This is a genomic window from Marinifilum fragile (assembly GCF_963677365.1).
In the GTDB taxonomy this organism is placed as follows: domain Bacteria; phylum Bacteroidota; class Bacteroidia; order Bacteroidales; family Marinifilaceae; genus Marinifilum; species Marinifilum fragile.
This window is the reverse complement of record NZ_OY781962.1, coordinates 2768233-2825903: the sequence shown is the minus strand read 5'-3', so window position 1 is coordinate 2825903 and position 57671 is coordinate 2768233. Positions and strand designations below refer to the sequence as shown.

Sequence of the window (57671 nt, the reverse complement as noted above, 5' to 3'; positions counted from 1 at the left end):
AAACCTATTTTAAGCCAAATAAAGCATTAATGGCAATTGTTGGTGATATTACTACCAAAGAGGCTAAAAAGTTGGTTAAAAAGTATTTTGGAGAGTGGGAAGATACTGAAGTTCCAAGTCATTCTTATGAAATGCCTGGCAAAATGGAAGGTAAGCGTGTAGTATTGGCAAATAAAGATGCTGCTCCTCAGTCTTTGGTGAGAATCTATAATTCATTTGAATTGAAGAAAGGTAATCCTGATGTAATTCCAGCATCAGTTATGAATGCAATGTTAGGACGTGGCTTTTCTGGATTATTAATGAAAAATTTGCGTGAAGATAAAGCATATACTTACGGTGCAGGCTCTAGATTATATTCAGATAGATTGGTTGGTGGTTTTTACACTAGCTCAGAAGTTAAAGCTGAAGTAACTGATAGCGCTTTAATGGAAATGGTTGTTGAAATGAATCGAATCAGAGATACGAAGTTGACTCAAGATCATTTGAATATGACCAAAGCAACTATGGCAGGTGACTTTGCCAGATCTCTTGAAGATCCAGGTACTATTGCAAGATTTGCAATGGCTATTGAACGTTACAACTTGCCTTCTGATTATTATGCAACTTATCTTGAAAAATTAGATAAAGTTACTTTGGAAGATGTTCAGGCAATGGCTAAAAAGTATGTTGATCCTAACAACGCAGTTTACCTGGTTGTTGGTGATAAAAAATACAAAATGCGATTGGCAAAGTTAGATTCTGATGGCGAAGTTGAAGAATATGACTACAAAGGTGATATTGTAAAAGAAGATCCTAATGCTATTCCAGAAGGATTGACCTGTAAATCAGTAATTGAAAATTACGTTGCTGCAATTGGAGGTCGAGATAAATGGGAAGCTGTAAAAGACATTAGCATCAAAGGAGAAATGAAAATGGGTCCAATGAGCATTAATGTTGAGACGGCACAGAAAAATAATGAGAAATTCTGTATGAAAATGACCATGAATGGCCAGGTAATGCAAGCAATGTATTACAATGGGATTGCAGGTAGAGTAGTTGCACAGGGGCAGGAAATGGCAGCCAATGAAGCACAATTGGTTGGATTTAAACAACAAGCACAAATGTGTCCTGAACTATCTATGGAGAAATTAGGTTATGAAATGGAACTTGTTGGTGCTGAGAAAGTAGATGGTGAAAAAGCTTATAAACTGGAAATTAAAGACCCACAAGGAAATTCAAGATTTGATTTCTTTAATGCCAATACAGGTTTGAAAGTTAAGACCGTTGCACAGCAACAAGGCATGAGCATGATCATGTTGTACAAGGATTACAAAGAAGTTGATGGCGTGAAGTTTCCATTCCAAACCATTACAAAGATGGGACCACAGGAAATGCCTTTAACCATTAAAGAATTGCTTGTAAACAAAGGTGTGGATGATGCAATTTTTAACTAATAAGATCAGATAATATATTTAAAGGGGCTGCAATTGTAGCCTCTTTTTTTGCATGAAGACTTTTTGAATAAGGCTTTTAGATAGTGTTCTATTTACTTAGAACTAAATTTTAGAAAAATAATTTAAATTTCCTTTGCAGATTAAAAATAATGTCTACCTTTGCACTCCGATTCGGGAGTGTAGTGGTTAGGCACGTTGAACGAATCGACATTTCAATATGAATTGTATAAGGTTTTAGGGTTAAAGTTTCGTATTGGAAATCATTTTGGGTTAGAAAAAGGCAGGTGGGGACCTGCCTTTTTGTTTTTATCATTTTTCGTAGAAGTGCATCTCTTTTAAGTAACTGTATGCCGCCTCAGGCATAAAATATGGAATATCTTTCTTCTCCTTTATAGCCTCTCTAATAAAACTTGATGATATTTCCATAAGTGGTGCATTCACCAAATGAACAGTTCCTTTTAATTCAACATCTTTATCCTTAAATCCTGGTCTTGGATACACATACAAATCATGTTCCTGTAGAATTAATTCGTAGTTTTTCCACTTTTTGAAATTTTTCAGGTTATCCGAACCCATAATTAAAGAAAACTCATACTCGGAATATTTCTCTTTTAAATAGGTAAGTGTGTCAATTGTATAGGAAGGTTTAGGTAAGCCAAACTCAATATTTGAAGCTTTTAATTTAGGATATGCTTCAATTGATCGATTTACCAACTCTAACCTGTGATAATCGCTAAGTAAGCTTGATTTTTGCTTAAATGGGTTTTGCGGACTTACGACAAACCAGATTTGATCTAGATCGGAGTATTCGGCCATATAATTTGCAATGGCCAAATGTCCAATGTGAATTGGATTGAACGATCCAAAATATAATCCAATTTTAAGCCTCATATTATTTTTTTATGAATTCGCTTAAAGTATTTTCTGCTTCTTGTAAAGCATCCTCAAGCTTGTCGTTAATAATTACCTTATCAAACTGATCTGCAAATCCCAATTCAAATTGAAATTTTTTAATTCGTTCAGCAATTACTTCTTCGCTATCAGTATTTCTTCCTCTTAACCTTTTTTCTAATTCTTCAATTGATGGTGGTTGGATGAAAACAGCCAAAGCATCATCTTTATAGTATTTTTTGATATTTACACCACCTACAACATCAACATCAAAAATTACATTATTTCCTTTGTTTCTAATACGATCAATCTCACTTTTTAGTGTGCCGTAAAAACACCCTTCGTACACTTCTTCCCACTCCAAAAACTCATCATTTTCAATTTTTTGTTTGAATTCCTCGGTGCTTAAGAAATAATAATCCTTACCATGTACTTCCTTGCCTCTGCTGGCACGACTGGTTGCTGAAACAGAAAATTCAAGTTTAAAATCCTGTTCAAGTAAATGACGAACAATGGTTGTTTTACCTGAACCACTTGGAGCTGAAAAAATGAATAATTTTCCTGACATATTTAATTTGTATGTTGTTTTAAAATTATAAAAAAGCGCAGAGTTTTGACCCTACGCTTCTATTGAATTTCGTTTTTTATATCTTATAAGACGTTTAGGAGCTGTTCTTTTATCTTCTCCAACTCGTCCTTCATCTGAATCACTATTTTTTGAATATCAGAATCGTTTGCTTTCGATCCCAAAGTGTTTATCTCTCTACCAATTTCCTGAGCGATAAAACCTAATTTTTTACCGATTGAATTGCCATTGTTAGCCGTTTCAATAAAGTATTTGCAGTGGTTTGCCAAACGAACTTTTTCTTCGGTAATGTCTAGTTTTTCAAGATAATAGATAATCTCCTGCTCGAATCTGTTTTTATCTACATTTTGTTTTTCAACAAATTCTTTCAAGTTATCGTTGATTCTTGTTTTAACAGTTTCGATACGTTTTGATTCGTATTGAGGAACCTTTTCCAATAGTTTTTCAATATTGGAAATTCGTTCGAATATATCCGCTTGTAAAGCATCTCCTTCTTGCTTTCTAAATGAATTTAGATCAGCAACAGCCGATTTAAATCCTGCAAAAATTTGGTTCCATTCTTCTTCATCCAGCTCTTGATGCTCTGTTTTTAATGCATCCGGAAGCTTTACGATAGTTTGAAGAATAGGTTCTTTATCCATAGGAATACCTAATTCTGAAGAAAGTTCAGTAAGTTGTTGATAGTAAGCTTCAACAATTGGTTTGTTTATTTTAGTATCTTTATCGGTACCAACACTCTCTATAAAAACAGATAGTTCAACTTTACCACGTTCAAGTTGATTTTTGATTTCGTTCCTAAGAACCAAATCCTTTTCTTTATAAAGGTTAGGAATTCTGGTATTTATATCCAGCTGCTTGCTGTTTAGAGACTTAATTTCGATGGAAACCTTTTTGTTTTCCAATTCTAGAGTGGCTTTACCAAAGCCGGTCATCGATATTAACATATACGAAATATTTATTTTCGCAAAGGTAAGAGATTGAAGTGGAATTACAAACTAATTGGATTGTAGGAATCAAGCTTTGTTAGGTACAACGGATTTACTTTTCCATTTTCCTGTCAAATAATACAAATAGGAAAGAAGAGCTCCCATTGACCATCCAATTGGAATTGACCACCAAATTCCTGTTTCTCCAATTTTTGCAGAAAGAAAATACGCAACAGGAATTCTTATAATCCATAAAGAGAATAAGGTTATGAACATTGGTATTAATGTATCTCCAGCTCCACGCAATGCCCCGTTTGTAGTGAAAAGAGTTGAAAATAACAAGTAGAAGGAACTTACAATGATTAAGTACTTTTCTCCAATTGCAATTACGTTGGGATCGGTGGTAAACATTTTCATTAGTTGACTTCCGAATATCACAATTATGGCCGTCATTAAAATGCAGAACAGATTTGACATTAAGAATGTTGCTTTAAATCCCTTTCGTACTCTTTCAATTTTGTTGGCTCCCAGGTTTTGACCAACGAATGCAGCTACGGCTTGAGAAAAGTTCATGGCTGGCATCATGGCTAACGAATCTATTCTACCAGCGGCAGTGTAAGCTGCTATGACATCGGTACCAAAGGTATTCACAATTCCAAGCAAGGCCATCATTCCAAGAGCTACAAATGTGTGTTGAATACCCGATGGCAAACCAATTTTTAAACTCTTAATGAAAAGATCTTTATCAAAAGCGAGTTTCGACAGAGAAAATTTCATGATATTATGTGTGCGATTAAGGTATAAGATGCCAGTAACAAATGCACCTCCTTGAGCGATTACCGTTGCCCAGGCTGCACCTGCAATTCCCCATTTAAATACCATTACAAACAGTACATCAAATAGGATATTAAAAAGCGATGCAAGGATTAAAAAATAGAGAGGAGTTTTAGAATCTCCCAAACCTCGTAGAACCGAACTTGTTCCGTTAAACCCAAAGAACAGGATCATTCCTGCCATATAAATGTCAAGATAAGTAGTAGCCTGAGGGATTAGCTCTTGGGGCAATTGTAAAAGAAGGAAAAGCTCTTCGCTATAGTAAATGCCAAATATTGACGCAAAAAAACCTGCTACGAACAGGAATATATACATCGTATCGATGGATTTTTTTACGCTGTTGATATCTTTTGCTCCATAAAATTGTGATATAACAATAGAGAAACCAGAACCAATTCCTATTAACAATGCAATTAGTGTGAAAATGATTGGAAATGATGCACCTACAGAAGCTAAGGCCTCTTTGCCCAAAACTTTACCCACAATAATGCTATCAACAACATTGTATAGTTGTTGAAATACATTTCCCAATAGCATTGGTAGCGTAAAGTTGAAAATTAATTTGGTTACGTTTCCGCTTGTAAAATCTTTCATTCAGCTTTTTTGTAGGGTTACAAAGCTCTAAATTTTATCATCATTCTCAAAAAAAATACAAATGTTTCACAGTGGTTAACACCTAAGCTCGTTCACTTAATTCTAGCCAACGCATTTCTTTCTCATCAATCAAATTGATCACTTCTTCAATTCTGCTAGCTTTTTGCAACAATTCATCATTTGCTAATGTACCAGAGCTCATTGCTGTTTCCAATTCCTCTTTTTCGGTATTTAATGCTTCTAAATCAACTTCTAATTGCTCAAATTCACGTTTTTCGTTAAAAGAGAGTTTTTTAGCAGTATTATTGGACTTTGGTTTTTCTTTTTTAGGTTTTGCAGGTTTTTCAATTTTCTTGAGCTCTTTTTCCTCTTCATCAATTGTATCACGGTAAATAGTATAATTTCCCGGGAAGTTTCTGATTTTTCCCATTCCTTCGAAAGCAAACATCTGGTCCACAACTTTATCCATAAAGTAACGGTCGTGAGAAACAATGATTAAGCAACCTTTGAAGTTCATCAGGTATTCTTCCAAAACATTCAAAGTCATGATATCCAAATCGTTTGTAGGCTCATCCAAAATCAGGAAGTTTGGATTTTTCATTAAAACTGTCATCAAATATAAACGACGTTTTTCTCCACCACTTAATTTTGACACATAGTTGTATTGCGTTTTTGGTGGAAATAGGAAATACTCTAAAAACTGAGATGCCGACATTACTTTGCCATTACCAAGATCAATTGACTCAGCTATATCTTTTATTACATCAATGATTCTCTCATTTTCATTGATTGTAATTCCATCCTGTCTGTAATAACCGTAAACAACAGTTTCACCAATTTCAATTGAACCCGAATCAGGTTCAATATTTCTGGTAATGATGTTTAGAAAAGTAGATTTTCCTGTTCCATTTTTACCTACAATTCCAATTTTTTCTCCACGTTGAAATTTGTAACTGAAATCTTCAAGAATTTTTAAATCTCCAAAGCTCTTGTACAAACCTTCCAATTCTAAGATTTTCTTTCCCAGTCGAGCTGATTTGATATCCAACTCCATACTGTCTTCCTTAAAACCCGCTGCTGCTTTTTTCTTCAGATCGTAAAATGCATCAATACGATATTTTGCCTTTGTTCCACGCGCCTGGGGCATTCTTCGCATCCATTCTTGCTCTGTTTTTAATAGTTTTTGAGCTTTTCCAACTTCAGCATTTATATTTTCAATTCTTTCAGCTCTCTTCTCAAGATAATAGGAATAATTGCCTTTATAGGTATAAATGGAATTTGCATCCATTTCAATGATTTCATTGCAAACTCGATCCAAAAAATAACGATCGTGAGTAACCATCAGTAGGGTTCCTTTCGACTTGTTTAAATATTCCTCCAACCATTCAATCATTTCCAAATCCAAATGGTTGGTGGGCTCATCCAAAATCAAAAAGTCAGGATCTGTAATCAATACTTTTGCCAATCCAACTCTCTTTTTTTGTCCACCAGAAAGTTGTCCTATTACCTGATCGAAATTGGTAATTTTAAGTTTAGATAGAATTTGCTTGACTTTATTCTCGTAATCCCAGGCTTTGTATTGATCCATCTTCTCAAGGATCTCAGTCATTTTCTCCTGATCATGCGAATTAATTGCTTCTTCATATTCTCTGATTACAGAAAGTACAGGATCATCGGAGTTAAAAACTTCGTTAAGAACTGTGTTGCTGTTTTCCAGGTTAGGATTTTGCTGTAAGTAAGCAACTTTGATATCATTACGAAAGATTACATCTCCAGAATCTTGAGAGTCGATTCCTGCAATAATATTTAGAAGAGAAGTTTTTCCGGTACCATTTTTCGCAATTAATGCAATTTTCTGACCTTGGCCAACTCCAAAACCAATACCTTCAAATAATGTTAGATCTCCGTAACTTTTGCTTAGGTTTTCAACCTGTAAATATGATATCATTGTGTTCTTCTCTAAAATTGTGATGCAAATTTAAGAATAAGTATCTCAATACTTACTTTTCTGCAAGCAAATAAGATTTTTCGTCAGAGTTTATTAATTTCGTTAGCTCGCAATTGTAAAACAGAATTGACTATGCGTAAGAAAGAAAGATTTGAAAAAATAATAGCTTGGTTTCAGGAGAACATGCCAATTGCTGAAACTGAATTAAATTATACCAATCCTTACGAACTATTGGTTGCCGTTATATTGTCAGCTCAATGTACCGATAAAAGGGTTAACCAGATTACACCTCCATTATTTGAAAAGTATCCCAGTGCATTTGATTTGTCTCATGCAACTCAGGATGATATTTTTGACTTGATCCGATCATGCTCGTATCCAAATAATAAGGCAAAGCACTTGTTAGGAATGGCAAAGATGTTGGTAGAGGATTTTAAGGAAGTGGTTCCTGATGATGTAAAAGAGCTACAAAAACTTCCGGGAGTTGGAAGAAAAACTGCGAATGTAATTGCATCGGTTGTTTACGATAAGCCTGCAATGGCGGTGGATACTCATGTTTTTAGAGTTTCGGAAAGACTAGGGTTAACCACCAAGTCAAAAACACCATTGGAAACAGAAAAGGTTTTGGTAAGTTATATTCCGGAGGAATTGATTGCTACTGCTCATCATTGGATAATTCTTCATGGAAGATATGTTTGTTTGGCTCGAAAACCAAAATGTAAACCATGTGGATTAAAGGAATATTGTAGATACTTCCAAAGAGAAGAAAAGAAGAAAGAAAAGAAATAAAAAAAAGCCTCGTTTGAGGCTTTTGTATTTTAAAGAAATAATAAGAGACTTACTGCCATTACTGCCATTCCGGCTATCAATCCATATATTGCATTGTGATGTTCTCCATATTCTTCTGCTGTTGGTAATAGTTCATCTAAGGAAATGAACACCATAATTCCTGCAACACCTCCGAACAATACGCCAAAAATTGTATTGTTTAAGCCTAGCAAAGAATAGATAAGAATAAATCCTATTAAAGCTCCAATAGGCTCTGCCAAACCAGAAAGAAATGATAGTAAGAATGCTTTTTTCTTGCTACCTGTAGCATAATAAATTGGAACGGAAACGGCAATTCCTTCAGGTACGTTATGAATTGCGATGGCAACAGCAATTGGAACAGCAATTGTTGGATCGGCAAGAGCTGCAGCAAAAGTCGCTAATCCTTCAGGAAAGTTATGAATTGCAATGGCTAATGCAGAGAATATACCCATCCTCATCAATTTTTTGTTTTTGATATTTGTCTCATCAATGTCTTCAATCTTTTTAACCTCATGTGGGTTTTCAAAAGAAGGAATTAATTGATCTATGACTGCAATAAATAAAATGCCACCAAAGAATGAAAGTACAGTATACCAAGTTCCTGCAACTTCACCATGATCAGAGATTAAAGCATCTTTTGCTTTCTGAAAAATCTCAATAAGAGATACATAAATCATTACGCCAGCTGAAAACCCTAAGGATAGAGATAAAAATTTGGTGTTGGTTCGCTTTGCAAAAAAGGCTATAGCACTTCCTATACCTGTAGATAAACCTGCAAATAATGTCAAACCAAATGCTATTAATACTGTTGTTGAAGAATATTCGAATTCCATGTATTGTTTTTTAGTCTGTTTAATTGTTTTGATGGAGTAAATATAATAATTAATTGGAATAATTCTAAATAAGAATTTAGGATATTAACATCTTGTTTTGATTGAAACCAAATTGTAATTTTAATTGCAAGTGATTTATCAATTAAAAACGAATTGTTATGGCTTACATTATATCATATGACTGTACCGCTTGCGGTTCTTGTATCAATGAATGCCCTGTTGATGCAATATCAGAGGGAGATATTTATGTTATCGATCCAGACACTTGTATTGACTGTGGTGCATGCGCAGAAGTATGCCCTGTAGAGGCTATTTCAGAAGCTGATTGATTTAGCTAAATAGCTGAATATTTGAGAGAAATCTAAAAAGATTTCTCTTTTTTTTTAATATTTTAAAAAAAATGGATAAATTAGATAGGGCAAAATGTTTGTAAATCATCTAATAAATATAGGGCTCTTTATTATGATGTTAAGTCATTCCAAATTATGTAGAACATATTTGGAATGTCAAAAATAATTTTACTAACCTAAAAACTTTTAATATGAATTACTACTCGAAACATCCTAAAAGGATTTAACTAAAAAACATGTAGATTACATTTCTTTGTAATCTGAGTATCGTTTACTATTCATTTCATGTCGACTGTTATGGACAGTAACGATTGTTATTATTATCTCTTCAAGCTCAAAACCCAAAATCACCAATATTTTATCGGAGTGTAGAAATATACTTTCGGATCGATTTATATGAATAATATAGAATCACCGATTATAATTCGCACAAATATAGAGACTGTTTTAGGTGTGAAATTAATCACCTAAAAATTTAGTTATGAATTCTAAGACCAATGTAAAAGCTTTACTATGTGTCTTGAGTGAATGTATCTCAAGATTTTATAATGAAACTTATTAAAAATTTAATTGTATGAAAAGACTGATATTTACTGTTTGTATGTTTATTATGTCATTACAACTAATAAATGCACAAACAAAACAGATTTCAGGTACTGTAAAAAGTTCAGATGATGGCATGGGAATGCCCGGAGTATCAGTAGTTATTAAAGGAACTACTTCTGGCACTAGTACCAATATAAATGGAGAGTATTCAATTGCTGCAAAGCCTACTGATTATATAGTGTTTAGTTTTGTTGGGATGGTTGCGCAGGAAGTTCTTGTTGGAAACCAAACTGAAATAGATATTACTTTAAGTCCGGAAAGTATTGGAATGGACGAAGTTGTGGTTGTTGGATACGGTAAGCAGATAAAGTCAGAAATGACAGGTGCAATTTCAAAAGTTGATATTGAAGGATTACAGAAAGTTCCTTCACCTTCTTTTGAAACTTCGATGCAAGGAAAAACATCAGGCGTTTTTATTCAGCAAAGTACAGGAAAACTTGGAGAGGGAATTAATATTCGAGTTAGGGGAGCTTCTTCCTTAAGTGCTAGTAATCAGCCTTTATATGTTGTTGATGGTGTAGTGATTACTTCTCAAGATCAAGGAAGTGCAGGTAACCAGCCAACCAATCCGATTGCGGATTTAAATTTCGATGATATTGCTTCGATTCAAATCCTTAAAGATGCTTCAGCAGCTTCGATTTATGGTTCGCGCGCATCAAATGGTGTGGTAATTATTACTACCAAATCTGGTGGAAAAAATAAAAAAACAGTTATTAATGCAAATTATTCAATTGCTATAGCTAAGGAAACAAATAGATTGGATATGTTGAATGCAAAAGAATATGTTGAATTGCTTGGGGAAGGAATGGAGAATTCCGTTTGGGCATTAGAGCCTGGTTTGAACGGAGAACAATCGATACTTGCCTGGGGTGGTTTTAGTTCAATGGATGAAATTTCTGATACTGATTGGCAAGATGAAATGTTCAGACGAGCTGTTTCGTCTAATTACAATATAAGTGCTTCTGGAGGGAATGAAAAAACCAGATTTTATGCAGGTTTATCTTATTCGGATCAAGAAGGTATTTTAATTGACAATGACTTTAAGCGAATGAGTGGTAGATTAAATCTGGATCATCAAGTGAGTGAAAAAGTGGATTTTGGAATTAAATTTAATTTTGTGAGAAGTGTTTTGGATCGTGTATCTGATGATAATGCATTTTCCACTCCAACACAGTTAATTGCGCAAGCCCCTTATTTTCCAGCTTACGATGAAATAGGAGAGCCATTTGGTGATACATTTTATTTTAATGGTTTGTTGGCATCAAGATATAATTCGTATGAAACGCTAGTATACAGAACTTTTGCAAATGCGTATGTGAAGTATGATATTCTTCCAGAATTATCGTTTAAATCAGTATTTGGCCTTGATAACCTTAATCAAAGAGAAGATCAATATTGGAGTAGAAAAACAGATGATGGTCAACCTGCAGGTAAATCATATCTAAGAAATGTGAATGTGTTAAATTATTCATTAGATAATTATTTTACTTATATCAAAGAGTTTAAGGAGAATCATGCAATTGAAGCTGTATTAGGGATGTCGCTACAAAAAGCGGAGAGTTTTGTTAGTAGAGTAGGAGGAAAGGGATTTCCTTCTGATGAATTTCAAACCATAGCATCGGCAGCCGAAAATGATGATTTTTTTAGTTCTAAAACGGAGTATTCTTATCTTTCTTATTTTTCCAGATTGAATTACAAGTTTATGGATCGATATCTGGCTACTTTAAGTTATCGTGTTGATGGATCAAGTAAGTTTGGAGACGATAATCGATATGGAGGATTTTATGCAGGATCGTTGGGATGGATAATCTCAAAAGAAAATTTCTTATTAGATAACTCAACTGTTAGCTTTCTGAAATTGCGTGCATCTTATGGTATAACCGGGAATTCGGAAATAGGTAATTTCCCTTCAAGAGGTCTGTTCGGAGGAACCAGATATGCAGGTAATTCTGCAATTGAACCAACCCAATTGGCAAATGCTAAATTACAATGGGAAAAAACAGCTCAGACCGACATTGGAGTTGATTTTGGTTTATTTAATAATCGTATAAATGGTGAGTTTGATTATTATTATAAGAAAACCACCGATTTGCTTTTGGATAGATTATTGCCATACACTGCAGGCTATTCTAGTATTGCCGAAAATGTAGGTGAGTTGGAGAATAAGGGAATAGAATTCACATTAAACACGAATAATTTAATTGGAAAATTTATCTGGAGTACTAGTTTCAATATAGCTTTTAATAAAAATAAAGTTACCAAACTTATAGATCCAATTCAACGAGGCGTTAACAGAGTAATGGTTGGAGAACCGATTGGTGTATTTTACATGAAAAAATATGCAGGAGTAGATCCTGATAATGGTGATGCACTTTATTTTATTGAAGAAGGTAGCAACGAAACTACAAACAATTATAATCTTGCAGAAGATATGGTAGTTGGTGATCCTAATCCTGACTTTTTTGGAGGATTGGACAACACATTTACTTACAAAGGTTTTGATGCTAGGATTTTCTTCCAGTTTGTTTATGGAAATGATATTTATAACGACGCTGGACGTTTTATGTCGGCTAATGGTGATTGGGTTGATAATCAGACTAGTGATCAACTTAATAGATGGCAGCAACCAGGTGATATTACCGATGTTCCACAAGCAAGATTTGGAGATAGCAACGGTACAAGAACTTCTTCCAGATGGATTTCTGATGGATCTTATATTCGTCTTAAGGATTTAACTTTAGGATATACATTACCCAAAAGCTTAACGCAAAAGGTAAATATTAATAAAGTGCGAATTTACTTCACTGGACAAAATTTATGGACACACACAGACTTTAAAGGATGGGATCCGGAAGTAAGCGCTCCTGGAAGTAATCGAACTCAATTGTCAACCAATATTCAACAAGGTATTGACTACTATTCAACTCCTCAGGCTAAAACATATATGTTCGGAGTTAATTTAAGCTTCTAACCCGTAAAAATTAAAAATGTATGAAATTTGAGAAATTAATAATAATAGTATTATCCATCTTTATTTTTACAGGATGTGATAGCTTTTTGGATTTAGATCCACAGCAATCGATAGATACAGAGAATGTTTTGACCAGTGCTGAGAATATTAAACTTAATCTTGTAGGTGCTTATCCGGTGGCAAGAGATGCATATGGTCAAAATATGTTCCACTTTAGTGAACTGTTAGCAGATAATGGTGAATTTGATTTTAGGGGAACATTTTCACAACCTCGTGATCTGCTTAACAAAGATTTGGTAGATAATTTTTCCTGGGCTGATGATGCATGGGAATTAGCATATGATGTTATAAATCGAACTAATATTGTTCTTGATAATCAGGATGTTCTTTCGGATAGTGAAAGAGATGAAATAAGTGGACAGGCAATGTTCTTGCGTGGATTGATGTATTTTGATATGGTTCGTTTTTTTGCTAAGCCATATGAAATGGGACAAGTAAATACCCAGCCTGGAGTGCCATTGGTATTAAAATCTAATTTTGATGTTAGTAAAGTTGAATATCCGCAAAGAGCAACAGTTGATGAAGTATATAATCAAGTTATTGCAGACCTTACAATGGCTAAAGACTTGTTGGGAGAAGATGGATTTTATGCAAATAGATTTGCAGCTGCGGCTATTTTGTCAAGGGTATATTTGCAAAAAGGGATGTACGAAGAGGCTGCCATTGAGGCGAATTTTGTAATTACCGAAGGTAGTTTTGATTTGGCTGAAGTCCCTTTCAAAGCATATAACAATGAATCAAATGGTGTTGAAGATATCTTTGCATTTCAACAAAACAATGATGATAACATTGGTGAGAGTAATGCAGGTATGGCTACTTTCTATGCCAGTACTGATGCTACGGGACGATCTGATTTTCAAGTAACGGATGTTCAGTTAGACAAATATGAAGATGGAGACTTGAGAGGAGAGGTGCAAACTGATCTTGGTGATGGTTCCAAAATAGGAGATGTCGTTAGCATTTATTATCTAGGCTTTGGATCAAAAGCAAGAGGAGGTACCTTTTGTGCAAAGTGGTTAGATTTTAAAACTAATTTGACATTTATTCGTTTGGCAGAAATGTATTTAACAAGAGCTGAAGGTAATTTTGAGAGTGGAAATTCTTTAGGAGATACACCATTGAATGATATTAATCGTATCAGGCAAAGAGCAGGATTAGCTCCTTTAGGGACTCTTACTCAAAATGCAATTAGAACAGAAAGGAAATTGGAGTTAGCATTTGAGGGATTTAGACTTCACGATATTAAACGATGGAAAGAATCTGTGGGGGCTTTGTCATATGATGCTGCATCATTGGTGATGCCAATTCCAAAGAGAGAAATCGATGTGAATGATAATTTAACTCAGAACGAAGGTTATTAGCAAAATTCACATTTTACAAATAAAATAGAGGCTGTTCCAATTCATTTTGGAGCAGCCTCTGCTGTTTTTTAAAATCCATTTAACTCCATGGTAACAGTAGGAATCAAAAGTAATAATCCTAGAATGATCAGAATTGCCATAAATCCACCAATCCATTTTACCCACTTGTCGTATGGAATTTTTGCAACTCCAAGAACGCCGATTAATACGCCCGAAGTTGGAGTAATCATGTTGGTAAAACCATCACCAAATTGGAATGCCATTACAGTTGCCTGGCGCGATACTCCAATTAAATCGGAGAACTGAGACATCATAGGCATAGTTAAAGCAGCTTTGGCAGATCCCGAAGGGATGATTACATTAATAATATTCTGAATCAGATACATGATAGAAACTGAAGCCATCTTACCAAAATCGTTCATCGATTGTGAAATATAGTAAAGAATAGAATCGATCACATTTCCTTCTTCCAATACAATAAGAATACCACCTGCTAAACCAACAATCATTGCAGCAGAAAGAATGTCTCTTGCTCCTTCAAGGAATAGGTTTGTGATTTCGTTGGCAGTATTATTGAATGCAATACCCGAGAAAATACCCATGGCAAAGAACAGGGTTGCAATCTCCATGATGTACCAGCCATATCCCATTACACCAACAATCAGGTAAATGATTGTGAAAAGTAAAAGGTTTAGAATGTAGAAATGTACCGATTTACGAAGAGATATAAGACCTAGAATTGCGAATAATCCTGTAACAATTGGAAGGACGTAAGTTGTCATTTCCGAATTACCAACTTTCAAGGTGGTCATTGGGTAGTGGAAAGAGAAAACTACCATTGTAATTAAAAGAATGAAATAGGTAACCCATGCTGATTTTGGAGTATAGAATTCCAACTCTTCCATATCTGTATCGGTATGTTTTCTCCAGTAAGCATCATCGGTGTAAACCAAAGATGCTTGTGGGTTTTTGCGAATTTTAGCAGCATATCTTAAAATGAATGCAAAACCAATTACATTAATTACCACCCAGCAAAATAACCTGTATTCAATACCCGAGAATAATGGCAAATTCGATAAACCTTGCGCAATACCAATGGTAAAAGGATTTAGAAGTGCTCCTGCAAATCCAAGCCCAGCAGCCACAAAACAGATACAAACCCCAACAATAGAATCATATCCCATTTTAATGGACATCGGAACAAAAATGATGACAAAGGCAATGGTTTCCTCACTCATACCAAAGGTAGCACCAAAGGCACTAAACACCAGCATGATTAGGGTTAGTATAATGTTGTTGACTCCAATTTTCCTTATGGTTTTATTCTTTTCGAGCTTCTGTGTGAATTTAAGAAATGAATAAATCCCAACATCAATAGATTTGCTTGCATTCATAATCCAGAATGCACCACCAATTACCAAAATAAACATGATAATATCGGCCTTGTCAACAAATCCTTTAAAGAAAGAAGAAAAAATTTCCCAACTCTGTCCCTGGCTTTCAATTTGATGATATGACCCTTGAACAATAACTTCACGGTCGGTGCCATTCACGTTTACTGTTGTTCGATCAAATTCTCCTCCTGGAATTATCCAAGTTAATATTGCAGATAATACAACTATTGCAAATACAATTACATAAGTGTGTGGTATCTTTTTAAACATATAGGTTGATTTAGATTGTGTTTTGGTTTTACCCCTTAAAATTGAATGCGTAAAAATAGAAAAATATGTACAGAATCAGTGATATAAAATAATTTTAAAGAGCAGATCGAAAAGGTTTGCAATTTGTTCAGAATTAGCTAATATTTGCATGTTAAAGTGAATGAGTGGATATGGATTGAAACAGTGATACCTTCAGTATTAATTCTTTCCTTCAAATTGTTCATTATGAATTGCTAATTATTAATTGATATAGATATGAAACTGTTAATAAGTAATATAAAAACTCTTGTTCAGGTTGAAGAAACTCCACGAAAGTGGGTTGCTGGTACCGATATGGCAAATTTGAATTGCATTGATGATGCATATTTGCTTATTGAGGATGAGAAGATTTCGGATTTTGGTAAAATGGAAGATATGCCAAATTACGATGAAATGGAAGGTTTTGATCATGTAGAAGAGATCGATGCTACAGGTCGTATGGTATTCCCATCATTCTGCGATTCGCACACTCATTTGGTGTATGCAGGTAGTCGCGAGATTGAATATACCGATAAAATTAAAGGCCTTTCGTATGAAGAAATAGCAAAGCGTGGGGGTGGAATTTTGAATTCGGCAAAACGTATGCATGATGCAACCGAAGATGAATTGTACGAAGCAGCTATGGAACGCATTCATGAAATCATTAGCATGGGAACCGGTGCGGTTGAAATCAAGAGTGGGTATGGTTTGACCGTTGAAGATGAGTTGAAGATGCTTCGAGTAATCAAACGCATTAAAGAAACAACTCCTCTTACCATTAAATCGAGCTTTTTGGGTGCACATGCCGTACCGGCAGAATACAAAGGTCGCCAGGGAGAGTATGTTGACTTGGTAATCAACGAAATGATTCCTATGGTTGCTGCAGAAGAATTGGCAGATTACATTGATGTGTTCTGCGATGAGGGATTCTTTACTGTAGAAGAAACAGATCGTATTTTGAATGCAGGGATGAAGTACGGTATGCGTCCTAAAATCCATGCCAATGAGTTGGATTACTCGGGAGGTATTCAGGTAGGAGTGAAGTATAATGCACTTTCGGTTGATCACCTTGAGTTTGTTGGAGAGGAAGAAATCAAGTGTTTGAAAGATTCTGAAACCATGCCAACTGTATTACCGGGTGCAGCTTTCTTTTTGAACATGGTTTGTTCACCTGTGCGCGATATGATGAATGCAGGATTACCAGTAGCTTTGGCTTCTGACTTTAACCCAGGTTCATCACCATCTGGAAATATGAAATTCATTATGTCGTTGGCTTGTATCAATTACAAAATGTTGCCACAGGAGGCAGTGAATGCTACAACCATCAATTCTGCTTATGCAATGGGCGTTCAGGAGGAGTTGGGAAGTATTGCACGAGGAAAGATTGCAAACGTCTTTATTACCAAAGAAATTCCATCTATTGAATTTATGCCATATGCTTATGGAAGCAATTTGATTGATGCGGTGATTTTGAGAGGACAAAGATTATAAAATCTAGGTTCAATGATATAGCTTAAAGCCTGGCAGTTTTCTGTCAGGCTTTTTTACGATGAACCTGAAAATTGAGCAATTATTTTAATTCAGGTTAATAAGCTGAGCAGTACAGAACCGGGAGATGTTAAGGAGAAAGAAAAAGTCGGAACAGAAGGAATAATGATGTTCCAATTTTAGGTTCGCTGTAAATGTCGGGTTATGACTAAATTCAAAAAAAATGAGAGCCTCACTTGGAGTGAGACCCTCAAACAATACTATTCTTATAATCCCAGCAGCATGCTGTCCGGATCTTTTCCGTCGAACAACATCTTGTGTGGATTTTCAATCATTTCTTTGATTTTTACCAAGAATCCTACCGAATCCTTACCATCAATTACACGGTGGTCGTAGGAAAGTGCAATGTACATCATTGGGCGAATTTCTACCTTGCCGTTTACAGCAACTGGTCGCTCAACAATATTGTGCATTCCTAAAATTCCCGATTGAGGTGGGTTGATAATTGGGGTACTCAAAAGAGATCCAAACACACCACCATTGGTGATGGTAAAGGTTCCGCCAGTCATTTCATCCAGGCTAATTTTACCCGCGCGAGCCTTGGTAGCCAGCTCCATTAGTTTCTTTTCGATATCAGCCAAACCTAACGATTCTGCATTTCTGATAACAGGAACCATCAATCCTTTTGGTGTTTGCACGGCAATTGCAACATCGGCAAAATCAGGCGTTACAATTTCTTCCCCATCAATCATCGAGTTTACCATTGGGTGAGCCTTTAAAGCCTCGGTAACCGCTTTGGTAAAGAATGACATGAAACCCAATTTGATATCATGAGTCTCTACGAATTTCTTCTGATACTTTTTTCTCAGCTCCATTACTGCACTCATGTCAACCTCGTTAAAGGTGGTTAACATGGCCGTTTCGTTTTTTACGGATACCAAACGAGCACTTAATTTCTTACGAAGATTGGTCATTTTAGTGCGCTTCTCTTCACGCGAAATGGCTTTTGGTTCTGCTGATACAGCAACCGGTTGGTTGTTTTTGTTGTCAACAACTGCCTGAATATCTTTTTTGGATAATCTTTGCAAGCCTGCAATTACATCATCAACCGAAAGCTGATTCTCTTCCATCAGCTTTTTGGCAACAGGAGAGATTTTTACATCCTTGTAATTTTCCGATTCGATATTGGCCGCCGGAGCTGAACTTGCAGCTTCTTTTGCTTTCTCTTCAACAACTTCTTCTTTTACAGATTCGGCCTTTGGACTAGGAGCTTCACCTGCAAAACTGGTATCAATTTTACAAGCTACTGAACCCACTTCTACAGTATCACCTTCTTGCGCAAGAATTTCAATTTTTCCGCCTTCGTCGGCTACTAAAGTTAGAGTCGCTTTGTCCGATTCAATTTCAGCAATGTCTTGATCTTTTTCTACAATATCGCCATCGGCAACAAACCAATTGGCTATTTCAACCTCTGAAATGGATTCTCCAGGACTTGGTATTTTTATTTCAATCATTGGGATATGTTTTCTTGATAGTTTTCTACATTAATAATTTGCTCTTCTTTTCCTCAAAGTATTCATGAGTTTGCAGTATTTCTTCATGAGAACTTCCTTCAACACATTGTAATCCGCAATATTTTAATTTTCTATCACAATCACATTTTCTGAATACTTTGTTGATGATCTCGTTTTGACCCAGCATATGAATTTTGGATAATCCTGTTGCTGGACTACCACTAGCCTGACGAGCTACAGGAACCAATTTCACCTCTTTGTTGCGGAAGTTATAATTCATAAATGTCCATGCTCCCATATTTTCAGGTTCTTCCTGAACCCATAAATGAAGGATGGCATTTGGATATCTTTCCAATACTTTATCCACTTGCTGATGTGGGAACGGATACAATTGTTCCATTCTCACCAATGCAACATCTTGAGCATTCAGCTTTTCTTTTTGTGCCAATAAGTCAAAGTATACTTTTCCTGTACAGAATACAACTCTTCTCACTTCTTCTGAGATTACATTGTTATCATCAATTACTTCATGGAATTTGCCTTTGGCCATTTCGTCGAGACTTGACACACAAGCAGGATGACGAAGCAAACTCTTAGGTGAGAAGCAAATTAATGGTACCCTGATATCTCTCTTTACCTGTCTGCGCAACATGTGGAACAAGTTGGCAGGAGTCGTTGGGTTGGTAATTTGCATGTTATTGTGTGCACAAAGCGTTAAGAAACGTTCCATTCTAGCACTTGAGTGCTCCGCACCTTGTCCCTCATATCCGTGAGGCAAATACATAACCAAACCATTCTTAATTCCCCATTTGTCTTCGGCAGCACTAATGTACTGATCGATTACCGCCTGGGCTACATTGTGAAAATCTCCAAACTGGGCTTCCCAAATGGTCAATCCAGAAGGATGCGCCAATGCATAACCATATTCATAACCCAATACACCATATTCGCTTAATGATGAATTGTAAACATGGAATGGGGCCTGATCTTCCGAAAGATTTTTAAGCGGGAAATATTTCTTGTCGGTATCCTCAATCACCAAGGCTGCATGTCGGTGCGAGAAGGTTCCACGCTCAGAATCCTGACCACTAATTCGAACAGAATTTCCTTCGGTTAACAAACTTGAGTAAGCCAACATTTCACCCATTGCCCAGTCAAGCTGATCGCTTTCTACCATTTTCTTTCTATCGCCCATTAACTTTCCAATCTTCTTGAAGAATTTTAAATCTTCAGGAAGAGAAGTAAAGTTATCTGCTAATGATAGTAGTGTCTTTTTATTCACACCCGTTTCAGGAGAAGATTCGAAATCAGATTCAACTGAATATCGAATGCCTTTGTAATAATTATCCAGGAATGGCTGAATGATAACCTTATCAAATGTTTTAGAAAGCTCAAACTTGTCATCCAACAGTTTGTTGTAATCCGAATTAATGGTTTTTACTTCTGCTTGAGAATAAACACCTTTCTGAATTAAATAATCGGCATAAATGTCTCTAGGATTTTTATGCTTGGCAATTTCCTTGTATAAAATTGGCTGAGTAAAACGAGGTTCATCGCCTTCGTTATGTCCATACTTCCTGTACGATAGAATATCAATGAAAACATCGGTATTAAATTCCTGACGGTATTCCATTGCCATTTTAATGGTAAAAATCAATGCTTCAACATCATCACCATTAACATGGAAAACAGGGCAACGGGTTACCTTAGCCACGTCGGTACAGTAAGTACTCGATCTTGCATCCAGATAATTGGTTGTAAATCCAACCTGGTTGTTGATTACCAAATGGATGGTACCACCTGTTTTATATCCCTTCAATTGAGACATTTGAATGATTTCGTATACAATTCCTTGTCCGGCAATTGCAGCATCACCATGTATAACAACAGGAACCAATCGATCCTGATTGCCTTCGTAATCATTGTCAATTTTTGATCGTGAAATTCCTTGAACCACGGCCCCAACGGTTTCCAAATGAGAAGGATTTGGAGCCAACTGAAGTTTAACTTCACTGCCATCGTCTGTTTTTACAGTATTCCCATAACCCAGATGATATTTTACATCCCCTAGAGCAATGTCCTCTTCGTATTCTTCACCAACGAATTCCTTGAAGATATTCTCATAAGGTTTCTCAAGGATATTGGCCAAAACATTTAGTCTGCCTCGATGAGCCATACCAAAAATAAACTCCTGAACGCCCAATTCAGCACCACGCTCAATCATGGCATCCAGAGCAGGAATAAGAGTTTCTGCACCCTCCAATGAGAATCTTTTTTGCCCTACAAACTTCTTGTGAATGTAGTTCTCGAAACCAACAGCCATTTTTAAATGGTAGTAGATGTGCTTGCGTTGCTCATCGGTAAACTGCGGAGTATTCTTCGAACTCTCCATTTTCTTTTGCAGCCATCTTAACATTTGCGGATGACGAACAAAAACATATTCCGCACCTACAGATTTACAGTAAGTCTCCTGCAAGTGAGCTACAATATCTTTTAATTTTGCTACTCCAATACCAATTTCTTTCCCAGCATGAAATGGAGTTTCCAAATCTGATTCTGTAAGATCGAAATTTTCAATATCCAGTGTAGGGAAGTATTTTCTTCTGGTTCTTACCGGATTGGTTTTGGTAAATAAATGCCCCCTTTGTCGATAAGCCTGAATCAAGTTCATTACATTGAATTCCTTGCTCATTGATTCGCTGGCAGGCAAGCTTTCGGAACTTTCTTGTTTTATCGGAAAATTAGCCGATGCGAAATCGAATCCCTGGAAAAACGTTCTCCATGTTTCTTCTACCGAATAGGGATCTTTTTTATAGGATTGGTATAGTTCATCAATATAGTCGATTTCACTATTACCCAAAAAACTGAATTTATCCATAGAATTGTTTGTTGTACTTGTCTGATTTTTGTTGTTGCTTAAACAAATGTATTAATTTTGAAATTGAACAAGTCATGATAAACAGGAATAAAAGACCAAAATGTCATTTTTTTTTCAAATGAGCTTATAGACATTTTCTATGAGTTAACGCTGTTTAACATTTACAGAAAAAACACAGAGCTATTTTTTCGTTTGTTGCATTTTCCAATTAATTTAGTTTTGCATTCAAAAACATCAATATTTCATAGTATGACATTTTTTCGCACCATAATTTTAGTGCTGACTATTCTACATTTTTCAAGCTGTGATAATTTACAAAAAAAAACGCAGTTTGAATTCCGCAAAGGAGATCTAATTTTTCAGGATTTAAATAGCGATTCCATTTCAGATGCTATTGAATCGGTTACTGGCGGAGAGAAGAAGTTGAATTTTTCTCATGTGGGCATGGTTGATATAGATTCTAAAGGGAAAATTTATGTGCTGGAAGCCATATCGAAAGGGGTTTCTTTAACCCAATTGGATAGTTTTTTACTAAGAAGCAATAAAGTTGCCATTGCTAGGTTAAATACCAGATTGAATTCCAGAATTGATGCGGCTATGATTTATGGAAAAAGCTTATTGAATTTTCCCTACGATAATATTTATGTAATTGGTGATTCAAGCTATTACTGTTCCGAGTTGATTTATGAAATGTTTGTAAATACCGGTGATTCAACAGAAGTATTTCAATTAAATCCCATGACATTTAAGGACAATGAATCAGGTGAGTATTTGCCGTTTTGGGTAGAATACTACAAGAATTTGGGCGTAGAAATCCAGGAAGGAAAACCGGGTTTAAATCCCAATGGCATGTTTCAATCGAAAAATATTGAAATTGTGTTGCCATATGGAATTCATCAATTTAATTAATCTCTTACATTATATATGAACTCATTCTTACAACAAATAACCAAAGAGCTTTACTCAAAATATACCAATGAATTGTCGGATTGCATTTTGGTTTTTCCGAACCGAAGGGCAGGCCTGTTCTTTTCAAAGTACCTGAACGAATTGGTTGAACAGCCACTTTGGGCACCAAGAGTATTTACCATTAGTGAGTTTTTTCGTTCTCTGTCCGATTTGCAGATAGAAGACAATTTGGGATTGCTGTTTCGTTTGTACAAAATCTATGTGAAAAGAATGAAAGTAAGCGAAAGCTTCGATGAATTCTATCACTGGGGAGAGATGTTGTTGGGCGATTTTGATGATTTGGACAAGTACAGGGTAAATGCCGAGCATTTGTTTCAAAACCTGGCCGACGAGAAAGAGATTGAGAACCTGTTCGACTATTTAACGGATGAGCAGGTTGAGGCAATTCAGGCATTTTGGAGCAGCTTTAAACCTGAGAAATATTCAGAGCATCAAAAGGAGTTCGTGAATTTGTGGGAGAATCTGTTTGGGATTTATACCGATTTGAGAGAGGAGCTGAAAGCAGAAAAGCTGGCCTACGAAGGTATGGCTTCGAGGAATTTGATTGATGGATTGGAATCGGGAGGAATTCAAATCGATGCTAAAAAGGTAATTTTTGTAGGGTTCAATGCATTGAACAAATGCGAGATTGATTTGTTCGAATTCTTGAAGAAGAAAGAGCTTGCCGAATTTTATTGGGATTATGACGAATCTTACCTGAAGAATCCATACCATGAAGCAGGTCTGTTTTTGCGAGACAATATCAGAAGATTTCCTGCTCCTAAAACTGAATTGAGCTTTTCGAATATCAAAGAGAACAAAGCCAAGGTGGAGTTTGTGTCTTTGTCATCAGAAGTTGGACAGGCAAAATATGCTCACTCTGTGGTGCAAGCATTTTTCAAGGATGAGGATGTAGCGCCGGAAGAAACAGCCATTGTTTTGGCCGATGAGGAACTATTGCTCCCTGTTTTGCATTCCATTCCAGAGGTGGTAGAGAATGTAAATGTTACCATGGGATATCCTGCAAAGAATACACCGGTTGCCAGTTTGTTGCGTTTGGTAATTGATATGCAAAAGAGCTCCAGAAAAATTGGTGGAGAAGTAGAGTTTCATCACAAAGAGGTGTTGGCTTTGCTGAATCATCAGTATTTGAATTCGGTAAATCCAGAATTGGCACATGAGCTTACCCAAAATATTCTTACCACCAACAAAATTAAGGTTCCGCAAAAGCTTTTAACAGGCGATGAGGTAATCGAAAAGCTGTTTACACCAGTAAAGGATGTGAATCAATTTGCCATTTACCTGTTGAATTTGCTGCAGAATGTTTACCAAAGATTGGAAACCAAAGAGGAAGAAAAATCATTGGTTGACAAGATTGAGCAGGAGTATATCTATCACCTGTTTTTGGCAATTAAGAGATTGAAAGCATTGTTGGATCAGCATCAGATAGAGGTGAAACAGGATACTTTCTATAAGATTTTGGAGAAAATGATTCAAAGCTTGAGCATTCCGTTTGAAGGAGAACCTTTGGCGGGATTGCAGGTGATGGGGATTTTGGAAACGCGTTTGCTGGATTTTAAAAAGTTGGTGGTTCTCTCGATGAACGAAGGGAAGTTGCCGAAAACAGGAACCGCAAATTCATTCATTCCATATCACCTGAGAAAGGGATTTGGAATGCCAACCATCGATCATCAGGATGCCATTTTTGCCTACTATTTTTACAGATTGATACAGCGTGCTGATGACATCAAGTTATTGTACAGTACGCAAAGCGATGGAATCCGAACAGGGGAGATGAGTCGATTTTTGTATCAATTGAAATATGAATCGGAGTTTGATATTGAAGAATCGAGTCCGGGATATGATATCTCGTTAAAAGAGGCCAAACCCATAAGCGTTGAGAAGAACGAGCGAATTTTAAATCGCCTGGCGGAATATTGCGGAGATCAATTCAGGAGTTTTTCTCCTTCTGCTTTGAATACTTATTTGGCTTGTCCATTGAGTTTTTACTTTAAATACATTGCAGGATTAAAGGAACCCGATCAGGTTTTGGAAGAGATTGATCCTCCTACTTTCGGGAACCTGTTTCACAATACGCTTGAAGATTTGTACAAACCATTCGTTGGCAAAACATTGGAAAGGGAAAATTTGGAAATCATCAGGAAAGACAAAGATCTGATTGAAGAGAAGCTAAAGACCGCTTTTCGAGATACTTATTTTAAAACGCCGAAAGATAAAGAGGTTCAGATATCAGGAAGAAACTTGTTGATTTTTGATATCCTGAAAAAGTACATCGATAGGATATTGTTCTTGGATCAGCAATTTGCTCCATTTCAAATCCTATCATTAGAAGATGAGTATAGAATTCAGATTCCGATATCGGGAGGTAGAAAGGTAAACATTAAGGGATTGATTGACCGTGTTGACAGGGCAAATGATACCATTCGAATCCTGGATTACAAAACGGGTAAGGCAGATTTGTTCTTTAAGGATATTGAATCTTTATTCGAGAAAGAGGGAAAGAACAGAAACAAAGCAGCTTTTCAAACCTTATTGTATTGCTTGTTTTACGAGGACAAAACGAAAACTGCTGAGGCAATTTCGCCTGGTGTGTATAGTCTGAAAGAGTTCTTCAACAACAAGTTTACGTGTATGTTGGCACGAAAAGAAGGTCGTTCGAAACCAGAACCTGTTGATGATTACCGAGTATATAAGGAAGAATTTACCAAAGCTTTGCAGGAAATGTTCGAGGAGATTTTTGATCCGAAGATTCCATTTACTCAGGTGGAAAATCAGGATGCTTGTAGGACTTGTTTGTATGCGGAGATTTGTCATAGATAAAGAATGATTTTTCTGCTCTAGCCGCAGGGGCTCTTCCTTTCTCCATTGATGAGAAAGGAAGCAAAGAATCTAGGGCGCGTAAGCCCAAACTACATATACTCGAAAACTTTAAGTGCGGCGGGGTGATCTTCGAACAAGTTCTCAGCTTCCCCGTCTTACTAAAACTTTTCTTCGTATAAGCAGCTTGTCCTTCCAATGCCCGAAAAGCAGGACTGAATGGTGCAGTAGGTTTAATAACAAATGTATATTTATAAGAATGATGAAAAATAAATTCGCAATATTATCAATAGTTCTAAGTGGAATAAGCATTTGTTGTACCCTAAAGGTAAATTATGACCTTTGGAATCGATATGTATCTCTTACTAGTGGCAAAACAAGAGCTTTGTATGGATTGACAGAGTTATTGGAATATGGATATCAATACTATTATTCTATTTTTGGTGTATTGTCCTTGTTATTGCTTATCATATCAATACGAAAATCCGAGAAGAGATCATTTATTATTTTAGGTGCAATATTGGCAATTTTTTCAATAGTTGCAGTTTATTTGAGATTATGGAAGTTATTTATTTAAAAACATTTTCAAGTTCAGGTTTTTCCCTTATAGGGAAAATGCCGACAGGCAAAAGGGTGAAAAAAGTATTGTAATTAAATGCACCCCTCTGGCTGTGGCCATCTCCCCTTAAAAAAAAGGAGAATCCTAAATTAAACGATAGCATATAATGTTGTAGGTTTAATAATAAATGTGGAATTATAAAAGATGAAAAAGAGCACAATATTTTTTCTTGTGATTTTGATGGTGAATGTTTCTTTTGCGCAGAAGAAATACAGTATCAAATCGCGCAGGGCTATACACTTTTACGAAGAAGCCGGGCAGCATTATCGAAACAGGGATAATCAGAAAACATTGGAAAGTTTAAGCAAAGCCTTGGAGGTGAACGACAAGTTCATTGAGGCTTATCTTTTTCAGGCTGATGTATATTATACCCTACAGAATCGTGAGGCTGAAATTGAAGCCTATCAGAAAGCAATAGAAATTGATGGCTCTTATTTTCCGCGTGTACATCTTAATTTGGGAAATGCTTATTTAAAACAAGGGAAATATCAGGAAGCCAAAAGCAAATTTGAAGATTTTCTATCCTTCTCAAAAATCTCATCGCGAAATAAGGCAAAAGCACAAAAGCTAATCAAGAATTGTGACTTTGCTCTGAATATGATTGCACATCCAGTAGATTTTGAGCCCATAAATATTGGGGATGCAATCAATACCAAGTATGATGAATACTGGCCCAGCTTAACTGCCGATGAGGAAGTTTTGGTGTTTACCCGATTGAGTCCGGCCGAAAAATCTACGGAAGTAAAATTGGAGCTGCAAGAGGATTTCTGGATATCTACAAAAGAGAACGAGGTTTGGAGACCGGCCAAAGGATTATCGGAAATCATTAATACCACAAGCAACGAAGGGGCACAATCCATAACTGCCGATGGGCAATACATGTATTTCACCGCTTGTGGCAGAAAGGATGGATTAGGCAGATGCGATCTTTACTATTCGGTTCGTGAGGGAGACAATTGGTCGCAGCCTAGGAACTTAGGTCCTACCATAAATTCGGCAGCATGGGAGGCACAACCAAGCATTTCGGCCGATGGAAGAGTGCTTTATTTTGTGAGCAATCGCAAGAGCGGCAAAGGGAAAATGGACATCTGGCGATCGGAGCTGATGGAAAACCTACCAGATGGCAGACAAAGATGGTCGAAACCTGTAAATATGGATTTCAATACCGCAAACAATGAGATGTCACCTTTTATTCATGCCAGCAATCAGTATTTGGTGATTGCCTCGGATGGATTACCGGGTATGGGATCTTACGATCTGTATAAACTAAGGCTGCAGGAAGATGGGAAGTGGTCGAAGCCAGAGAATTTGGGATATCCGATTAATACATATGGCGAGGAATTGGGATTGGTAATCAATGCCAAAAGCGATAAGGCCTACTTTGCATCCAACAGGATAGAGGGAAAAGGAAAGGATATTTTTGTATTCGATTTGCCCAAAGAACATCGTCCCCCAATGGTTTCGTGGCTGAAAGGAAAGATATACGATCTAGATACCAAAGAAAACTTGTATGCTTCTTTGCAATTGATCGATTTGAGTTCGAAAGATACCGTTGCCCGAATTCATTCGGATCGGGTAAATGGGAAATACCTGGTTTGTTTGCCTGCAGGAAAAGAGTATTTGTTTGCTGCCGAGAGCGAGGGATATTTGTATTATTCCGATCATTTTTCGCTCTTAGAGAATCAGGAAAAGAATCAGCCGCAAGAATTAAATATTGGACTTCAAAAACTGGTATCAGGGAGCGAAATTGTACTTCGCAATGTGTTTTTTGATACCGATTCATGGGAAATTCTGCCAAAATCAGAGAGCGAATTGTCAATCCTGTTCAAGCTGATGAATCAGAACCAGGATTTGATTGTTGAGATATCGGGGCATACCGACAATACCGGATCGGAAGAACACAACCTGAGCTTATCGGAAAACAGAGCAAAGGCTGTGTGCTATTACCTGATTGCCAAAGGAATTGAAAAAGAGCGCTTGCTGTACAAAGGATTTGGTTCGAGTAAAGCAATAGCCGACAACAAGACCGAAGAAGGCAAGGCCTTGAACCGACGAACTGAATTTAGGGTGGTGAAGGATTGATGCTGACCTCTGCAGGTTAACCACGAAGGGCACAAAGGTGTTTCACAAAGAACACAAAGGATGATCCTGAAAGGCTCAAAGCAATAGCAAAGGGCATCGCCCTTTTGAGTTTGTTTGTTATATAAGCTCTGCATGGGCCTAAGCTAGAAAATGCATTCCGATAGAATTTGAGACAAAAAAGAACTCTCGACAAAATGTAAAGACAGTTTTGATGCAAAAAAATGCTCTCGACAATGTGTAATGGCAAATTTGCCACAAAAAAGATCTCTCGACGATTTGTAAAGCCAATTTTTGAACAAAAATTAACTCTCGACAAAATGTAAAGGCAGTTTCTGCACAAAAAAATGCTCTCGACAATGTGCAATGGCAAATTCGCCACAAAAAAGATCTCTCATCAGTGTGCAAACCTAGTTTTGAGACAAAAATGAACTCTCGTCAATCGGTAATGTAAAATCTATATCATAGATCTAGATCGGTAGTAGATGCTATAATTGAGTGTAAAATATTAAGGGGAATGTTTCTCTTGTGGAGGATTGTTTTGTAAATTCACAGGCAGAAACATAATATGTGTATAATACCTATCAATATTAGTTAGATAAACATACACTTTTGAATAGATATAATAGAAATAAATACAATCGAGTTTTTTTCTACGTTGTGACTAATACAAATTGAATACTAATTTTTTGAAAAATGTTTAAATATTCACCAATAAACTCATACTCTCTTAGAAACCTTCAGAAGAATCAGATATTTTTCAATAATCCTTTAAATTTCAATGATCCTTTTGATACTTTTCATCCTGCCAAAATAAAAGGATTAAGTGACCAGAAATTCGTAGATCTTTATTGTGATTATAGTAAACGTGAATTTGATAAAAAGGCTTTATTGGGCATAATAAATAAGAATATATCAAAACAGGATTTCTATAATTTTTGTGAAGAACATATAGATTACATTTTTGATTTCAATGACGAAAGCGGGAATCAAATTTTTAAAAACAAAAGCGATTTTTTAGAACAACTCAACAATATTGAAGAATTGAATTCTAACTTCGTTGAAAATATTGGTAGTTTTTTTTCTGCAATAAAATTAAAAATTCAAGAATCAATTCTGCAAACACTTCAAAATATTAGACAAGAGTCTTTTTCAAAGATTGGAGTGTGTTGTTTTTCCAAAAACAACTCTAATTTATTAATGTGGTCACATTATGCGGATAACCATCAAGGATTTTGTCTTGAATTTGATTCAAATATAAAGCCATTTTCCAAAACTTTTGAAGTTACTTATGAATCTGAAATTCCTGACATTAATTTAGACTTATTATACAACGAGAAAGATGAATTAGATTTTATAGAGAAGCTTCTCTCATTCAAGTCTATTGATTGGAAATATGAAGAAGAATTAAGGATTTTTCATAAAGAATCAAATAAGAGTTACTTCTATCCTGCTCATTCGTTAAAAGCCATTTATTTTGGAATTAGAGCAAATCAAAGCGATATTGAAATAATTTGTTCGATTATTAAATCTCAAAATCCAAGTGTCAAGTTTTATAGGATGAAAAAGCAAGAAGTTACTTTTGGAGTTATACCAGAAGAATTCTTTTATAGTACAGCAATGGAAGTGCAATCAAGTTTATTGCTTATTATTTCTGAAATATTCAAGGATAATGAATTTACAGTTAATCAGTTGTTGAATAGAATAACGAATAATATTACAGAGAATCAATTGATTGCTCACTTAGAAGATTTATCAACCAAAAATATGCTGAATAAGAATGATGGAAAATATTTGTTAAAAGTAAAAAACATTAACCGTAACAAAACACCTCAATAAAAAATCACATCAAAAATGATATACCTAGATTACAACGCCACAACACCAGTAGCAAAAGAGGTTGCAGAAGCCATGCAGCCTTATTTATTTGAATATTTTGGAAATCCTTCAAGTTCACATTGGTATGGGCAGCAAACCAAAAAGGCAGTGGAGCAGGCTCGTGAACGTATGGCGAAACTGTTGAACTGCAAGTGTGAGGAGATTGTGTTTACCAGTGGAGGGAGCGAATCGAACAATTATGCATTAAAGGGATATGCTTTCCAGAACAGGGATAGGGGCAAGCACATTATCACCACGATGATTGAGCATCCAGCCATTATCGAGGTTTGTAAATTCCTGGAACAGGAAGGATTTGAGGTGAGCTATTTACCTGTTGACGAAACGGGAAGGATAAGACTTAAGGATGTGGAAGAAGCCATTCGTCCTGATACAATTTTAATATCGGTAATGTATGCCAATAACGAGGTGGGAACTTTGCAGCCACTAAAAGAAATATCGGCATTGGCAAAAAAGCACAATATTGCAGTGCATAGCGATTGTGCACAGGCGGTTGGAAAAGTACCCGTGAATGTGAAAGAATTGGGCTTTGACTTGCTGACAGTAGCAGGACATAAATTCTATGCACCGAAAGGGATTGGAGCTTTGTATGTTCGTGAAGGCGTGGAGCTGCAAAAGCTAATTCATGGTGCAGATCATGAAATGAACCGCAGAGCAGGAACAGAGAATATTCTGGAAGTTGTAGGTTTGGGCAAAGCAGCCGAATTGGCAATGATCGATCCGGAAAGCAGAATGGAAAGAGAGAGAAATTTAATACGACTTTTGAGAGAAGGTTTGGAAGCGTTAGGGGATTGCAGAATCAATGGAAATCCTGAATTCTCTTTGCCAAATACCTTGAGTATTTCCTTTAAGGATCTGAGAGCAGCAGATATTCTTGCAAATATGCCAAATATTGCGGCTTCAGCAGGAGCTGCCTGTCATTCCGATGCAGTAAAAATTTCAGCAACACTTGATGCCATGAATGTTCCATTCGAATATGCCATGGGAACACTGCGTTTGTCGGTTGGGAAATATACCAGTGAAGAGGAAATTATTAGTGCGATTGAGGAGATTAAGGAAGCTGTTAGCTTATTAAGAAAATAAGATTTCACGCAAAGGACGCAGAGAATAAATTAGAAAAAGAACGCAAAGATGAATTATTCATCTTTGCGTTCTTTTGTTATATGTCTTCGCGAGCTTTGCGTGAAATCTTTAATTCATATAAGCCAAAGCCGAATCCATCAGCTCATTCATTTTTGAAATGGTATTCTGTTTTACAATTGAATTCAGATAACGCTCTTTACCTGATTTCTTATAAAGCTTCTCTTTGGAGAACCAATCAGAAGGATAGGAGATTACAGAAGCCGTTCCCTGTTTTCCATATACAGGTAAGGAAACGTAGTACACATCTTTAATTTCAATTTGCAGCTGATTGTTTTGTTCTTTCAAACTTAGGGTGTAGTACATCCTGGTTTGAAAAGTCGATGGGTTCTGGCTCAAATAAATTAAACTATTTCCTTTAAGTCTGGCTTCTCCCGATTTTTCGTTGAGCATTTCCAATTCGACTGCTTCGGTTGAAAGAACCCAATTCTTAAGATGATTGTAATTGTCAGGAGATACTTGAACAGTTGCAGTCAACTTTAGAGCCGTTTGATCATCTATGCTAAGTTCTTTTTCCGCATGATTTTGAGCAATAGAAATGATTACTGTGGAAAGCAAAATGAAGGTGCAGAATATCTTTTTCATGGTGATTGTTTTTTAGGGTTTAATTACTTACAATGGCTAGTCTTAAAGTAGTTATTTTGAAAGACAAATCAAATAGTTACCACCAGATAAAGCTTATTCCTACTTGATTCTTCTTGATTTATAGCTTAGTAGCCTTTGTGAGGCGAGATTAATATTATGCTCAATTTATCAAACTTGGCAAACTTGACACTTGTTTTTTAGCGTTGAGTAAAATAAATTTACTTCTGAATCAGGGATAAAACATCCCGATTTTAGTTTCGCATATTTCACTTGGTTCGATCCTAGATTCAAGTTTTTAATATGATTTTAGTTGTAAGTAATTGAGAAGGGGCGGTGCCCCTTTTTTATTGGCCCTCTTTTTGCATTCAAAAAATTTACAAATTCATTTTTTTTAGTGATCAATCATTCTCTTTATTCATGGGCGTTTTATAATTTTGTTATACCCCGTGGTGAATTGATTTAACGAATTTTCTATGCTTTATATATTTTCTCCGAAAAGGATATTAATACTATTTTTTTTCTATTTGCTTGCTTTTTCTTTAGCGGCTCAAAACTATGTGCAAGATCAGTATCTGTTGGTCGATCAATTAAATAGATCTAACCATTGGGCTGATTCCATTTTTTCTACCATGAGTGAGGATGAAAAAATCTCTCAATTGTTCATGATTGCAGCTTATTCTAATAAAAGCAAAAAGGAAATGGAGCGAATTGCCGCAATAGTAGATCAATATCAGATTGGTGGAATTATCTTTTTTCACGGCGAACCAGGCAAGCAAGCCGAATTGAGCAATTGGTATCAAAGCTTATCGAAAGTACCCATGTGGCTTGGTATGGATGCAGAAAATGGCTTGGGGATGAGATTGAAAGAAACCATTAGTTATCCTCGACAGCTCATGTTAGGTGCTGTTCAGGATAATGAGTTGATATACCGATTGGGAAAACAAATTGGTAAGGAGTGCAAGCGATTGGGTGTACATGTTAATTTTGCACCAGTGATGGATGTGAATAATAATCCTGTCAATCCTGTTATTAACAGCAGATCTTTTGGTGAAGATCGATACAATGTGGCCAACAAATCCTATGCCTTTGCCAATGGGATGCAAAGCTCAGGTGTAATTGCAGTTGGAAAACACTTTCCAGGGCATGGCGATACGGATACTGATTCTCATGTTGATCTTCCAATTTTGAATCACAATCGTGCGAGATTGGATTCCATTGAACTTTATCCCTTTAAAAAAGTGATTGCCCAGGGATTGGGAGGCATAATGATTTCTCATTTGAATGTTCCTGCTTTGGATCCAAATCAGAAGGTAGCAACTTTATCGCGACCTATTGTTTCTGATTTGCTTAAGGATGAGTTGGGTTTTAAAGGTTTGGTGTTTACCGATGCCTTAAACATGCAGGGAGTTCGCAAATACTACGACAAAGGAAAAGTTGATGTTAAAGCTTTAACGGCTGGGAATGATGTTTTGCTTTTTACTGAGGATGTGGAAATTTCATTAAAGGAAATTAAAGCTGCAATTGAAAAAGGTGAGCTAAGTTGGGATGAAATCAATGAGAAATGTAAGAAAATTCTGAAGGCCAAGTATTGGTTAGGACTTAACAATTATAAGCCAGTTGACACGGAAAGACTTTGGTCAGGTCTGAATACACAGGAGGGATTTATATTGCGCAGGCAACTGGCAGAACAATCCATCACACTGCTGAAGAATGATAGAAACCTATTGCCATTAAAACGATTGGATACCTTAAGAGTGGCCTCCATTGCCATGGGCGCTTCTATTCGAAATAGATATCAGGAGTATTTGGGAAGATATACCGATATCGATTTTTACCAGATTGAGAAGGATGCTTCGAAAGAGCATTTCGAGATTTTAAAAGAAAAGCTCGACAAATACAACCTGTTAATTGTAAGCATGCACGATACAGATCAACGTCCATCCAAAAACTTTGGTATTGCAGATCAAACAGTGCAATTGTTGTCAGAAATATCTGCCAATAAAAAAGTTGTTTTTGATCTATTTGGCAATCCCTATGCTTTGGATCGATATCGAAATTTAAATGATTTGGATGCCGTTTTGGTTTCCTATCAAGATAGCAAAGAGGCGCAAATGGCTTCTGCCCAAATTGTTTTTGGAGGATTGGCTGCAAAAGGAAAACTTCCGGTAACGGTAAATGATGATTTTAGGGTAGGTGCTGGAATTGAAACGATTCACAATCGCTTAGGATATTCATTGCCTGAGCAGGTGGGATTGAGTACCTTAAAACTGAATGTAATTGATTCAATTGCAGAGGATGCCATCAAGCAAAAAGCAACTCCCGGATGCCAGATTCTGATTGCCCGATCAGGGAAAGTAGTATTCAATAAATCATATGGATATCATACTTACGCAAGGAAAAGACCTGTTCGAAACCCTGATATTTACGATTTGGCTTCCCTAACCAAAATTACGGCAACTTTGCCCGTGTTAATGCAAATGACTGATGAAGGCTGGATTGATGTTGATGCCAATATTGGCAAATACTATTCAAAGGCTAAGGAATCAAACAAAGACAGCCTGATTTTAAGAAAGATACTTGCACACGAAGCTCGTTTGTTAAGCTGGAAACCGTTTCATTGGGAAGCTGTTGATTCTGCAAGTTTTATTGATAATCTCTTTAGCAGAACCTATTCCAGGAGATACAGTTTAAAACTTGGAAAGAACCTATATATTGATAGAAATTATAAATTCAAGAAAGGAATTTTATCCAAGGTAAAGTCGGAAACTTACCCGATTGAAGTAGCCAAAAATCTCTATATCAATAAGAATTACAAGGATACCATACTGCAAGGAATTTTAGATTCGGATTATCGCGAGAAGAATGGTTACAAGTACAGTGATTTGGGATTTATCCTGATGGGAGAAATGATACAGGAAAGATCAGGAGAGCCTGTAGATAGTTATGCAAGTCGTCATTTCTATCGCCAATTGGGAGCGGGAACTTTGGGTTATCACCCTCAAAGAAGATTTAGCTTAAATCGAATTGTACCAACTCAAAAAGATGATTTCTTTAGAAAGCAATGGATAAAAGGATATGTGCACGATCCTACATCCGCAATGCTTGGAGGTGTGGCAGGTCATGCCGGCATGTTTGGCAATGCCAGCGATTTGGCCAAACTGGCTCAAATGTATTTGCAAAAGGGAGAATATGGCAGCGAAATGTACATTGGATCGGAAACCATCGAGAAATTTACTTCGCGAGCCAATCCTGATGGAGAAAACAGAAGGGGAATAGGCTTTGATAAACCATTTTTAGATCCTACCGATGAAAATGGACCAACCAGTAATTTGGCTTCATTGTCAAGTTATGGGCATACAGGTTTTACGGGAACCATGATTTGGATTGATCCGGATTATGATTTGGTATACATCTTTTTATCGAACCGAATTTGTCCGGATGAATCCAATGCGAAATTGATGGAAATGGATGTTAGAACCAAAATACAGGAGTGTATTTACAAGGCCGTAAGACCCGAAATTACTCCTGCAAGAAATTTTTCCGACTTGTTGGTATCACCACTTGATGAAAGGATTTTCAATTAAAGAAACATTCAAATATTTTGGATCATTGCTAACTTCCTGATCAATCCATTCGGGAAGTTTGATTTGTTCTTCGGAAGACGACAGTTCAATTTCAGCAACAATTAAGCCTTGGTTCTCGCCATGGAATACATCCACTTCCCAAGTGTATTGATCCATAGGAATCAGGTAGCGGGTTTTCTCTATTTTAGCATCACACAAGTCAAGCAGTTCCTGTGCATCTGCCAAAGGAATCTCGTATTCAAATTCGCTTCTCTTTAAAATGTCATTTCCGGATTTGATGGTAAGAAAAGCTTTTTCGCCAGCAATTCTAATTCTTAGACTCTTCTGAGGATCGCTCCAAATGTATCCTTGAATCAACTTTTTCCCATGATTGGGAAGTTGAAGTAAATCTTTATTTACCAGGAACTTTCTTTCTATTTCTATTGCCATTCTTTCAGTTATCAGTTCACTGTTTATAAAATTGATTTCCGATTATTTTTAGGCCATTCAGGGTTAAATCAGGTTCATGGTGATCGAAACAGTCAATAACCGGAAGCATAACCTTCGATAAACCACCAGTTGCAATAACGGTTGTGTTGCCTTCTAATTCTGATTTAATTTCCTTCAAAAGATATTCAACCAAACCTTTATATCCCATTACAATTCCGGCTTGCAGTGCATGTGTGGTATTTTTACCAATACAAGATGGAGGAACTGCAATGTCAACATTGGGCAGCTTTGCAGTATTCTGAGATAGGGATGCCATTGCGGTTTTTAAGCCAGGGGCAATGCTTACGCCAAGTAGGTTTCCATCTGCTTTAATGGCAGTAAAAGTAAGAGCTGTACCAAAATCAACAACAATACAATTGCCTTTGTATTTGTTGTGAGCTGCAACTGCATTTGCCACCAAATCGGTTCCTATCTCGTAAGGATTTTTGATTCCGATATTTAATTTCGGATATAGTTCGGGTCCAATCACCAATGGTTCTTTTCCAAAAAGCTTTTTGATCATTTCCCGAATGGGCAGAATTAGTGAAGGAACCACACTACTCACCACAACCTTATCAACCTGTTCGAGTTTAATGTTTCGGCTGGAAAGTAATGTTCTATATATTACTTCGTACTCATCTGCAGTTTTGTTGGCAACCGTATGAATCCTAAATTGTTCGGTCCATTGGTTGTTGTCAGATAAACCACAAACCACATTGGAATTTCCTATGTCAATGGCTAATAACATCTGTTTGTAAATGATTTTAAGTCTAAATTACTCTGTTTTTTTCTTTTCCGTCAATTAAAAAGGAAATGATATTTTCGCTGGCCTCTTTGCCCATTTCTATTCTGGTTTCAATTGTCGCTGTTCCGATATGTGGAACAACAACTACATTATCCATTTGCAATAGTTCAGGATGAATTTTGGGCTCGTGTTCAAACACATCCAAAGCAGCACCTGCAATTGTATTCTTTTTTAGAGCATCAACAAGTTCCTTTTCGTTCACAACTGGCCCTCTGGCCGTATTAATGAGTAATGAAGTGTCTTTCATGAGTGCTAATTCCTTCTTCCCAATTAGGTGATGGGTTTCATCGGTTAATGGGCAATTCAAGGAAACCACATCCGACTGTTCCAGTAAATCGGTAAAACTAAGGTATTGATAGGTTGAATTGTCTATTTTATTACGGTTGTAATACACTACTCTCATACCAAAAGCTTCGGCTTTTAGGGCAACGGATTTTCCAATCTTACCCATCCCAACAATGCCAAGAGTTTTATCGCGCAATCCGGTTCCCAAGTTCTTCATGACTCCCCATTCAAAATCGGGATTGGTTTTTAATCCATGATGACATTTTGCAATACCTCTGGAAAGTGATAGGATCAATGCCATGCAAAGTTCTGCTGTTGGCTCACAAACCGCATCAGGAGTGTTGCTAACCACAATTCCCTTTTTGCTAGCCGTTTTGATATCAATATTATTAAAACCTACTCCGTAATTGCTGATTATTTTCAATTGCTTGCCAGCTTCAATTACCTCTTTGGGAATTTCTTTGTTGAATATCGACAGGAGTGCGATACAGCCCGGTATTCGTTCAATTAACTCTTCGGTTGAGAAAAATTCTTTATCAGGATATATTAAATCAAAATCTTTTTCGAGCTCCAAAAGTCCTTGAGGTGGAATAGAATAAGCGATGAGGATTTTGTTTTTCACAATGTAATTTTTAGTGTAATTTCAATTTTGAAATTTAAGCAATCATTATTAATAAGCCGTATTGGATGCTAAAAATTCTGAAAATTAAAAGGCAAACTTAAAAATTCATGCTTTCTTCGTAGCTTTGTGATAATATCATATCGACAAAACAAACACTACACTACAAATGATACTATTGGACAAACCTTACGTTTCCAAGTTTTTAAAGGAAACAATAGTAAAATATGACCTTCCTGCCTTGGATACTGGAAACATCACCGAACATGGAGAACTAAGTTTGATAAGCCCTGAAGAAATCATTGAAAATTTTCAGAATGATGCGAATAGCAGATTGTATACAAATTCCGAAAATTCAATCAACTGGGTGGTGAAGAATTTGAACTTTACTAAATTGCCTGAGTACATCAATGTTTTTAAGAATAAGGTTGAGTTTCGCAAGTTGATTCAGAAAATGTATCCCAACTTTTTCTTTCGAGAAGTAGGTTTGAAAGAGTTGGATGAGATCAAACTGGAAGAGCTTCCAATGCCATTTATTATTAAACCTGCTGTTGGGTTCTTAAGTTTAGGAGTTCATAAAGTATTGAATCAGGAGGACTGGGCAAGAGTAAAACAATTGATCAAAGATGAGTTTACCGAAGCTCAAAGCTTGTTTCCAATCGAGGTGGTAAATGCTTCCAGTTTTCTAATCGAAGAAATTATTGAAGGAGAAGAGTTTGCTTTTGATGCTTATTTCGATGAAGTAGGTGAGGCTACCGTATTAGGGATTTCGAAGCATTTGTTTTCTTCTGATACCGATGTAAGTGACAGGGTTTATTACACATCCAAAGAAACCATTAAGCAATATCTTGATCCTTTTACTCAATTTGTTCAGCAGCTTGGTAAGGAGGCCAATCTGAAAAACTTCCCGGTGCATGTTGAGGTACGTGTAGATAAGCAAGGCATATTGATTCCAATTGAAGTAAATCCAATGCGATTTGGAGGTTGGTGTACAACGGCTGACTTAACCTATTTTGCAAGTAAACTGAATCCATATTACTGTTTCCTTAAAAATATCAAACCAGATTGGAATCAGGTATTGGAGGAGATGGATGATGAAATTTATTCTCTGATCATTTTGGACAATTCAACTGGTATTCCTTCAAAAGAAATTGAAAGTTTTAATTACGATGCTTTGTTGACCAAATTTGTTCAGCCACTGGAACTGAGAAAGGTAGATTACAAAATGTATTCTATTTTTGGAATGCTATACACCAAAACTCCTAAGAATCAATTTTCGGAAATTGAAGAAATTCTAACTTCAGATTTAAAGGAGTTTGTTGAATAATAAATTGATGATTGACAATTTGATCATACGTGAAGCCAAATTTGAAGATGCCAGCAGAATTACAATGCTAAAGCTTCAGGTTTGGCTTCATACATATGCTACCGATGGCATTGAAGGAGAATATGCCGATTACCTTGTAGCTGAAATTACCCCAAAAAAGACAGAACTTATCATTCAAAATCCTGACAAGAAACTTTTTTTGCTAGAAAAAGAAGGTAGAATCATTGGTTGTTACCAGCTGGATTTTGATACCCTTTGCCCGAATCCGGAAATTAATTCACCCGAATTATCTGTTTTGTACCTCTCACAACATTTTCATGGAAAGGGATTGGGAAAATTTATGCTGAAACATGCCGAAGAGGAAATCTTAAAATTGGGTTCTGATGGCATTTGGCTAACGGCATATTATGAAAATAAGCAGGCCATTGCTTTCTACGAGCATCAAAATTATATGATGAAAGGCAAATGTTATTTCGAAATGGGCGATAGTCAATATGAGAATTGGGTGTTCTGGAAGGAGTTGAAAAAATGAATTTATAGTTCAGGTTAGCATTTCTCTTACAGATTTTAAAAAATATATTACCTTTAAATCGAACTAAAACCTGTTGATGTTTAAATTTAAGAAGGATCTGGTATTGTAAATAAGTTCTGATGTTCTGTCAGACTTATCCCTTGGTAAACTCAGACATATTCATGTCGGAGTTATTTTCATGCCTATACATTATTATTTTATGATCCGACAAAGAAGTAAATTCTTCTTTTCGATGATTCAACAATTAAAATTTAAACATTATGAGCGAAGATATAAAATCAATTCACGAGTTCGATTTCACTTTAATATGCGAATATTTTTCAAACTTGGAACGCCAAGGTCCGGGGAGTCCTGAGATTACTATAAAAGCCCTAAGTTTTGTTGAAAATCTCACACAAGAATCAAAAATTGCAGATATTGGTTGTGGTTCAGGCGGGCAAACTATGATATTATCTCAGCATGTAGAAGGGCAAGTAACAGGCGTAGACTTGTTTTCCAGGTTTATTGATTTATTCAATAAAAATGCTTCCCGCTTAAAACTTGATGACAGAGTAAAAGGTGTAGTAGGATCAATGGATGATCTTTCTTTTCAGGATGAAGAGCTGGATTTGATCTGGTCGGAAGGAGCCATATACAATATTGGATTTGAAAAAGGTCTGCAGGAGTGGAAGAGGTTTTTAAAGAGAGGTGCTTATATTGCTGTTTCTGAAGTGTCATGGTTCACCGATGAACGTCCAGCAGAAATTGAAGAGTTTTGGCAGGATGCCTATCCCGGTATAGATACCATTGCAAATAAAGTGGGACAAATGCAGAAGGCAGGTTATGTTCCTGTTGCTAGTTTTATTCTACCTGAAAATTGCTGGACAGAGCATTTTTATGCGCCACAAGTAAAGCTTGATGAAAAATTTCTTAAGGAGAACCAGGGGAATAAGGCCGTTGAAGAATTTATTGCCAATCAACGTCACGAAGCTCAACTGTATTACAAATACAAGGAGTATTACGGTTATGTGTTCTATATTGGGAAGAAAATTTAAATAAAGAATAGGATTGTCCTGATAAAGGGGCAATCCTTCTTCTTGTATTGAAACCTTAACTCATCCTATATCTAAATCCTTCAATTGTATTCCAAATTAGACTTGAATAACACATCCTTTTGCTGATATATTTATAAATTAGCAGGCATGAAAGAATTTTGGGACGAAAGATATAGTCAGGATCAATTTGCATATGGGGAAGAGCCAAATGCATTTGTAAAAGAGAAGCTGCCTCTTTTTGAAGTGGGGAAGATCTTATTCCCTGCCGAGGGTGAAGGACGCAATTCAGTGTATGCCGCTCAACTGGGTTGGGAAGTATTTGCATTTGATTTTAGTGCAAAGGGAAAAGAAAAGGCCGATGAGTTGGCAAGCTCGAAAAATCTGAAGATTGACTATAGAGTTAGCAGTTTTTTAGAGGAAAGCTACGAAAGAGAGGAGTTCGATGTTATTTGTATGACCTTTGTACATTTCGATCCGAAAATTAAAACGGAAATGCACAAACGACTGGACAGTTACCTAAAGCAAGGCGGACATATTATTTTCGAAGCATTTAGTAAAGATCATCGCGAGATTAATAAGATAAACCCCAGAGCAGGAGGGCCACAAGATGTTGACATGATGTATTCCGTTGAAGAAATTGAACGCGATTTTAGCAATTACGATATCATCGAATTGAAAAAGGAATTGGTACAGCTTAACGAAGGATTCGGCCATGTAGGTGAAAGTTCCATAATCAGATTTATAGGGAAGAAAAAAGAATAAACGGCTAGCCGAGGGTTTGCTAGTTTTTTTCTTTTCGTAAAATTTTAACGATTCGGTTGTTTATGATTTCTGACAAATTCCACAAGTACAATTTTGAATCTGTGGTGCTGTAAAATTCAATTACTACCGCATCCATCTCTTTGTGATACTTGGCAAAACTCTGGTATCCGGGAACCCAACCCGAATGTTCATACTTGTAAATAGAGGAATAAATTTCTTGTTCCCCTTCATCAAACAACGATCCATCGTTTAATGTTCTTAAGAAAGTACCCACATCTTCAGCTGTGGCCAACATACCATGTTCGTCCGCTTTTAAGTCAAGAGGATGTCCCACATGATAGCCACTCATCACATCGTCCAGATTTACTTCTTTTAGCGAAGCAAAGGTATTGTTTAGGTGTAAAGGTTTTAGCACTTCTTCTTTAATGAACAGGAAATTGCTATACCCAAGTACATTGTCCATGATTTTATTTAGCAGAAGGTAGTTCGTATTGCAATATTCGTAGTCCTCACCAGGCTCAAAATTAGCTGGCATATCCAGAATCAAAGCAAGGCTTTCTTCGTAAGTCTGTGTTGGAGCCGCCCAAAAATTCGGAGCATTCGTAAAATTAGGAATGCCACTTCTGTGTTGCATCATTAACCTAAGGCTAATTTTATCAGCATGTTCAATTCTACCTACAAGGTCTGGCAAATAATCAGCTATGGTTTTATCCAGCGACAAACGGCCATCGCTTACCAGTTTGGTTACAGCTACAGCATCATATAATTTGCTGATGCTGGCAATTTTAAATAGTGCATGCGGGTTTGCAGGAATCTTAACTTCTCTATTGTGCCATCCCGAAGTAAAATACTGAGGATCTTTGCCTGCCTGATCCACATAAACAATCATACCATCGAAGCCATGTTCTATGGCTTTATCCAATTGCCCCTGAACCGTATTGGGCAGTGGCAATATCCAAGCCCATACCAATAGCCATGGAACAAAGAAGAAGGAAGTGATGGTTCCCACAAACAATGCAATTCTGATGATCAGTTGAGTTTTCTTTGTCATACTTTGCTCTTTGAAGATGATAATTCCTCAAACAAAATTTGCCAGTATCTTGAGATAGTTTTCTCTCGATACTGAGAAAATCCTCTTGAGAGATTCAATTTTGGAAATGGAACATGATAGAATTGTTCGTCAGCAATAGGCAACTGGATTTATTTCTTTAAAATGCCTTTTTCAACACTATCTTCAAGAAGTTTTTCTGCATAATTCCATAGTTCTGTCGAACCATTTTTGATTGTTTTTTTCTTATCGAAAACTGTTTGATATTTTACTCCAAATTCTTCCCATGTTCCACCATTATTTGATGTATTCTGCAGCAAAGGCTCAAGTCTGTCCATTGATTTGGCAAATTTTGCCTCATTAGAAATGCCATCTTCAAATTCGGTCCAAACTTCGATAAATTCTGCAGCTTGTTTTTCAGGTAGCATTCCAAAAATTCGTTTGGCAGCTTTCAGCTCTTCTTCGGTATTATCGTGATTTTTATTCTGGTCGTATATAAAGGTATCGCCAGCATCTATTTCTACGATATCATGTATCAATACCATTTTTATGACTTTCAACAAATCAATTTTTACATCAGAATATTCGCTTAAAACAATTGCCATCATAGCAAGATGCCAACTGTGTTCAGCATCATTTTCGTTTCGGTCGCTATGAAACAATTTTGTCCTTCTCTGAATGTATTTGATTTTATCAATTTCTTTAATGAACTCGATTTGCTTTAATAAATTCTCTCTTGTCATTTCAATGTTCGTTTTTTCTCTGTTTCTGATTTATTCAGGCAAAAGTTCAAATTTAGTTATTTCCTCCAAAGACTCATCCCAGCTTGCTTTATTTGAAATAAAAATATGGCCATCAGGTCGTTTTTCTAATGTAGTATCCAAACAACCTGCAGGGACCACTAAAAGTTTACCCTCCATTTGCAGATTGGGTAAAGCAGAGCCACAATTTGTGCAAAATGCTTTCAAGTGATTGCTTTTGGGTGGTTGAAAAACTTTAATTTCAGTTTCAGTCTTAAGCCATTCTAATGTAGCTGTTGTCGAAAATAAGTTGGCAGCATGAGCAGACCCCGTATCTTTTCTACAATATCTGCAATGACATAAATAAAAACTCTCAAAATCACCGATTATTTTAAATTTAATTCCTTTACACAAACAAGAACCCAAATATTCCATACGATAAGTCTCTGCTTTTATAATTCTGAATTTAGAACAAATGCTTTTTCCAGCATTAAGACCAAAATACTCATATTTTTTAACTTACACTTTCCAATCATTCCTTTTGTAAAATTCAAAATTGGATATAGGTTCTCACTCTCTGTTTAAATAAAATCTTGTTACAGCATGAACTCTCTCTCAAGGTTAAGAAATAGAACGCGATGGAATTGTCCACCAACAGGGGATTTGCAGGTGGGTAAGCACATAGCATTCTTATGCGTTGCTAAAGGCTGGTATTTGTTAGCTCTTTGGTAAGTTTCGAAAGAGCTTATTGTGTTTCAAGATGTCTTAATACTTGCTCTTTGTAATTTCTGCCAATGGTAAATTGTCGGTCACCCAGTTGAATGTATGACGATGTGTAGTGGTCAATTTGGTTGATATTAATAATGAAAGAACGGTGGATACGCATAAACACCCCTGCAGGCAATTCCTTTTCCATGCTGGATAATGATTCGTAGCAGATAAGATTATTGCTTGTCGTTTTAATTTTGATGTAGTTATCCACACCTTCAATATAAAGTATGTTGTCCGTTGCAATATTGTAATTCTTTTTACCAGCTTTAATGTGAATAATTTCTTTTGGCTTGCTTTGTTGTGTTTGTTCCAATGAAAGAAATTTGTTGATTGCCTTTAAAAATCTTCCGGTAGAGATCGGCTTTACAAGGTAATCAAGGGCGTTAAGATCAAAAGCATCAACAGCATATTCCCTGTAAGCAGTGGTAAAGATTACATAGGGCTGATTGGGTATGGCTTTTAAAAATTCAATGCCGGAAATGGATGGCATATTAATATCTAAAAATAATAGATCAATATCTCCCTGGTTTAAAAGAGGAATTGCTTCAATTGGTTTCGTGTAGGTTCCAATACATTCAATCTGATCGCTGAAATTTTCAAGATGTTCCTGTATCACTTTTATGGCCAATGGTTCATCGTCAATAATCAAACAAGTATATTTCTTTTTACCGGGCATTATCGTACAATTTTTAGTGAAACCTCAAAAATGTTGTTCTCTGTTGATATTTGTAAATCATATCTGTTCTGATACAATAGTTCAAGTCTTTCCTGCACATTTTTGAGACCTAAACCTTTACTCTTTTTCGTTTTGTCTGCCGCAAGTGTTGCATCATGCTTATAATTATTAATGCTGAATTGTATTTTGGGAGAACTAACTTCTAATTTCATAGAAATAAAATCCTTGTTGGTTTGTTTTAGTCCGTGCTTGAATGCGTTTTCAACAAAGGGAAACAGAATTAAAGGAGCAATTTTTATCCCTGATACATCCTTAGGAAAATCGGTTGTAACGTTAAAACTTTCGTCATGTCTTATTTTTTCAAGCTCAATGTAATTGTTGATGAATTCAATTTCTTTGCTTAATTCTACCTTCTCGGTATTGCATTCGTACAGCATATATTCCAGTAAATCCGATAAACGAACAATTACTTCTCTTGAAAGAGTAGGATTTTCATTTACCAGGGCATAAAGGTTATTCATCATGTTGAAGATAAAATGAGGATGGATTTGCTCTTTAAGAAGTTGTAGTTGTACTTCTTTGAATTTTAATTCGAGCAGGTTCTTTTCCTTCTCAATTATTAATTTTTCTTCTTTCGATTGATAGGATTCTTTTGTAAAATAAAAAACAGAAGACAGCAATGATATTGAATAAGTGCCTGTGAGAATAATAATAACATCTTCGAGAGAAGGCAAAATGGTATTAGGAAGGGCTATGCTGCTATACAATGTAATCAGAAAGAGAGCAATGCTGATCAGCCATAAGGATATGATAAGCAAGAAAAAGAGCAAATACAGAAACCAGCCTCTTTTCCCTTTAAACAAAAACTTAGGAATCAGAATTTTATTGGTTACCCTTGCACTTGCAAAACTTATAATTAAAAGTAAGATGGATAAGTTGGTACGAATTTGAATATCGTATTGCCTGTTACTGAAAACAAAAAACATAAATAAGGAAGCGATTAGCCAATATAGGATTTCCCAAAAAGGAAAGACATTGAGATTTGATTTTATGTTTTTGTAGCTAGCCATAGCTAACAAATATAAAACGAAAATGGCTTCGGTATGAAATAACATCCTTATTTTATGCCAACAACACGAAAAGAACCCTGAATAACAAAAATGCAGTTTATTGTTTTAAATTTGTTGTTGAGGATGCCATTTATGTAGTTCCTATAATATGTTTTTAAAGCTTATCATGAATATATACTATTGTTCCATTACTAATTTTAAAATTTTAAATCATGATAATTAAATTCTTTTATGAAGGAGGCCCTGTTTTTATGTCTCTTGTTTACCTGATGTGGATCATTGTAATTAGTCTGGTAGTTCGTTTTATCATTTTGTACCGTGGGACTAAAAACCCTCTAAAACTTAAAAGAACAAACGACGGTATTTTGTTTTTTGGCAGTTTTGCATTCTTGATTGGGATCAGCGGACAAATGATTGGTCTTATGGCTGCTTTTGATTCCATCCAAAGGGCAGGTTATCCTAGTATTGCCCCACAAATAATAGCTGGTGGATTAAAGGTCTCTTTCATCCCCACAGTTTTCGGTATGTTCCTTCTTTTACTATCTGCAATCATTTGGTTTGTGTGCCGAAACTTGAAAGAATATCCGCTACAAAAGATATCCCTGAATCAGTAAGGAAATTTATATAAGTACAAATAAAGAGGGAATGCTTATAAGCATTCCCTTTTGCTTCTTTCGGTTACGGCACAAGCCCCCGTGTACAGTCGAATCTTGAAAATGCAACGCGATAGAATCGAGCACCAGCAGGAGGCTATTACTGATACACCTTGTTACACCAGGGTTTTTAAATTGTTCCGTTCAGCCCATTCCGTTCAGCCCATTCCGTCCAGGAACCGTCATATACTTTTAAGCTATTAACATATCCTATTTGGCAAGCCAACATCACAATACAGGCAGAGATTCCCGAACCACAACTGAAAACCAACTCTTTTTCATCTTTGCATTTTTCTTCAAAAAGTTTATTCAGCTCACTTTTAGATTTGTACTTTCCGTCTTGTAAAACATCTTGATATGGGATATTAATTGAGTTTTTAATTTTACCGCTTTTTAAATGTTTTCTAGGTTCTTTTCCCGTTCCATTAAATCTGCTTTCCGACCTTGCGTCTACTGTTGTAAACTTTTTATCGATTGTATTGTTGACCATCTGTTCGAAATCGACGATTAATGATTTGTCAAATTTTACTTTGAAATTGCCAACTCCATAAGTTTTAATGTGCTCTTTTTCGGTTCTAAATCCATGTTTTATCCAATTCGGAAGGCCACCATTCAAAACGGATATTTTTTGGTGTCCCATCACATTAAATAACCACCAAACTCTTGGGCTCGAATAAACTCCATTATTGTCAAAAACAACAATTTCCGAATCATTATTAATTCCAAGTTTTCTGCATTCAAGTTCAAATTCCTGTGGTCTTGGTATGGTATTCGGAAAAGGACAAGTTTTGTCAAGAAATACATTTTTCAAGTCAAACCGTCTAGCCAATGGAATTGTCTGTTCAAATTTCTCAAACTCTTTTCCGCTCGCATTGGATTCAATACTTGCATCAAGAATTATGAGCTTTGGATTGCTTAAGTTTTTATGAAGCCATTCAGCTGATACTATCTTTTTCAATTGTGTTTAAATGTTTTGTAAACGGTTTGAATATGGTGCGTTTGGCATTTCAATGCTTCAAACTATCAACTTACTACAATGGTTCTTAATTTCTTCTATCTTCATTATTAGAATTATTTGCCAAATGCACTATATTTTTTGTTACCCAACGTAATTTTTTATTTTCTTTAGACTTTTTTCCTGTTAATCAACTAATTCTTCAAGTTTTATAATAGCGGAAGACATCCAGGATGAGTGTTGAATATCTTCTAGATCCGTTGAACTTGTAAAAAACTGATATATGTAATCAGCGTTATTTAAAGGTATAAGAGATGCGGACATATCTAAATCATTTCCAGTATATATTTTATAGTATAATAAATTTAGTTCTGGTGTTAACCTAAATAATACGGCATCGGCATCATTCCCGTTTCCTAAAGTTCCAGTAACAATAAAACCTTTGTCTGAATTTTGCATAATTTTAACTGCATGCGGCTGTTTTGAAGATAAAGATTGAAAATTAATAGAGTTGTCCATAAGAACAACCCCACTAAAGTCCAATTTACTTAGTAAAAACTCATTTGCACTTGTATTTACAACTATAATTTCATTATCAACCGTGGTGTTTATAAAACCTGAGTTCATACCATGAAGATTTGTTTTCCATAAAATATCTTTATTTTCATCAATTTGGACTACCCAATTTCCAGGTGCATTGAAATCTCCGTCAGATGATCCTACTTTAATTGAAATAGAGTAATTCATGTTAGTTTCAATTATTTTTCTACCGAAATCATTTTCGCTTCCACCATATGTCTTTTCAAATTCAATATCTCCTATTGAATTTATTTTCACCAACCAAGCATCATAACCACCATGGTTTAGAGAGATATCACCATTGTTGGACTCCGTATGCCCAATAAAGATATATCCTCCATCATTAGTTTGCATTAATGAATTTTCCTTACTGACTCCCTCTCCTTCAGACCCACCATAACTTCTTTCCCAAACTAAATTACCTTCGGTGTCTAGTCTGCAAATCCAAATATCATATCCACCATGATTTATTGTTACTTCACCATCATTTGATTTAGTGCCACCAATAACAACATATCCTCCATCATTAGTTTGTATTATTGACTCTACATAGTCACCGTCTGAACCACCGTATATTTTATTCCAAACTGTGTTGAACTCTGAATCGAACTTTATTATATCAAAATCCTGTGAATTAACAATTCCAATATATCCTCCATCACTTGTTTTAATGATATTTCTAATTTCCTTACCATCAATTACTTTCAAAACGTTAAATTGAGGCGTAATTAAAGGATTAGTTTTAAAACTAATCTCATTTCCGTATGCAGTTCCTTTGTTATTAGTAGCATACGCCCTGATATAATATGTTGTATTTGCTGTTAATCCTTCAACTATACTTGAGAAATCACCTATTCCAGAACCATTTGTAGTATTATTATTGTTTATCGTAGGATTTTGTTCAATACTCCAACAGACACCTCTTGCGGTAACAGTGGAACCACCATCTGAAGATACATTACCACCACAGTTAGCACTTGTTAAAGCAATATCGTAGACATCTAATGTGGTCAATAATGGTAATGTAGAATCTTCGTCAATAATTTCGTCTTTCTTACAGCTGGTAGAAAGAAAAATCACTATTCCAAAGATTAGGGTCAAGAATCCAACGTTTTTTTTCATATTATTGATTTTAAATTTAATGTCTAATTGATATTTGTATTATTTTTTTGATTAAATTTCAATATCTTTTTATGTTGGGTAACTTGTATATAAACACAATTGTGTTTATTTCGATTATATCTTAATTAAAATGTGTGTTTATATCCCCATATAGGCATGTAATGCACAACTAGTTTTGTTTCCGCTCGTCAATTTACAAAACAATAATCCCTTTACAAAGACTTTATATTGTTGTTTAAACAAAAGAGACAAGACTCAATGGCGCCTCATTTTTATTTTCTTCGTGACCTATTCTTCTTCGCTACCGCAAGAGTTCTCTTGTAAAGTTTTATTTTGACAATGGAACACGATAGCATCGCTCATCAAGAGAGGGACGAATCGTTTATATTTCAATTCATTTCTTTAATTAATTCAATTATATCTTTTGTTTTAGATAGTTTGGCATTTTCATGATAGTCTAAAGCAGGATTCAATCCGAATCTCCTCATTATTTCATCCCTTTTTTCTTTGTTTTTTGGATTTCTCAAATCAAATTCTGTTTTATAATGGTTTGCTTTAGCATAGTCAAAAATCCCATCATTCAGAATGGTATCTTTTAAGTCAACGGTGTCCCATTTAGGGCGAAAACCAATGCTATAATATCCGTACTTATTGCTATCTCCAGCATGTTCTTCACCTTTTAATAATTTATTTTTAAAATTTTCTAATGGTAGTTCAATATGTATCATGCCCCATTGAAGAAAAAGTGTTTTTCTGCTAAAATCAATATTTCTGCCATATGACATAGGAAAATCAAAATCGGACTGATCTAGTTTTTCATTGCCAATAATTTCGTAATCACCATAAAAAACTAGATTATCCATAATATAATCTGAAGGTAAAGAGGGATGAGTCTTTAGAAAACCTAGATCTATTTCTTTAGAATCAGAAATGAATGAATAAATCTTAATTAGTAAGGGAGGACCCATAAGAAAGTTTAATCCATGATGTTCATCTATTTGTTTCTTTTTTCTCAACTTATTTACATCTAGTAGTATTCTGCCAAATCCATACTCTTTTCGGTTTATCTTAAAAGCGAAAAAATCACCAGATTTATAATTGATTCTCTTTCGTTTTGCATGTTGAAATTTCTCAATATCGCTTAAATGATTTTTAGGTGAAGAATCTATGAATTCCTTTACCAGTTCACTTACACTTCCTTTTACTTGTCGGTTTTCCCATTTATTGGAGTAAAAAGTATTTTGAGATGTATGATTTCCAATTGTTAATTCATCATTCTCAAATATTTTTAAATAAACTCCAATTGGCGTTCTTGTCTCTAAAACGGCAGCCGTAAGTTTTTTCGGTTTTCCTTTTTTTGTTTTAGGCAATAGTAATTCTCGGTTTTGTGTTAGCTCGTTGTATTGTGTTTCTTGATATATTTTTTCGGTAGAGATTATATGCTTTTTTATTATATCCTTTTCGTAATACAAAATTGCATTTGGGCGATGGGAATCGCTTTTTAAATCAACCCTATCCCAATCATCAGCAATAGGATCCAAACCAAAAAATTTTCTTTGTTTATTATCTAGTTCAAACATCTCATTAATTATGAAGTATTTCTTATAATGAATATTCTCTACCGCACGAGTCCTCTCGTGTGTTTTAATTTTGGCAATGGAACGCGATAGAATCGCGCACCAGCAGGGGTATGATGCCGTGCCGCCTTTCCGCTGTGCTGTTGTTTATAGTTTATTAGTTCAAATTCTCACTTCTGCATCCAGCCGAGCCGAACTGCGGCATGCGCTATGATCTGTTGTTGTAGCACGTTTTTCTATTTCATTTTTTCGTAATATTCTTTCTTAATGTACCTACCTTTTTTTATTGATGGGTCATAAAGTCTATCTTTTTTGTACGTCCAAGTATCATTTGTAAAATACTCGTAAAATTCATTTACTTCTTCTAATTTGAATACATAGCGAGTTACTTCATGGTCCAATTTGTGTCGAATGGTTTTATATCCGACAAACATAATTATTAAGCTGTCAGCTTTTGTCAATGAGAATCTTGCTTCACCTTGAAGATTTGTTGAAGTACCTGTTACAATTGACGTATCGCTCTTTAAAACGCAATCTGCAAAAGGTAAAGGTTCATTTTCAGGATTAAGAATTTTGATTGTTATAGAATCGGAACTATTGGTTTCTGTTTTGATAATTTCATAGTCTTCAATTCCACTAGGTGAAGGTTGTAGTTCACTATTCAAAATGATCTTTTTTCCTTCTCTTTTCCAAGTTCCAAATGTAGTTCCCCAAACCAAACCTGTTTGCCAATTGTATTCAAATGTCTTGTCTTTTTTCAATTCGATGGATGAACCAACACCGTAAATGCCTTTCCATTGATATTTACCAATTATGTCTTTATTTATCAGTTTTTTAGTCGAAGAACAAGACAATAAAGTCAAAAAGGTTAATATCGTTGTCAAATGTCTCAATTGGTCTTTTTAAATGTGCTACAACGTTTTATCGTATGGTGTCGTGCGGGAGTTCGAAGTGATTTCCTATCAGTTTACATCGGCGTTTTTTACGAGCCACAAACACTCGAATACCTCTGAAACCCGTATGCACTATACCATGTGTTGTGCGTTCGTTCATTTTTTTATTAAATCCAATCCATATCTTTTGGAAACTGTCTCCATGTATTATAGTTACTTTCTGAACACTCACGACTTTCTTGGTCAGATGAATTTTGAGCATTCCAAGCCGTATTAACATGATGATACAAATGTTCCATATCCACTCTAAAGTTTCCGTACTCATAATCCTTATCTGTTTCCAATTCATGAATTGTATTCGATAACTGTTCTAAGGCTTCTTTTAAATTATAGAGTATATATTCCTTATTCATTGGATTTTATTTTTGTTTCTTACTTGGACTAATCAATCAGAAAGTCAAATTCTGCCTTGTTAACACGTTTAGTATATTGTCTAGCTTTACCATTCTTATCAGTAAATCCAACTACTACTTCATCCTTAAAAATCAATAATCTAAAATCAGTTCCAATCAATGAAATATCTGGAGTTGCCCAAGATGCAATTGAACTTTCCCAACCATCGGAATTTTTTGAAATCCAGTTTTTAAGTTTTGTAATTTTCTCAGAATCCTTATTGATTATCTTAACTATAGAACTATCTGAAGAATATTTATTCTCTGTATGAATTGTCAATTTAAAATCATTTTCCTTATTTAAAATCTCATCGGGTTTAATAGCCTGTCCACATGATATTAAAATCAGCAAAAACAATCCTAAGATAATTTTAAATGTTTTCATGCTTTGTCTCAGTTTTTTTTGAATGACGCACAACTTGTAAATAAACACAATTGCGTTTATTTCGATTATATCTTAATTAAAATGTGTGTTTATATCCCCATATAGGCATGTAATGCACAACTTGTTTTGTTTCCGCTCGTCAATTTACAAAACAATCATCCCTTTACAAAGACTTTATATTGTTGTTTAAACCTAAGCTTTTGACATTAAAAGTTTAGGTTTTAACATTATTTATTGAGTTTTTTACGTTAAAACCTGTGTTTTCAACGTTGAAAGCTGAGCCTGCAACATTGTTAGCTGAAGTTTCAATATTAAAAGTTCAACTTTCAACCTAAGAAGCTGACTTTTCAATCAAAAAACATGTCCTTTAGGTATAAAAATAGCAGTATAAACAATTAAAACTTAAGCTTTCAACATTAAAACCTTAGCTTTTAATATCAAAAACTCAACTAACAATGTTGCAGGCTGAACTTTTAAGGTTGAAATGTCACCTTTTAACGTTAAATCTTCATGTTTTTACGTTAATCCTTTAACTTACCCTTCTCCCCAAAAACTTATAATACTGAATCAATAGCAAGGAAATGCCACTGCAAACGGCATAGCCCGCAAAAACAGGTAGGGCTGTTACATCAATAAATCGGCCAATAAAGGTAGCGATGGGCACAGCCATCACCGTTCCGATAAAGCCAAACAGGGCGGCTCCAATACCTGCAATGTGTCCCATGGGTTGCATGGCCAGTGCGTTGATGTTTCCGAAGATGAAGCCAACACAAAATAGCATGATCACAAAAAACAAAAGGAGAATGCCAATATCAGGATTAGGCTTGCCGAAAAACAAGAGTACGTAGCTTGAGGAAATACAGAAAAGGAGAGTAGTAAAGCTTTGGGCCAGCTTTAGCATGCCAAATCGAAGTACAAAGCTTCCATTTAAAAAGGTAGATAGGCCAATTACAATTGCAATGCCTGAGAAGATAAAGGGAAACTCTTCCACCAATCCGTATTGCTCCTGGAAGATCTGCTGACTGGAACTCAAATACACCATAAAGGCCGATAGGATTAATCCAGACATGAAGGTAAAAATTACGGATTGTTTGTGTTTGGTAAACTCCTTAATTCCATTGGAGAAAAGCGATAGGGTCAGCTTCCTTCGGTTTTCAACTTTGAGGGTTTCTTGCTGGCGTTGCCACAACCACAGAATTACAAACAGGCCAAATAGCAACTGGCTCGAAAAGATGGATTCCCATCCAAAGGTGTCAAGCATTAGCTTGCCAAAGGAAGGGGCCACGATGGGCGCCAGAATAAAGATTACCGTAACAAAGGACATGATTTTGGCCATGTAATCACCCACAAATCGGTCGCGCACCATGGCGGTAGCAACGGTTCGGGGTGCTGATAGACCAATTCCCTGCAGAAAACGTCCTGCAATCATCATCTCCATGCTCGAAGCGTAAATGCAAAGCATGCTCGAAAATGCAAAGAGCGAAAAGCCGATGTAAATGGTGTTTTTACGACCCAGGCTATCCGACAAGGGACCCGAAATCAATTGACCAAAACCCATTCCCAAAAATATCATCGTAATCAGCAACTGATTGTTTTTCGGATCGCTTATGCCAATGGTTTTGGCAATTTCGGGCAATCCAGGAAGTAAGGCATCTATCGAAAGGGATGCCAGTGACATCAAAGAGGCCATGATGATGATAAATTCGGTATCTGATTTTCTTTTGATTTGCATGCTATGGTTTTGAAATGATAGGTGCTACAACTGATCTTTGGGCTGAATCACCAATAGAAAATTGGGACACGAAGATATAAATTTATGCCAAACATTCGGCTTAGCATTATTCTTCCACAAAAGTGGAAGGCAAGTTATATCTACAGATTATGAATCGATAAAAGCCATTTGTACCTTCCCGTCAAATGGCTTTTGTTGCTATTTATTACCGATTGTTTAATGACTACAGCGGTATAATACCAAACACGAATTGCAAAGCGTGAATGGTATTATTGGCATTTCAAACTGACCTATTTCTTGGCTTTGATTTTTTCATTAAAGAAATCAATGGCAATTTGATTTACAAGTTTGCCTGATTTGCCAAATACATAATGTCCCGTATTGGGAAGAATACACAACTGAGCGTTCTCTATATCGCGGTATATTTCAAGGGTGTGCTCTTTTTTAATTGAATCTTTGTCTCCCAGCATGATCATTGTAGGTACTTTTATCGATTGAACCTTTGTTTGTGGAATATAGATTTCTGTCAGCCACATCTTTTTGGTATTCTCTAAATATTCATCAATTTTTTCGGGTTGCGATAGCAGAGGCAAGTGGGTTTTCATCCACCAACCATCCTTGTCTTTTGCCCAGTCTATTAACCCATTATTGGTCCAGTCCAACAAATCTTTACTTAATCCATTGGTTCCGGTATTCACTCCAATAGCCAATAGTTTTTTTACTTTGTCAGGGCGATCAGCTGCAAGGTATAAGCCAATGATTCCACCATCGCTCCATCCCAGAATATAAAGGCTGTCGAGCTGCAGGTGATCTATAAATTGTGAGATGTAATCGGCCATAAGTGGATAACTCAAAGAATCAAGATGACTTGAGCGCCCATGTCCCGGACTGTCAATCGCAATCACTTTAAAGTGCTCGGCCAATGTGGGAATACATTCCTGAAAGTTAATGATAGAACCTACGCCTCCATGCAAAAGAAGCAAGGGCGTTCCTTCTCCATAGGTTTCGTAATAAATTTGAGCTTCGTTTATGCTTGCGTGTTTTCCATTTGTGAGATTTGAACCATACTTTTCAGTTGGTGAATTTTGGGCATGGATTTCAGGCGAAATGAAAAGAATTAGAATGATAATGAAATAGTTTTTCATGGTGGAAGTCTTAGTTTTTTGGTTTTATACTGAATATTATAGTTAATCAAATCAATCGTAAATAAAATGAATGATGCTATTATTCATTACCTAAACTTTGATTTGCTCAAGCCGCATGGCTCATCCTTTTTATTCATCAAATGATTTCTTAAAAAGGAATTCATGAGCTCCCTTCGGTCGGTTCCATTGATGAAAAAGGATGCAAAAAATCTAGGGCGTGTAAGCTTAAACTATTTATACTTGAAAACTTTAAGTGCGGCGGGGTGATCTTCGAACAAGTTCTTAGCTTCCCCGTCTTACTAAAAATTTTTCTGCGTCTAATTAGCTTAACCTTCCAATGCCCACTTTGGTCAGTCGAACAAGGTAAAGAATTTAAAGAATTACCCACTATAAATCATACAAAGCCTAATTTGTACTTGTATCATTTTCTACGTAAACATGATTCCCTGATTCATGAGTATAGGTAATCTTCCATGCACCATTCATTTTCTTAAAAAGGAGTGTGATGCTAAATGGTTCTACTTTAATTTGATCGTCATTTTTGAGATTTACCTGAGCTTTTCCTCCCAAAGTCACCAATACGGTTTCAGCATCAAGTACCTCGATGATCGTTTCCGAATTATCAATGATCTGATTTTTTGATGATTCATAGTTGTTTTTGCATAATTCGTGGAATTCTGTGTAATCAGATTTGATACCATTGCTTATAGAAATGAAATCAGGCTGATCGGAATAGTATTCCATTACCTTTTCGTGATTTACCTCGGAGGCATCTTCAATAATTTGTTTGAGGAGTACTTGTATTTCCGATTTGATGGTTTCTATATTTTGATTGCTTAGCGAATCTTTTTTATGGGTATCGCAGGCATAGCCAAATAAAAGGCCTGCAATAAGGGTGGTCAGAATTAATTTTTTCATGCTATTTGCTTTTATTGGTTATCAATTTCTTTTAAAAAATCATCTATTGCCTGTAGGTAAGGCTTAGGGTTGTCGTGCATGGTAATATGGGCAGCATTTCCAATTATTGTAAATTTGGCACCTGGAGTCAGGCTTTGAAAGTGTTTTAGAGTTGAAGGAAGCACTTCGTCAAATTCTCCGCTAATGTACAGGCTTGGGATGCTAATGCTTTGAAGTTGATTGATTCGATCGTAATTTTTCAGTGTTCCACTTGCTGTAAACTCACTGGGTCCCCACATGTAGTGGTAAATGTCCATATTTGCCCCGGCAATTGTGCTGTCCATATTCGAATCCCAGGGTAATTTTTTGGCTACAAACTTTCGGTAAAACATACCAATTGCCTCGTTGTATTCCTTGGAGTCGTAATTGCCGCTTTCTTCGCTGGTTTTAATTGCCATTTGTACTGAATCGGGTAGGGTTTGAATCAATTCATTGCAATCTTCCAGCCATTGGGGGATGCTTAATGCCGGACTTGCCAGAATCATTGCTTTTACTTGTTCAGGATGTTTGAGGTAATACTCCATGCCCAGGATTCCTCCCCAGGAATGCCCATACAGGTAAAATTCTTTCAATCTCAGTTCATTCACAAACTGATGGACTTGCTCCACGAATGATTCGATATTCATGAGTGTTGTATCCGCGTGGCGATCGGATCTTCCACAGCCCAATTGATCCAGAAAAATGATGGGTCTGTTTTTGCTTAATTCTGCCAATGGGTTCAAGTAATAGGATGGATAACCGGGGCCACCATGCAGCAATACCAGTGGTGTTTCAGTTCCGCTTCCTACAATTTTATACCATACTTTTCCTCCAGTTACATCAATATATCCCTCACCGGAAGAAAGTTTTGTTTTCGGCTGACATCCCATAACAAGAATTGAAGTCAGGCTGAACAAAACCAATCTTAAAATCCATTTCTTTTTCATATCGCCATTGTTTTATTGATTCTTACTGATCTTTTCTTTTCAGGATGGAAACATTTTGCTTACTCTTGTTCCATCTCTATTTCTGCTTGAAGGTTTGGTAAGGGAAGTTCGCTAACCGGAGCATCCCAAATCACCTGCCACTTTCCTTCTATTTTTTCCCACAAAACCATATAATTGCCTTTATCACTCATTTGAGGGATGGGAGAATTTTCATTGGGCGTAAATTCCAGGCTATACTTTCCAAGTTCGACGGCTATGTTACCGCTAGCTTTCACTTCTACAGCTTCCAACTTAAAATCCCAGGTCCCAAATTGCATCAATTCACTCCACGATTTCTTGTATTCCTCAGCCCCCATTATGGGTTTTTGATTTGGAATCATTTGTATGGAATGCTTTGTGAAAAAAGTGGCAAGGGAATCAACCATTCCTTTTTTGTAGAAGCCCGATATTCTGACATTCTTCTCGTTAATCAGTTTTTTGAGTGCCTCCTTGTCTACACTTTCCTTTTGTATGGAAGTATTGCATCCCAAGACTGAAAGGATGATAATTAAAACAGGTAGAAATCGTATCATCATTACATTGGTTTTAAGTTTTCAATCTAATTCTTCAGGAATTCCAAAACGGATTCTGTCTCACATAGTAATCGGCATTACAATTGGAGATAATACCGATTATTAATTCGTGTGAGCCATTTGTTCGTATTA

The 57671-nt window shown here is 36.0% G+C and carries 46 protein-coding genes (1 of these 46 running past the window's edge); 17 read left to right on the top strand and 29 right to left on the bottom strand.

From position 1 onward, the window contains the following. Window positions 1-1433 carry the 3' portion of a M16 family metallopeptidase gene (locus ACKPCA_RS11210; RefSeq protein WP_321279201.1) on the top strand. It extends 631 nt beyond the left edge of the window, so the window shows 1433 of its 2064 coding nt (coding positions 632-2064); its start codon lies off the left edge, out of view; it ends in the stop codon at window positions 1431-1433. Between the two features lie 309 nt (window positions 1434-1742). Here the strand turns inward: ACKPCA_RS11210 and nadD are convergent, their stop codons facing one another. The 5 genes from nadD to ACKPCA_RS11185 all read right to left on the bottom strand — a co-directional run bounded on the left by nadD (window position 1743) and on the right by ACKPCA_RS11185 (window position 7212). Further along, window positions 1743-2324, bottom strand: coding sequence for a nicotinate (nicotinamide) nucleotide adenylyltransferase (gene nadD / locus ACKPCA_RS11205; protein WP_321279200.1), 582 nt, complete (start codon window positions 2322-2324; stop codon window positions 1743-1745). A gap of 1 nt (window position 2325) precedes the next feature. After that, on the bottom strand, window positions 2326-2892 hold the full coding sequence (gene gmk, locus ACKPCA_RS11200; RefSeq protein ID WP_321279199.1) for a guanylate kinase: 567 nt from the start codon (window positions 2890-2892) through the stop codon (window positions 2326-2328). An 83-nt stretch (window positions 2893-2975) separates the two neighbouring features. Next, on the bottom strand, window positions 2976-3854 hold the full coding sequence (locus ACKPCA_RS11195) for a YicC/YloC family endoribonuclease (RefSeq protein WP_172677359.1): 879 nt from the start codon (window positions 3852-3854) through the stop codon (window positions 2976-2978). Window positions 3855-3923: 69 nt separating this feature from the next. After that, complete coding sequence (locus ACKPCA_RS11190; protein ID WP_321279198.1) at window positions 3924-5264, bottom strand: MATE family efflux transporter; 1341 nt, start codon at window positions 5262-5264, stop codon at window positions 3924-3926. An 82-nt stretch (window positions 5265-5346) separates the two neighbouring features. After that, window positions 5347-7212 (bottom strand): ABC-F family ATP-binding cassette domain-containing protein, encoded by a 1866-nt coding sequence (locus tag ACKPCA_RS11185; protein WP_321279196.1) that lies wholly within the window; start codon window positions 7210-7212, stop codon window positions 5347-5349. A 132-nt stretch (window positions 7213-7344) separates the two neighbouring features. Between ACKPCA_RS11185 and nth the strand changes: the two genes are divergently transcribed. Further along, window positions 7345-8001 carry an endonuclease III gene (nth, locus tag ACKPCA_RS11180; RefSeq protein WP_321279195.1) on the top strand — a complete coding sequence of 219 codons (657 nt, stop codon included), beginning with the start codon at window positions 7345-7347 and terminating at the stop codon, window positions 7999-8001. Between the two features lie 29 nt (window positions 8002-8030). Here the strand turns inward: nth and zupT are convergent, their stop codons facing one another. After that, entirely contained in the window at window positions 8031-8855 is an 825-nt protein-coding gene (gene zupT / locus ACKPCA_RS11175) for a zinc transporter ZupT (protein ID WP_321279194.1), read from the bottom strand. 158 nt (window positions 8856-9013) lie between these two features. Between zupT and ACKPCA_RS11170 the strand changes: the two genes are divergently transcribed. The 3 genes from ACKPCA_RS11170 (at window position 9014) to ACKPCA_RS11160 (ending at window position 14203) form a co-directional block, all read left to right on the top strand. After that, window positions 9014-9184: a DUF362 domain-containing protein gene (locus ACKPCA_RS11170; protein WP_321279192.1), complete on the top strand. Its 171-nt coding sequence runs from the start codon at window positions 9014-9016 to the stop codon at window positions 9182-9184. Between the two features lie 595 nt (window positions 9185-9779). Next, the gene (locus tag ACKPCA_RS11165) at window positions 9780-12782 is read left to right on the top strand and encodes a SusC/RagA family TonB-linked outer membrane protein (protein ID WP_321279191.1); all 3003 of its coding nucleotides are present in this window, start codon (window positions 9780-9782) and stop codon (window positions 12780-12782) included. 20 nt (window positions 12783-12802) lie between these two features. Next, the gene (locus ACKPCA_RS11160; protein WP_321279190.1) at window positions 12803-14203 is read left to right on the top strand and encodes a RagB/SusD family nutrient uptake outer membrane protein; all 1401 of its coding nucleotides are present in this window, start codon (window positions 12803-12805) and stop codon (window positions 14201-14203) included. 68 nt (window positions 14204-14271) lie between these two features. Here ACKPCA_RS11160 and ACKPCA_RS11155 read toward each other — a convergent pair whose 3' ends face one another. Next, window positions 14272-15867, bottom strand: coding sequence for a YfcC family protein (locus tag ACKPCA_RS11155; protein WP_321279189.1), 1596 nt, complete (start codon window positions 15865-15867; stop codon window positions 14272-14274). Window positions 15868-16122: 255 nt separating this feature from the next. Between ACKPCA_RS11155 and hutI the strand changes: the two genes are divergently transcribed. After that, window positions 16123-17376, top strand: a complete 1254-nt coding sequence (gene hutI, locus ACKPCA_RS11150) for an imidazolonepropionase (RefSeq protein ID WP_321279188.1) — start codon at window positions 16123-16125, stop codon at window positions 17374-17376. A gap of 263 nt (window positions 17377-17639) precedes the next feature. On the opposite strand, the gene odhB is transcribed toward hutI, so the two are convergent. Together odhB and ACKPCA_RS11140 are read right to left on the bottom strand one after the other, a co-directional pair. Continuing rightward, entirely contained in the window at window positions 17640-18887 is a 1248-nt protein-coding gene (gene odhB, locus ACKPCA_RS11145; RefSeq protein WP_321279187.1) for a 2-oxoglutarate dehydrogenase complex dihydrolipoyllysine-residue succinyltransferase, read from the bottom strand. A gap of 25 nt (window positions 18888-18912) precedes the next feature. Beyond that, window positions 18913-21765 carry a 2-oxoglutarate dehydrogenase E1 component gene (locus ACKPCA_RS11140; RefSeq protein ID WP_321279186.1) on the bottom strand — a complete coding sequence of 951 codons (2853 nt, stop codon included), beginning with the start codon at window positions 21763-21765 and terminating at the stop codon, window positions 18913-18915. Between the two features lie 249 nt (window positions 21766-22014). On the opposite strand from ACKPCA_RS11140, the gene ACKPCA_RS11135 reads away from it, so the two are divergent. The 5 genes from ACKPCA_RS11135 (at window position 22015) to ACKPCA_RS11115 (ending at window position 31228) form a co-directional block, all read left to right on the top strand. Beyond that, window positions 22015-22674, top strand: coding sequence for a YiiX/YebB-like N1pC/P60 family cysteine hydrolase (locus ACKPCA_RS11135; RefSeq protein WP_321279184.1), 660 nt, complete (start codon window positions 22015-22017; stop codon window positions 22672-22674). 15 nt (window positions 22675-22689) lie between these two features. Beyond that, the gene (locus ACKPCA_RS11130) at window positions 22690-25554 is read left to right on the top strand and encodes a PD-(D/E)XK nuclease family protein (RefSeq protein WP_321279182.1); all 2865 of its coding nucleotides are present in this window, start codon (window positions 22690-22692) and stop codon (window positions 25552-25554) included. A gap of 760 nt (window positions 25555-26314) precedes the next feature. Further along, entirely contained in the window at window positions 26315-28252 is a 1938-nt protein-coding gene (locus ACKPCA_RS11125; protein WP_321279180.1) for an OmpA family protein, read from the top strand. Between the two features lie 693 nt (window positions 28253-28945). Further along, window positions 28946-30088, top strand: a complete 1143-nt coding sequence (locus tag ACKPCA_RS11120) for a DUF2971 domain-containing protein (RefSeq protein WP_321279179.1) — start codon at window positions 28946-28948, stop codon at window positions 30086-30088. Between the two features lie 15 nt (window positions 30089-30103). Continuing rightward, window positions 30104-31228: a cysteine desulfurase family protein gene (locus tag ACKPCA_RS11115; protein WP_321279177.1), complete on the top strand. Its 1125-nt coding sequence runs from the start codon at window positions 30104-30106 to the stop codon at window positions 31226-31228. Window positions 31229-31336: 108 nt separating this feature from the next. Here ACKPCA_RS11115 and ACKPCA_RS11110 read toward each other — a convergent pair whose 3' ends face one another. Further along, a complete protein-coding gene (locus tag ACKPCA_RS11110; RefSeq protein ID WP_321279175.1) occupies window positions 31337-31870 on the bottom strand; it encodes a hypothetical protein in 534 nt (177 codons plus the stop codon). A 473-nt stretch (window positions 31871-32343) separates the two neighbouring features. Between ACKPCA_RS11110 and ACKPCA_RS11105 the strand changes: the two genes are divergently transcribed. Further along, window positions 32344-35454 (top strand): glycoside hydrolase family 3 N-terminal domain-containing protein, encoded by a 3111-nt coding sequence (locus tag ACKPCA_RS11105; RefSeq protein WP_321279174.1) that lies wholly within the window; start codon window positions 32344-32346, stop codon window positions 35452-35454. On the opposite strand, the gene ACKPCA_RS11100 is transcribed toward ACKPCA_RS11105, so the two are convergent. Genes ACKPCA_RS11100 through ACKPCA_RS11090 form a run of 3 tightly spaced genes read right to left on the bottom strand, consistent with a single transcriptional unit; the run spans window position 35425 to window position 37634 of the window. Further along, entirely contained in the window at window positions 35425-35883 is a 459-nt protein-coding gene (locus ACKPCA_RS11100) for a CYTH domain-containing protein (protein WP_321279173.1), read from the bottom strand. The genes ACKPCA_RS11105 and ACKPCA_RS11100 overlap by 30 nt on opposite strands. Window positions 35884-35899: 16 nt before the next feature. Continuing rightward, window positions 35900-36670: a type III pantothenate kinase gene (locus ACKPCA_RS11095; RefSeq protein WP_321279172.1), complete on the bottom strand. Its 771-nt coding sequence runs from the start codon at window positions 36668-36670 to the stop codon at window positions 35900-35902. 22 nt (window positions 36671-36692) lie between these two features. Next, entirely contained in the window at window positions 36693-37634 is a 942-nt protein-coding gene (locus ACKPCA_RS11090; RefSeq protein WP_321279171.1) for an NAD(P)-dependent oxidoreductase, read from the bottom strand. Window positions 37635-37800: 166 nt separating this feature from the next. On the opposite strand from ACKPCA_RS11090, the gene ACKPCA_RS11085 reads away from it, so the two are divergent. From ACKPCA_RS11085 to ACKPCA_RS11070, 4 genes are all read left to right on the top strand, one after another. Then, window positions 37801-38958: an ATP-grasp domain-containing protein gene (locus ACKPCA_RS11085; protein WP_321279170.1), complete on the top strand. Its 1158-nt coding sequence runs from the start codon at window positions 37801-37803 to the stop codon at window positions 38956-38958. Between the two features lie 7 nt (window positions 38959-38965). After that, window positions 38966-39490, top strand: a complete 525-nt coding sequence (locus ACKPCA_RS11080) for a GNAT family N-acetyltransferase (RefSeq protein WP_321279169.1) — start codon at window positions 38966-38968, stop codon at window positions 39488-39490. 260 nt (window positions 39491-39750) lie between these two features. After that, on the top strand, window positions 39751-40524 hold the full coding sequence (locus tag ACKPCA_RS11075; RefSeq protein ID WP_321279168.1) for a class I SAM-dependent methyltransferase: 774 nt from the start codon (window positions 39751-39753) through the stop codon (window positions 40522-40524). Between the two features lie 147 nt (window positions 40525-40671). Beyond that, window positions 40672-41286, top strand: coding sequence for a class I SAM-dependent methyltransferase (locus ACKPCA_RS11070; protein WP_321279167.1), 615 nt, complete (start codon window positions 40672-40674; stop codon window positions 41284-41286). Between the two features lie 19 nt (window positions 41287-41305). On the opposite strand, the gene ACKPCA_RS11065 is transcribed toward ACKPCA_RS11070, so the two are convergent. From ACKPCA_RS11065 to ACKPCA_RS11045, 5 genes are all read right to left on the bottom strand, one after another. Then, entirely contained in the window at window positions 41306-42337 is a 1032-nt protein-coding gene (locus ACKPCA_RS11065; protein ID WP_321279166.1) for a serine hydrolase domain-containing protein, read from the bottom strand. A 149-nt stretch (window positions 42338-42486) separates the two neighbouring features. Beyond that, on the bottom strand, window positions 42487-43077 hold the full coding sequence (locus ACKPCA_RS11060; protein ID WP_321279165.1) for an HD domain-containing protein: 591 nt from the start codon (window positions 43075-43077) through the stop codon (window positions 42487-42489). A gap of 30 nt (window positions 43078-43107) precedes the next feature. Further along, complete coding sequence (locus ACKPCA_RS11055; protein WP_321279164.1) at window positions 43108-43509, bottom strand: GFA family protein; 402 nt, start codon at window positions 43507-43509, stop codon at window positions 43108-43110. Between the two features lie 310 nt (window positions 43510-43819). Beyond that, the gene (locus tag ACKPCA_RS11050) at window positions 43820-44521 is read right to left on the bottom strand and encodes a LytR/AlgR family response regulator transcription factor (RefSeq protein WP_321279163.1); all 702 of its coding nucleotides are present in this window, start codon (window positions 44519-44521) and stop codon (window positions 43820-43822) included. Continuing rightward, on the bottom strand, window positions 44521-45507 hold the full coding sequence (locus ACKPCA_RS11045) for a sensor histidine kinase (RefSeq protein WP_321279162.1): 987 nt from the start codon (window positions 45505-45507) through the stop codon (window positions 44521-44523). Before ACKPCA_RS11045 ends, ACKPCA_RS11050 begins: the two co-directional genes overlap by 1 nt. 296 nt (window positions 45508-45803) lie before the next feature. Here ACKPCA_RS11045 and ACKPCA_RS11040 point away from each other — a divergent pair, with 296 nt between their 5' ends. Next, window positions 45804-46205, top strand: coding sequence for a MotA/TolQ/ExbB proton channel family protein (locus ACKPCA_RS11040; RefSeq protein WP_321279161.1), 402 nt, complete (start codon window positions 45804-45806; stop codon window positions 46203-46205). 169 nt (window positions 46206-46374) lie between these two features. On the opposite strand, the gene ACKPCA_RS11035 is transcribed toward ACKPCA_RS11040, so the two are convergent. The 11 genes from ACKPCA_RS11035 to ACKPCA_RS10985 all read right to left on the bottom strand — a co-directional run bounded on the left by ACKPCA_RS11035 (window position 46375) and on the right by ACKPCA_RS10985 (window position 57539). After that, complete coding sequence (locus ACKPCA_RS11035) at window positions 46375-47202, bottom strand: sulfurtransferase (protein ID WP_321279160.1); 828 nt, start codon at window positions 47200-47202, stop codon at window positions 46375-46377. A 183-nt stretch (window positions 47203-47385) separates the two neighbouring features. Continuing rightward, on the bottom strand, window positions 47386-48900 hold the full coding sequence (locus ACKPCA_RS11030) for a hypothetical protein (RefSeq protein WP_321279158.1): 1515 nt from the start codon (window positions 48898-48900) through the stop codon (window positions 47386-47388). Window positions 48901-49289: 389 nt separating this feature from the next. Beyond that, window positions 49290-50480 carry an immunity 26/phosphotriesterase HocA family protein gene (locus ACKPCA_RS11025; protein ID WP_321279157.1) on the bottom strand — a complete coding sequence of 397 codons (1191 nt, stop codon included), beginning with the start codon at window positions 50478-50480 and terminating at the stop codon, window positions 49290-49292. A 233-nt stretch (window positions 50481-50713) separates the two neighbouring features. Then, window positions 50714-51361, bottom strand: coding sequence for a peptidase associated/transthyretin-like domain-containing protein (locus tag ACKPCA_RS11020; RefSeq protein ID WP_321279155.1), 648 nt, complete (start codon window positions 51359-51361; stop codon window positions 50714-50716). A gap of 176 nt (window positions 51362-51537) precedes the next feature. Further along, window positions 51538-51783: a hypothetical protein gene (locus tag ACKPCA_RS11015; protein ID WP_321279154.1), complete on the bottom strand. Its 246-nt coding sequence runs from the start codon at window positions 51781-51783 to the stop codon at window positions 51538-51540. Between the two features lie 28 nt (window positions 51784-51811). Continuing rightward, window positions 51812-52207, bottom strand: a complete 396-nt coding sequence (locus ACKPCA_RS11010) for a hypothetical protein (RefSeq protein WP_321279153.1) — start codon at window positions 52205-52207, stop codon at window positions 51812-51814. 529 nt (window positions 52208-52736) lie between these two features. Continuing rightward, entirely contained in the window at window positions 52737-53939 is a 1203-nt protein-coding gene (locus tag ACKPCA_RS11005) for a multidrug effflux MFS transporter (protein ID WP_321279152.1), read from the bottom strand. A gap of 290 nt (window positions 53940-54229) precedes the next feature. Next, a complete protein-coding gene (locus ACKPCA_RS11000) occupies window positions 54230-55084 on the bottom strand; it encodes an alpha/beta fold hydrolase (protein WP_321279151.1) in 855 nt (284 codons plus the stop codon). 405 nt (window positions 55085-55489) lie between these two features. Continuing rightward, complete coding sequence (locus ACKPCA_RS10995) at window positions 55490-56002, bottom strand: nuclear transport factor 2 family protein (protein ID WP_321279150.1); 513 nt, start codon at window positions 56000-56002, stop codon at window positions 55490-55492. Window positions 56003-56013: 11 nt separating this feature from the next. Next, the gene (locus ACKPCA_RS10990) at window positions 56014-56967 is read right to left on the bottom strand and encodes a proline iminopeptidase-family hydrolase (protein WP_321279149.1); all 954 of its coding nucleotides are present in this window, start codon (window positions 56965-56967) and stop codon (window positions 56014-56016) included. A gap of 59 nt (window positions 56968-57026) precedes the next feature. Next, complete coding sequence (locus ACKPCA_RS10985; protein WP_321279148.1) at window positions 57027-57539, bottom strand: YybH family protein; 513 nt, start codon at window positions 57537-57539, stop codon at window positions 57027-57029. Between the last annotated feature and the right edge of the window lie 132 nt (window positions 57540-57671).

Coding starts and splice junctions, on each gene's coding strand:
- nadD (WP_321279200.1), bottom strand. CDS start 2,324: ATGAGGCTTAAAATTGGATTATATTTTGGATCGTTCAATCCAATTCAC.
- gmk (WP_321279199.1), bottom strand. CDS start 2,892: ATGTCAGGAAAATTATTCATTTTTTCAGCTCCAAGTGGTTCAGGTAAA.
- ACKPCA_RS11195 (WP_172677359.1), bottom strand. CDS start 3,854: ATGTTAATATCGATGACCGGCTTTGGTAAAGCCACTCTAGAATTGGAA.
- ACKPCA_RS11190 (WP_321279198.1), bottom strand. CDS start 5,264: ATGAAAGATTTTACAAGCGGAAACGTAACCAAATTAATTTTCAACTTT.
- ACKPCA_RS11185 (WP_321279196.1), bottom strand. CDS start 7,212: ATGATATCATATTTACAGGTTGAAAACCTAAGCAAAAGTTACGGAGAT.
- nth (WP_321279195.1), top strand. CDS start 7,345: ATGCGTAAGAAAGAAAGATTTGAAAAAATAATAGCTTGGTTTCAGGAG.
- zupT (WP_321279194.1), bottom strand. CDS start 8,855: ATGGAATTCGAATATTCTTCAACAACAGTATTAATAGCATTTGGTTTG.
- ACKPCA_RS11170 (WP_321279192.1), top strand. CDS start 9,014: ATGGCTTACATTATATCATATGACTGTACCGCTTGCGGTTCTTGTATC.
- ACKPCA_RS11165 (WP_321279191.1), top strand. CDS start 9,780: ATGAAAAGACTGATATTTACTGTTTGTATGTTTATTATGTCATTACAA.
- ACKPCA_RS11160 (WP_321279190.1), top strand. CDS start 12,803: ATGAAATTTGAGAAATTAATAATAATAGTATTATCCATCTTTATTTTT.
- ACKPCA_RS11155 (WP_321279189.1), bottom strand. CDS start 15,867: ATGTTTAAAAAGATACCACACACTTATGTAATTGTATTTGCAATAGTT.
- hutI (WP_321279188.1), top strand. CDS start 16,123: ATGAAACTGTTAATAAGTAATATAAAAACTCTTGTTCAGGTTGAAGAA.
- odhB (WP_321279187.1), bottom strand. CDS start 18,887: ATGATTGAAATAAAAATACCAAGTCCTGGAGAATCCATTTCAGAGGTT.
- ACKPCA_RS11140 (WP_321279186.1), bottom strand. CDS start 21,765: ATGGATAAATTCAGTTTTTTGGGTAATAGTGAAATCGACTATATTGAT.
- ACKPCA_RS11135 (WP_321279184.1), top strand. CDS start 22,015: ATGACATTTTTTCGCACCATAATTTTAGTGCTGACTATTCTACATTTT.
- ACKPCA_RS11130 (WP_321279182.1), top strand. CDS start 22,690: ATGAACTCATTCTTACAACAAATAACCAAAGAGCTTTACTCAAAATAT.
- ACKPCA_RS11125 (WP_321279180.1), top strand. CDS start 26,315: ATGAAAAAGAGCACAATATTTTTTCTTGTGATTTTGATGGTGAATGTT.
- ACKPCA_RS11120 (WP_321279179.1), top strand. CDS start 28,946: ATGTTTAAATATTCACCAATAAACTCATACTCTCTTAGAAACCTTCAG.
- ACKPCA_RS11115 (WP_321279177.1), top strand. CDS start 30,104: ATGATATACCTAGATTACAACGCCACAACACCAGTAGCAAAAGAGGTT.
- ACKPCA_RS11110 (WP_321279175.1), bottom strand. CDS start 31,870: ATGAAAAAGATATTCTGCACCTTCATTTTGCTTTCCACAGTAATCATT.
- ACKPCA_RS11105 (WP_321279174.1), top strand. CDS start 32,344: ATGCTTTATATATTTTCTCCGAAAAGGATATTAATACTATTTTTTTTC.
- ACKPCA_RS11100 (WP_321279173.1), bottom strand. CDS start 35,883: ATGGCAATAGAAATAGAAAGAAAGTTCCTGGTAAATAAAGATTTACTT.
- ACKPCA_RS11095 (WP_321279172.1), bottom strand. CDS start 36,670: ATGTTATTAGCCATTGACATAGGAAATTCCAATGTGGTTTGTGGTTTA.
- ACKPCA_RS11085 (WP_321279170.1), top strand. CDS start 37,801: ATGATACTATTGGACAAACCTTACGTTTCCAAGTTTTTAAAGGAAACA.
- ACKPCA_RS11080 (WP_321279169.1), top strand. CDS start 38,966: ATGATTGACAATTTGATCATACGTGAAGCCAAATTTGAAGATGCCAGC.
- ACKPCA_RS11075 (WP_321279168.1), top strand. CDS start 39,751: ATGAGCGAAGATATAAAATCAATTCACGAGTTCGATTTCACTTTAATA.
- ACKPCA_RS11070 (WP_321279167.1), top strand. CDS start 40,672: ATGAAAGAATTTTGGGACGAAAGATATAGTCAGGATCAATTTGCATAT.
- ACKPCA_RS11065 (WP_321279166.1), bottom strand. CDS start 42,337: ATGACAAAGAAAACTCAACTGATCATCAGAATTGCATTGTTTGTGGGA.
- ACKPCA_RS11060 (WP_321279165.1), bottom strand. CDS start 43,077: ATGACAAGAGAGAATTTATTAAAGCAAATCGAGTTCATTAAAGAAATT.
- ACKPCA_RS11055 (WP_321279164.1), bottom strand. CDS start 43,509: ATGGAATATTTGGGTTCTTGTTTGTGTAAAGGAATTAAATTTAAAATA.
- ACKPCA_RS11050 (WP_321279163.1), bottom strand. CDS start 44,521: ATGCCCGGTAAAAAGAAATATACTTGTTTGATTATTGACGATGAACCA.
- ACKPCA_RS11045 (WP_321279162.1), bottom strand. CDS start 45,507: ATGTTTTTTGTTTTCAGTAACAGGCAATACGATATTCAAATTCGTACC.
- ACKPCA_RS11040 (WP_321279161.1), top strand. CDS start 45,804: ATGATAATTAAATTCTTTTATGAAGGAGGCCCTGTTTTTATGTCTCTT.
- ACKPCA_RS11030 (WP_321279158.1), bottom strand. CDS start 48,900: ATGAAAAAAAACGTTGGATTCTTGACCCTAATCTTTGGAATAGTGATT.
- ACKPCA_RS11025 (WP_321279157.1), bottom strand. CDS start 50,480: ATGTTTGAACTAGATAATAAACAAAGAAAATTTTTTGGTTTGGATCCT.
- ACKPCA_RS11015 (WP_321279154.1), bottom strand. CDS start 51,783: ATGAATAAGGAATATATACTCTATAATTTAAAAGAAGCCTTAGAACAG.
- ACKPCA_RS11010 (WP_321279153.1), bottom strand. CDS start 52,207: ATGAAAACATTTAAAATTATCTTAGGATTGTTTTTGCTGATTTTAATA.
- ACKPCA_RS11005 (WP_321279152.1), bottom strand. CDS start 53,939: ATGCAAATCAAAAGAAAATCAGATACCGAATTTATCATCATCATGGCC.
- ACKPCA_RS11000 (WP_321279151.1), bottom strand. CDS start 55,084: ATGAAAAACTATTTCATTATCATTCTAATTCTTTTCATTTCGCCTGAA.
- ACKPCA_RS10995 (WP_321279150.1), bottom strand. CDS start 56,002: ATGAAAAAATTAATTCTGACCACCCTTATTGCAGGCCTTTTATTTGGC.
- ACKPCA_RS10990 (WP_321279149.1), bottom strand. CDS start 56,967: ATGAAAAAGAAATGGATTTTAAGATTGGTTTTGTTCAGCCTGACTTCA.
- ACKPCA_RS10985 (WP_321279148.1), bottom strand. CDS start 57,539: ATGATACGATTTCTACCTGTTTTAATTATCATCCTTTCAGTCTTGGGA.